This window comes from Pseudomonas reactans, assembly GCF_013385825.1.
Taxonomy (GTDB): domain Bacteria; phylum Pseudomonadota; class Gammaproteobacteria; order Pseudomonadales; family Pseudomonadaceae; genus Aquipseudomonas; species Aquipseudomonas reactans.
Genome location: NZ_JACAPG010000020.1, coordinates 362569 through 420239, shown reverse-complemented (window position 1 = coordinate 420239; position 57671 = coordinate 362569). Strand labels below are relative to the sequence as shown.

At 60.0% G+C, this 57671-nt stretch carries 47 protein-coding genes, 4 tRNA genes and 1 riboswitch (2 of these 52 only partly in view); of the genes, 36 read left to right on the top strand and 15 right to left on the bottom strand.

Going from position 1 to position 57671, the window contains the following annotated elements; all coding sequences use genetic code 11:
- Together HX868_RS24625 and HX868_RS24620 are read left to right on the top strand one after the other, a co-directional pair.
- On the top strand, positions 1 to 192 hold the 3' end of the coding sequence (locus tag HX868_RS24625; protein WP_016973723.1) for an ABC transporter ATP-binding protein. Its footprint begins 573 nt before the window's first position; the window shows 192 of its 765 coding nt (coding positions 574–765); its start codon lies off the left edge, out of view; it ends in the stop codon at positions 190 to 192.
- A 216-nt stretch (positions 193 to 408) separates the two neighbouring features.
- Entirely contained in the window at positions 409 to 1389 is a 981-nt protein-coding gene (locus HX868_RS24620) for a GlxA family transcriptional regulator (RefSeq protein WP_016979802.1), read from the top strand.
- A gap of 14 nt (positions 1390 to 1403) precedes the next feature.
- Here the strand turns inward: HX868_RS24620 and HX868_RS24615 are convergent, their stop codons facing one another.
- Positions 1404 to 7328: a dermonecrotic toxin domain-containing protein gene (locus tag HX868_RS24615; protein ID WP_177004666.1), complete on the bottom strand. Its 5925-nt coding sequence runs from the start codon at positions 7326 to 7328 to the stop codon at positions 1404 to 1406.
- A 308-nt stretch (positions 7329 to 7636) separates the two neighbouring features.
- Here HX868_RS24615 and HX868_RS24610 point away from each other — a divergent pair, with 308 nt between their 5' ends.
- The 7 genes from HX868_RS24610 (at position 7637) to astE (ending at position 15313) form a co-directional block, all read left to right on the top strand.
- A complete protein-coding gene (locus tag HX868_RS24610; RefSeq protein ID WP_177004665.1) occupies positions 7637 to 8857 on the top strand; it encodes an aspartate aminotransferase family protein in 1221 nt (406 codons plus the stop codon).
- Positions 8858 to 9017: 160 nt separating this feature from the next.
- Positions 9018 to 10037 (top strand): arginine/ornithine succinyltransferase subunit alpha, encoded by a 1020-nt coding sequence (aruF, locus tag HX868_RS24605; RefSeq protein ID WP_003175655.1) that lies wholly within the window; start codon positions 9018 to 9020, stop codon positions 10035 to 10037.
- Positions 10038 to 10090: 53 nt separating this feature from the next.
- A complete protein-coding gene (astA, locus tag HX868_RS24600) occupies positions 10091 to 11116 on the top strand; it encodes an arginine N-succinyltransferase (RefSeq protein ID WP_177004664.1) in 1026 nt (341 codons plus the stop codon).
- Positions 11113 to 12582 carry a succinylglutamate-semialdehyde dehydrogenase gene (gene astD / locus HX868_RS24595; RefSeq protein ID WP_177004678.1) on the top strand — a complete coding sequence of 490 codons (1470 nt, stop codon included), beginning with the start codon at positions 11113 to 11115 and terminating at the stop codon, positions 12580 to 12582. Before astA ends, astD begins: the two co-directional genes overlap by 4 nt.
- A 47-nt stretch (positions 12583 to 12629) precedes the next feature.
- Positions 12630 to 13976, top strand: a complete 1347-nt coding sequence (gene astB / locus HX868_RS24590; RefSeq protein ID WP_177004663.1) for an N-succinylarginine dihydrolase — start codon at positions 12630 to 12632, stop codon at positions 13974 to 13976.
- 24 nt (positions 13977 to 14000) lie between these two features.
- Positions 14001 to 14291 (top strand): hypothetical protein, encoded by a 291-nt coding sequence (locus HX868_RS24585; RefSeq protein ID WP_003214319.1) that lies wholly within the window; start codon positions 14001 to 14003, stop codon positions 14289 to 14291.
- 11 nt (positions 14292 to 14302) lie between these two features.
- Positions 14303 to 15313, top strand: coding sequence for a succinylglutamate desuccinylase (astE, locus tag HX868_RS24580; protein WP_177004662.1), 1011 nt, complete (start codon positions 14303 to 14305; stop codon positions 15311 to 15313).
- On the opposite strand, the gene HX868_RS24575 is transcribed toward astE, so the two are convergent.
- Positions 15306 to 16781, bottom strand: coding sequence for a M91 family zinc metallopeptidase (locus HX868_RS24575; protein WP_177004661.1), 1476 nt, complete (start codon positions 16779 to 16781; stop codon positions 15306 to 15308). The genes astE and HX868_RS24575 overlap by 8 nt on opposite strands.
- Before the next feature lie 106 nt (positions 16782 to 16887).
- Complete coding sequence (locus tag HX868_RS24570) at positions 16888 to 17397, bottom strand: 6,7-dimethyl-8-ribityllumazine synthase (protein WP_177004660.1); 510 nt, start codon at positions 17395 to 17397, stop codon at positions 16888 to 16890.
- A 96-nt stretch (positions 17398 to 17493) separates the two neighbouring features.
- Positions 17494 to 17663, bottom strand: a riboswitch (FMN riboswitch).
- A gap of 191 nt (positions 17664 to 17854) precedes the next feature.
- Between HX868_RS24570 and ltaE the strand changes: the two genes are divergently transcribed.
- The 8 genes from ltaE to mgtE all read left to right on the top strand — a co-directional run bounded on the left by ltaE (position 17855) and on the right by mgtE (position 25595).
- Positions 17855 to 18859, top strand: coding sequence for a low-specificity L-threonine aldolase (gene ltaE, locus HX868_RS24565; protein WP_177004659.1), 1005 nt, complete (start codon positions 17855 to 17857; stop codon positions 18857 to 18859).
- A 146-nt stretch (positions 18860 to 19005) separates the two neighbouring features.
- Positions 19006 to 21624, top strand: coding sequence for an alanine--tRNA ligase (gene alaS / locus HX868_RS24560; protein WP_177004658.1), 2619 nt, complete (start codon positions 19006 to 19008; stop codon positions 21622 to 21624).
- A gap of 95 nt (positions 21625 to 21719) precedes the next feature.
- On the top strand, positions 21720 to 22961 hold the full coding sequence (locus HX868_RS24555; protein ID WP_177004657.1) for an aspartate kinase: 1242 nt from the start codon (positions 21720 to 21722) through the stop codon (positions 22959 to 22961).
- Between the two features lie 175 nt (positions 22962 to 23136).
- Positions 23137 to 23325: a carbon storage regulator CsrA gene (gene csrA, locus HX868_RS24550; protein ID WP_003175645.1), complete on the top strand. Its 189-nt coding sequence runs from the start codon at positions 23137 to 23139 to the stop codon at positions 23323 to 23325.
- Between the two features lie 62 nt (positions 23326 to 23387).
- Positions 23388 to 23478 (top strand) — tRNA-Ser (locus HX868_RS24545).
- A 108-nt stretch (positions 23479 to 23586) separates the two neighbouring features.
- Positions 23587 to 23663: transfer RNA gene (locus HX868_RS24540), tRNA-Arg, on the top strand.
- A gap of 72 nt (positions 23664 to 23735) precedes the next feature.
- Positions 23736 to 23812: transfer RNA gene (locus HX868_RS24535), tRNA-Arg, on the top strand.
- Positions 23813 to 24152: 340 nt separating this feature from the next.
- The gene (mgtE, locus tag HX868_RS24530) at positions 24153 to 25595 is read left to right on the top strand and encodes a magnesium transporter (protein ID WP_016979786.1); all 1443 of its coding nucleotides are present in this window, start codon (positions 24153 to 24155) and stop codon (positions 25593 to 25595) included.
- A 169-nt stretch (positions 25596 to 25764) separates the two neighbouring features.
- Here mgtE and HX868_RS24525 read toward each other — a convergent pair whose 3' ends face one another.
- From HX868_RS24525 to HX868_RS24515, 3 genes are all read right to left on the bottom strand, one after another.
- On the bottom strand, positions 25765 to 26091 hold the full coding sequence (locus HX868_RS24525; protein WP_003175643.1) for an Arc family DNA-binding protein: 327 nt from the start codon (positions 26089 to 26091) through the stop codon (positions 25765 to 25767).
- A gap of 380 nt (positions 26092 to 26471) precedes the next feature.
- A complete protein-coding gene (locus HX868_RS24520) occupies positions 26472 to 26651 on the bottom strand; it encodes a PA3371 family protein (RefSeq protein ID WP_177004656.1) in 180 nt (59 codons plus the stop codon).
- Between the two features lie 10 nt (positions 26652 to 26661).
- A complete protein-coding gene (locus HX868_RS24515; RefSeq protein WP_177004655.1) occupies positions 26662 to 26889 on the bottom strand; it encodes a hypothetical protein in 228 nt (75 codons plus the stop codon).
- A gap of 325 nt (positions 26890 to 27214) precedes the next feature.
- On the opposite strand from HX868_RS24515, the gene HX868_RS24510 reads away from it, so the two are divergent.
- Positions 27215 to 27291 (top strand) — tRNA-Arg (locus tag HX868_RS24510).
- A 269-nt stretch (positions 27292 to 27560) separates the two neighbouring features.
- Positions 27561 to 28946 carry an MFS transporter gene (locus HX868_RS24505; RefSeq protein WP_095017314.1) on the top strand — a complete coding sequence of 462 codons (1386 nt, stop codon included), beginning with the start codon at positions 27561 to 27563 and terminating at the stop codon, positions 28944 to 28946.
- Positions 28947 to 29006: 60 nt separating this feature from the next.
- On the opposite strand, the gene HX868_RS24500 is transcribed toward HX868_RS24505, so the two are convergent.
- The 4 genes from HX868_RS24500 to flgA form a co-directional block, all read right to left on the bottom strand.
- Positions 29007 to 29756 (bottom strand): flagellar regulator YcgR PilZN domain-containing protein, encoded by a 750-nt coding sequence (locus HX868_RS24500; protein WP_177004654.1) that lies wholly within the window; start codon positions 29754 to 29756, stop codon positions 29007 to 29009.
- A gap of 96 nt (positions 29757 to 29852) precedes the next feature.
- Positions 29853 to 30323: a flagella synthesis protein FlgN gene (locus HX868_RS24495; protein WP_177004653.1), complete on the bottom strand. Its 471-nt coding sequence runs from the start codon at positions 30321 to 30323 to the stop codon at positions 29853 to 29855.
- 48 nt (positions 30324 to 30371) lie between these two features.
- On the bottom strand, positions 30372 to 30695 hold the full coding sequence (gene flgM, locus HX868_RS24490; protein ID WP_016979779.1) for a flagellar biosynthesis anti-sigma factor FlgM: 324 nt from the start codon (positions 30693 to 30695) through the stop codon (positions 30372 to 30374).
- Between the two features lie 141 nt (positions 30696 to 30836).
- A complete protein-coding gene (flgA, locus tag HX868_RS24485; protein ID WP_177004652.1) occupies positions 30837 to 31601 on the bottom strand; it encodes a flagellar basal body P-ring formation chaperone FlgA in 765 nt (254 codons plus the stop codon).
- Positions 31602 to 31695: 94 nt separating this feature from the next.
- Here flgA and HX868_RS24480 point away from each other — a divergent pair, with 94 nt between their 5' ends.
- The 6 genes from HX868_RS24480 (at position 31696) to flgE (ending at position 36755) form a co-directional block, all read left to right on the top strand.
- A complete protein-coding gene (locus HX868_RS24480; protein WP_016979776.1) occupies positions 31696 to 32628 on the top strand; it encodes a chemotaxis protein CheV in 933 nt (310 codons plus the stop codon).
- A gap of 42 nt (positions 32629 to 32670) precedes the next feature.
- Positions 32671 to 33498, top strand: coding sequence for a protein-glutamate O-methyltransferase CheR (gene cheR / locus HX868_RS24475; RefSeq protein WP_016979774.1), 828 nt, complete (start codon positions 32671 to 32673; stop codon positions 33496 to 33498).
- 311 nt (positions 33499 to 33809) lie between these two features.
- Positions 33810 to 34217, top strand: a complete 408-nt coding sequence (flgB, locus tag HX868_RS24470) for a flagellar basal body rod protein FlgB (protein WP_010208346.1) — start codon at positions 33810 to 33812, stop codon at positions 34215 to 34217.
- Positions 34218 to 34220: 3 nt separating this feature from the next.
- Positions 34221 to 34664 (top strand): flagellar basal body rod protein FlgC, encoded by a 444-nt coding sequence (gene flgC / locus HX868_RS24465; RefSeq protein WP_010208347.1) that lies wholly within the window; start codon positions 34221 to 34223, stop codon positions 34662 to 34664.
- Between the two features lie 16 nt (positions 34665 to 34680).
- On the top strand, positions 34681 to 35406 hold the full coding sequence (gene flgD, locus HX868_RS24460) for a flagellar hook assembly protein FlgD (RefSeq protein WP_016979772.1): 726 nt from the start codon (positions 34681 to 34683) through the stop codon (positions 35404 to 35406).
- Between the two features lie 32 nt (positions 35407 to 35438).
- Positions 35439 to 36755, top strand: a complete 1317-nt coding sequence (gene flgE / locus HX868_RS24455; protein ID WP_177004651.1) for a flagellar hook protein FlgE — start codon at positions 35439 to 35441, stop codon at positions 36753 to 36755.
- 191 nt (positions 36756 to 36946) lie between these two features.
- Here the strand turns inward: flgE and HX868_RS24450 are convergent, their stop codons facing one another.
- Positions 36947 to 39844, bottom strand: coding sequence for a ribonucleoside-diphosphate reductase subunit alpha (locus tag HX868_RS24450; RefSeq protein WP_095017308.1), 2898 nt, complete (start codon positions 39842 to 39844; stop codon positions 36947 to 36949).
- A 552-nt stretch (positions 39845 to 40396) separates the two neighbouring features.
- Here HX868_RS24450 and HX868_RS24445 point away from each other — a divergent pair.
- Together HX868_RS24445 and HX868_RS24440 are read left to right on the top strand one after the other, a co-directional pair.
- A complete protein-coding gene (locus HX868_RS24445; protein ID WP_177004650.1) occupies positions 40397 to 41122 on the top strand; it encodes a response regulator in 726 nt (241 codons plus the stop codon).
- Positions 41119 to 42729 carry an ATP-binding protein gene (locus tag HX868_RS24440; RefSeq protein WP_177004649.1) on the top strand — a complete coding sequence of 537 codons (1611 nt, stop codon included), beginning with the start codon at positions 41119 to 41121 and terminating at the stop codon, positions 42727 to 42729. Before HX868_RS24445 ends, HX868_RS24440 begins: the two co-directional genes overlap by 4 nt.
- A gap of 81 nt (positions 42730 to 42810) precedes the next feature.
- Here the strand turns inward: HX868_RS24440 and HX868_RS24435 are convergent, their stop codons facing one another.
- Positions 42811 to 43527 (bottom strand): 4'-phosphopantetheinyl transferase family protein, encoded by a 717-nt coding sequence (locus tag HX868_RS24435; protein ID WP_177004648.1) that lies wholly within the window; start codon positions 43525 to 43527, stop codon positions 42811 to 42813.
- A gap of 111 nt (positions 43528 to 43638) precedes the next feature.
- Between HX868_RS24435 and HX868_RS24430 the strand changes: the two genes are divergently transcribed.
- From HX868_RS24430 to HX868_RS24420, 3 genes are read left to right on the top strand one after another with little or no spacing between them, the layout of a single operon-like run.
- Complete coding sequence (locus tag HX868_RS24430) at positions 43639 to 43947, top strand: hypothetical protein (RefSeq protein ID WP_095017304.1); 309 nt, start codon at positions 43639 to 43641, stop codon at positions 43945 to 43947.
- A gap of 18 nt (positions 43948 to 43965) precedes the next feature.
- Positions 43966 to 44643 carry a response regulator transcription factor gene (locus HX868_RS24425; RefSeq protein WP_016973689.1) on the top strand — a complete coding sequence of 226 codons (678 nt, stop codon included), beginning with the start codon at positions 43966 to 43968 and terminating at the stop codon, positions 44641 to 44643.
- On the top strand, positions 44640 to 45986 hold the full coding sequence (locus HX868_RS24420) for an ATP-binding protein (RefSeq protein WP_177004647.1): 1347 nt from the start codon (positions 44640 to 44642) through the stop codon (positions 45984 to 45986). The genes HX868_RS24425 and HX868_RS24420 overlap by 4 nt, the downstream gene beginning before the upstream one ends.
- Positions 45987 to 46124: 138 nt before the next feature.
- Here the strand turns inward: HX868_RS24420 and HX868_RS24415 are convergent, their stop codons facing one another.
- Positions 46125 to 47123 (bottom strand): AraC family transcriptional regulator, encoded by a 999-nt coding sequence (locus tag HX868_RS24415; RefSeq protein WP_016979763.1) that lies wholly within the window; start codon positions 47121 to 47123, stop codon positions 46125 to 46127.
- Positions 47124 to 47462: 339 nt separating this feature from the next.
- Here HX868_RS24415 and HX868_RS24410 point away from each other — a divergent pair, with 339 nt between their 5' ends.
- The 3 genes from HX868_RS24410 to HX868_RS24400 all read left to right on the top strand — a co-directional run bounded on the left by HX868_RS24410 (position 47463) and on the right by HX868_RS24400 (position 50507).
- Complete coding sequence (locus HX868_RS24410; protein WP_016979762.1) at positions 47463 to 48794, top strand: dicarboxylate/amino acid:cation symporter; 1332 nt, start codon at positions 47463 to 47465, stop codon at positions 48792 to 48794.
- A gap of 139 nt (positions 48795 to 48933) precedes the next feature.
- Positions 48934 to 49920 carry an XdhC family protein gene (locus HX868_RS24405; protein WP_177004646.1) on the top strand — a complete coding sequence of 329 codons (987 nt, stop codon included), beginning with the start codon at positions 48934 to 48936 and terminating at the stop codon, positions 49918 to 49920.
- Complete coding sequence (locus tag HX868_RS24400; RefSeq protein WP_177004645.1) at positions 49917 to 50507, top strand: NTP transferase domain-containing protein; 591 nt, start codon at positions 49917 to 49919, stop codon at positions 50505 to 50507. Before HX868_RS24405 ends, HX868_RS24400 begins: the two co-directional genes overlap by 4 nt.
- Positions 50508 to 50684: 177 nt before the next feature.
- On the opposite strand, the gene rne is transcribed toward HX868_RS24400, so the two are convergent.
- The gene (gene rne, locus HX868_RS24395) at positions 50685 to 53834 is read right to left on the bottom strand and encodes a ribonuclease E (protein WP_218168773.1); all 3150 of its coding nucleotides are present in this window, start codon (positions 53832 to 53834) and stop codon (positions 50685 to 50687) included.
- Positions 53835 to 54602: 768 nt separating this feature from the next.
- On the opposite strand from rne, the gene rluC reads away from it, so the two are divergent.
- From rluC to HX868_RS24380, 3 genes are read left to right on the top strand one after another with little or no spacing between them, the layout of a single operon-like run.
- Positions 54603 to 55562 carry a 23S rRNA pseudouridine(955/2504/2580) synthase RluC gene (gene rluC, locus HX868_RS24390; protein WP_028617584.1) on the top strand — a complete coding sequence of 320 codons (960 nt, stop codon included), beginning with the start codon at positions 54603 to 54605 and terminating at the stop codon, positions 55560 to 55562.
- Positions 55549 to 56211, top strand: a complete 663-nt coding sequence (locus HX868_RS24385; protein ID WP_177004643.1) for an HAD-IA family hydrolase — start codon at positions 55549 to 55551, stop codon at positions 56209 to 56211. The genes rluC and HX868_RS24385 overlap by 14 nt, the downstream gene beginning before the upstream one ends.
- A 21-nt stretch (positions 56212 to 56232) precedes the next feature.
- Positions 56233 to 57216: a S49 family peptidase gene (locus tag HX868_RS24380; protein ID WP_177004642.1), complete on the top strand. Its 984-nt coding sequence runs from the start codon at positions 56233 to 56235 to the stop codon at positions 57214 to 57216.
- A gap of 114 nt (positions 57217 to 57330) precedes the next feature.
- Here HX868_RS24380 and HX868_RS24375 read toward each other — a convergent pair whose 3' ends face one another.
- Positions 57331 to 57671: the 3' portion of a Maf family protein gene (locus tag HX868_RS24375; protein WP_177004641.1), read on the bottom strand. Its footprint extends 238 nt past the window's final position; only the last 341 of its 579 coding nucleotides appear in the window; its start codon lies off the right edge, out of view — the gene reads right to left on this strand; it ends in the stop codon at positions 57331 to 57333.

Sequence of the window (57671 nt, the reverse complement as noted above, 5' to 3'; positions counted from 1 at the left end):
ATGCAGGACCTGGCCCAGGAAGGCCGCACCATGGTGGTGGTGACCCACGAAATGGGCTTTGCCCGTGAAGTGTCGAACCAGCTTGTGTTTTTACACAAAGGCATCGTCGAAGAGCGCGGCAACCCGCGTGAAGTGCTGGTGAACCCGCAGTCCGAGCGTTTGCAGCAGTTCCTCTCAGGCAGCCTGAAATAGTCCAGCCTGCTATTCACCCCTGTAGGAGCGAGCTTGCTCGCGAAGGTCGTTAACGATAACGCGGGAAACCAGATACCCCGTGGCGTTCTCCGGTTTTTCGCGAGCAAGCTCGCTCCTACAGGAGAGCGGATCTTCATTGTTTTGAGATTTGTGTTGGTTTACGGGCTAGCATTAGCCCTTGTCTTCATTACTGTTACTGGCTTCGGATAGCACTCCATGACCGCCCACAAAATTGGTTTCCTGATTTGGCCCAGCACAAAAGCCCTGACGCTTGCGCTGGCTGAGGAGGCCTTGCGCGTTGCCCAGCGGGTGCATCCGGACGTGGTTTACGAGCTGTCGTTCCTGCAAGCCGAGCCGGCGACCGAAGGTGCCTGGCAACTGCCGGGCGAGCCATGGGCTGGCAAACTGGAAGGGTTCCAGAAGCTGTTCCTGCTGGCGGATGAACCGCCGACGGTCATTGCTTCCCAACTGAGTACCGCGCTCAAGCAATTGGTCCGCGCCGGCTGTGTGATCGGCGGCTTGTCGGCCGGTGTGTACCCATTGGCCCAACTCGGCCTGCTCGACGGCTACCGCGCCGCCGTGCACTGGCGCTGGCAGGACGATTTCGCCGAGCGTTTCCCCAAGGTCATTGCCACCAGCCATCTGTTCGACTGGGACCGCGACCGCCTCACTGCCTGCGGTGGCATGTCAGTACTCGACCTGCTGCTGGCGGTATTGGCCCGTGACCACGGCGCCGAACTGGCCGGTGCGGTCTCCGAAGAACTAGTGGTAGAACGCATCCGCGAAGGCGGCGAGCGCCAGCGCATTCCGCTGCAAAACCGCCTGGGTTCCAGCCATCCAAAGCTGACCCAGGCTGTTCTGTTGATGGAGGCGAATATCGAAGAACCGCTGACCACCGACGAAATCGCCCAGCACGTTTGCGTTTCGCGACGACAACTCGAACGCATCTTCAAGCAATACCTCAATCGCGTCCCCAGCCAGTACTACCTGGAACTACGCCTGAACAAGGCCCGCCAGATGTTGATGCAAACCAGCAAGTCGATCATCCAGATCGGCCTGTCGTGCGGCTTCTCCTCGGGGCCGCATTTCTCCAGCGCCTACCGCAATTTCTTCGGCGCCACCCCGCGTGAAGACCGCAACCAACGCCGCAGCAGCAGCCCGTTCGAGTTGTCGTCGGTGCCGTCCGAGCGCGGTTGACCGCTGACGAGTCGTTATTCCTCCATGGGCTCTGGGGAGCCGGACCTCGCCAGTGGATTGCCGTTTGCATCCAGGCCCGCTGCCGCCACCGCCAAGTCGTCACCGGTCTGCGTGTAGTACTGCCTGAGGATATCCAGGCTCGCTGCCGACAATGGGTTGCCGCTCAGGTCTGATGCGGTGTCGAGCTGCGTGGCCAGTTGCAAAAAGTCCGCAGGAACCTCTTCGATCAAATTGTCGCTCAAGTCCAAGGTGCGCAACTCGCGCAAGGCGAACAGCCCTTGTGGGATTTGAGTAATGTCGGTGTCTGGCAGATACAGCGTTTCCAGTTCAGACAGATGACTGACGTCGGGCGTGAGGCCCAGTTGGTTGCCGCTCAGGTCCAGGTACTGCAGGGGGCTCATCCCTGACAGGGCGTCGGCACTGGTGGGTGTCAAACGGATAGCCGATTCGGTCAGGCTCAGGGCGTTGAGCTCAGCCAGGCTGAACACGGTGAGGGGAATATCGCCCAGGCTGAATCGTGTGATGACCAGGCTCCTGAGTTTAGGGAAACAGTTGAGCAGTCCGTCGATACGTGTGGTGGTGCCATTGCCTTCAAGGTCGAGTGTTGTCACTTGCTCAAACCGGGCGCTCAATTCGGGGAGTTCGCCCAGAATCGGCAGGTTAAAGGTCAGCTTATGGGTAGGCCCAAAGCTGTCGTCGTTGTCGTCCAGTTCGCTTTCGCGGCGCCAGGCTTCTTCAAGCAGCGCTTTGAATGCCCGGCGATTGAGCTGATCCTGTGCCCGCGTTTGCTCATCCAATGGCGTGTCCACGATCGGGTGACGCTCTGGCACATTCACCACCCATGCTTCAAGGTCGGTGCGCAGTTGGGCGTATTCGGCTTCAAGTTGCCCGATGGCCGGCTCTGCTGCGTCAAGGTCACCGGGTAGCTCAAAGAAGAAGCGGCTGGCTTCGTTTTCGGTGAAGGTGGGGTACAGCGCTTCGATCCTTTCTCGCAACGACGTCGGCGCATCGACGCGCCAATGCTCGCCCGTGCGCTGGCAATGGCGTTTGATCTGCATCAGTGCCGAGCGGTTCAGTGGGTTGCGGGAGAGGTCAAAGACGGCGGTGACTGCGTCGGGCAGCCTGAACGCACTGTCGGGAACCTGGGTGATCAGGTTGTTGCCCAGGTTGACGTGTTGGCGCTGCACGGCCATCAGCAGGCTGTCGGGGATGGCTGTCAAGCCGGTGTCTTCAAGGTCGATGCTGGAAAGCCTGGGCAGCGTACTGAAATCAGGCAGTTGTCCAATAGGGTTATGGCTCAAGTCGAGTGTTCCCAGCTCACTCAGCGTCGCGAATGATGTGGCACTCTCGGTTGATAAGGTGAGTGCGCATCGGGGCAGGCGCAATGATGTCAGTTGCGGCAGGTCCCATAACGAAGCGGGGACATCACCCATCACATAACCCTCGATAAACAGGTGGTTAAGGGTAGGGAACCCTCTGAAAAAAAGCGACGATTGCAAGGGGAATGGAGCCTGCGCACCCATCAGGCGTAATGCAGACACATGCCTGAAGACACCGCTGTCCAGTGATGGGAATGTGCCTGTAACCGGTTGTGGGCTTTCCACGGCGAACGTGGGAATGGCCTGGGGGCTGCTCACATCCAATGCACCTTCTCGGCGCCAGCAGGCTTGGAGTTCCTCTTTGAAGTCCTCTCGCCGGGCTTGCTCCTCCGGCGCGGGGGCTTGCTGTGCCCACGTATCAAGCCCGTCGGACAGGTCAGCATATTCGACTTCCAGCCGTGCCAGTTCGGTCTGGCCCATTTCAATATTGCCCGGCAGACCAAAGAGAAAGCGGTTGACTTCGTTCACGCTGAAGTCCGGGAAGAGCGTATTGACGCGCTGAATATCGATTGCCAATGCGTCTGTGCTCCAATAGTGGCCTGTTCGCTGGTAATAGCTTTTTACCTGCTCCAAGGTCGCTCGCGACAGGGGGTTGCCTGAGAGATCGAAGGTGGTTGGGGCATCGGCGGGTAGGTCGAAAAGTGCGGAAGGCAGCTGCGTGATCTGGTTTCGGGACAGCACCGCCAGCTCCAGCGATGCTCGGCTGAGCAGGCCGACAGGTACGTTGGAAATGCCAGTCTCGGACAGGTCCAGGTTGCGCAGATCAATCATGCGTTCAACGTTGGGGGTGAACCCCAGCGGGTTGTTGTACAGGTCCAGGGTTTGAAGTCTATTCATGGCCGTCAGCGCATTCAGGCTGTCGGGTGTCAGGGTGATACCGCAGTCGCTGAGGACCAATGTGTTGAGGCGTGGCATTGCGCTGAGAGAGAGTGGCAGTTGACCCAGTTGGGCATTGGCGATGCTGAGGTGGCGAATGTTGGGAAAGCTACTCAAAAAACCATCGACGTTCAGTGCGGCCTGGCGACCGTTGAGTTCAAGGTACGAAATATGCTCGAAATTGGCCTGCAGCGTCGGTAGCTCTCCATACAGAATGGCGTGCGATTTGAGTTTCTGGCCGTTTTGGCTGAGATTCTCGAAGTAGGTATCTGTCTCGGTTTCCTGGCGCCAGGCGCTCAAGAGTTCACGCCAGAACAGCAAGCGGTTTTGCCGCATGTCGCTATATTCCTGACGGCCCATGTTCACCTCGTTGCCTGGGTAGCGGCGCGGGGTGCGGGCTGCCCAGTCGGCCAGGACACGATTAAGTTGCAGATACTCCTGGCGTAGGGCAGTTAATGCAGGAAAGGCGCCACCCGGGCGGCGTTCCAGTGCCTGGATCATCTCGCCGATTTGTTCATCGGTGCGGGCTGGATATAGCTCTCGTGCCAACGCCTGCGCGTTGGGCTGTTCAACTGGTGCAGCCGCTGGGTAGTTGTCCATGCCCAGCAGGCGCAGATGGGTGCGGGTGTCGGTAGGCGTGCGGGCGGGCTCGGCGGTGATCAGCTTGCGCAAGGGGGCGCGTTTCAGTGCATGGGTGCGCAGGGCCAGCCGCAGGGCGGGGCCTTGGCCGATGCGCAGGCCCAGGGCGTTGCGCTCGGCATCGGGCAGGGCCTGGAGCACCGCGTTGTACAGGTCGGTTGCGCCGGACAGTTCGCCACTGCTGTCTTGCGGGGTGTAACGCCCATCGGGCGAGCGCACCAGGACTCTTTTGATGCGTGCCTTGGGTTTGCCGATGTCATCCAGGAGGGTGGCCTCGGGTGTGGAGCTTCTGATCTCAATGCGCACCCTTTTTCCTGCCCAGCCGGGCAATTGCTCCAGGGAGTGCAAGGCCAGTCGGTGGGTGTCGAGAGTGTCCGTCGAGTCGAGGTACAAACCGCCGTAGGCATGGTTCACCCTGGCCTCGTCTCGCAACGCTTGGGCCAGCTCGGTCAAGCGCGCGGGGACTGTTCCTTCGTCAACGGCCTTGAGTTCCTGGCTGTTGGCGGTGTCCAGCAGGGCGTCGGCTGCGGTGAGCGGCAATCCGGGTGTGTTGTCGACCATGGCCTGTTGGCGAGGGGTGACAGGGTTCTCCAGCTTTTGGTAGCGGGTGTTGAACAATTCAGCTCGATGCGATTGAGCCAGTCCAGCCAGTTTTTTCCTGAGTTTAAGCGCGCGATTGTCCAGGGAGGTTGGCGGGTCGCCGAATGCTTCTCCGAGCAAGGTTTTGCGTTGGGGTTCATCCAGCGCTTCCAGCAGGGTTTTCAGTAAGTCACCGTTTTTCAACTGGGCTTCGTGTATTTGCACCACGCTGGCGTTTGTTTCGCCGGGCAACTCCCAGGCGGTTCTGCCTTGGGCATCTACAAACCGCAGGGTCTTGGCTTTTGGCCAAAGGTCCAGGTTGGCCAGCAGGTGCAGTTGGGACTGCGCATCGGCCCGCTTGAAAACCGCGGGATCATCGCTGTTCATTTGATCAATGAAGTCCTGCAGCGTCTGGTCGATCTGGAAGCGGTCAAGGGTATCGGTCAGCAAGGGAGGCGGCTGGTGCTGGTTGACGTACATCTTGCGCAACGCGCCGTCGTCCGTGGCGCTGATGCGCCGAGCGGTGACCAATTGTTCATCGCTGAGCCCGGCTGTTTTAGGGCCTTGGCGTTTCATGAGGGTGGCGCTGTCCCAGCTCAGGGGGGTGTCCAGTTCGCTCATCCAAGTGCCTTTGCCGTTGGTCAGCAGGGGAGGGCGGTAGGCGTTGGCCCGGGTGGGATGTTGAAGGTAAGGCTGCTGGGTGACAGGGTCCTTTTGTACAACAAACGGTTTGTCCGGGAGCAGCAGGATATCTTTACCGTTGTGGGCGTGCAGGCCCTCGGCGTTTGGATAGGCGTGGTCGGCCAGTTTGATAGCGTGGGCGTAGGGTGCAAGGTCAGGCTTCCAGAGTCGTGCCTTGCCGTTGGGCAACGTGACGGGCTTGAGGCCATTGAAAAACGTGATGACTTCGGCAGGCAGCACGGCACGCAAGGCGCCAGCGGCCAGCGGCGCGCCCGCAATGAACAGGCCCAATTGTAACCCTTGTTCCACGAATGACAGAAAATGCCCCCACGCGACGGTCGCGTCGCCCACCGCCAGGTCGATGATCCATTCAAAGGCGTCATCAAGCATTTGATAGGCGGCGTAGCCGAGCATCAACAGGCCCACGGGGGGGACAAATGGGGCAACGACCAGCGCTGCGATTTGCAGGATGGCCGAGGCCACCTTCTGCACGATGGCCCAGCGCTCCCAGCGCACTCTCTGGTCGACACTGGCGGTGGACACTGCGACGACGCGGGCATCGTTGAACACCTTGCTGAATGTTGTCTGAAACAGATGCTCGAACAGGTTGCCGCTGATGCTGGAGGCGCTGAACGTCAGGTGTGGCTTATCGATGGGGGTCTCGCGCCAGGAGGGCAGTGGATCGCCACGTGTGTGCTCGTGCCAAGTGACCTTGGACAGCCTGCGGTTGAGGTCGGCAAAGAAGAGGCCGCGGTCTTCGTGATTGACGAAACGGCTGAAGAACTGCTGGTACTCAGCGTTGCGCAGGTTGTTGCCCAATGCGGTCATGAAGTCGACAAGGGTTGGGTATTGCTTGAGCGGCGCGTAAGGGTCGCCCGGGATGTAGGCGATAACGCCCACGGGGCGACGGCTGCCGATGTTCTCGGCAAGCAGCACGATGCCGGTGAGCGGGGTGGACATGATGCTCAGGTTGTAACACCGCAGCGGGAAGCAGGTACTCAGGCTGCCGTCGCTGTTGAACAGGCGCTGCAACAGCATGAAGGACTGATCATCGTGCAGATCGTCTTTCATCCAGGCCATTTGCAGCGCGACGTGCAAGTTCGCAGCCTGGCTTTGCCTGGCCTTCAATTTTAGGCTCGCCATGGCCACTGGGTTTTTGAAATCAAAGAACTGTTCAAGATAGCGCTGGTACTGGGCGCCGATGTCCAGTTCCCGGCACAAGGCGGTGAATTGCGCCACGGTGATTCGCGTGTGGAGCGCGGGCAGCCTGTCGAATTGTCCGGTGCTGGTGGGTTGGGTGATGAAGGCTGATTGCGCTTCAAATGCCTCGCCGTCTTCAAAGTTGTGCAGGGCGGCGTCGATCAATGACACCGTCCAGGTTCTTGCGCCGCCTGATCGAACGGGGAACCAAGGTATCGTTTGAGGAATGTAGAGCCGCAGGTAAGTGGTTTTGACGTCAGTTTCGATACCGAAGCGTTGCTTGAGTAACTGTTGTAGCAGCGGCGCGCCGAAGTCTTGCGCCGACTTCAGCTCGGCCAGGGTCTGGTCGAGCCGCAGTTGTGCCTCCCAGGCGGTATTCATGCGGTTTTTGAGGCGGTCATGATCTTCCGGGGAGGCCGTTTTGTACCACTGCGGGAAGTCTGGCTTTACCGTGCGCAATGCTGCGCGTTTGTCAGGAGAGAGCTTGGGCAGCCAGTCGGGAACCGCCTGCGTGAGGATCTCCAGATGCAAGTCGCGATAAGTCGACAGGTCCGGGAGCTGGATGGGAGGAGTAGGTGGGGTCACGGGAGAACGCCTTAGCGTGATGAATAGGCGTGAGAGCAGACCAATTTCGTCTGGCCGACTGGAGGTAGATAGATAGCCGACCACCCCTTGCGTTGCATCTATCCTGTTGAACACCTGCCGCTGCGACGCCACAGTGTTTAAACTGCGCCATTGCGACGCTATTTGTCGCATTGGCGTAAACCCGCCAAAATCGCGGGTTGGCGCTATAAGAAGTTGTCGCTTGGCGGCAAGGCCGCGCTGAAAACTGTCCTTACAATCCCTGCATCGCCCGCCAGTTCCAGGCAGGCGTTCCTCTTCAGGAGACTCCGATGTCCGTTGAGCAAGCCCCGGTGCAACGTGCCGATTTCGACCAGGTCATGGTGCCTAACTACGCACCGGCCGCATTCATTCCTGTGCGTGGCGAAGGCTCGCGCGTGTGGGACCAGGCGGGTCGCGAGCTGATCGACTTTGCCGGCGGCATCGCGGTCAACGTATTGGGCCACGCCCACCCGGCGCTGGTCGGTGCACTGACCGAACAGGCCAACAAGCTGTGGCACGTCTCCAACGTTTTTACCAATGAGCCGGCGCTGCGCCTGGCCCACAAGCTGATCGACGCCACCTTTGCCGAGCGCGTGTTCTTCTGCAACTCCGGCGCCGAGGCCAACGAGGCCGCGTTCAAGCTGGCCCGTCGCGTTGCATTCGACCGTTTCGGTACCGAGAAATACGAGATCATTGCCGCGCTGAACAGCTTCCACGGCCGTACCCTGTTCACCGTCAACGTCGGTGGCCAGTCCAAGTACTCCGATGGTTTCGGTCCTAAAATCACCGGCATCACGCACGTGCCTTATAACGACCTGGCTGCGCTGAAAGCAGCGGTTTCGGACAAGACCTGCGCCGTGGTACTGGAACCGATCCAGGGCGAAGGCGGCGTACTGCCGGCCGAGCTGGCTTACCTGCAAGGTGCCCGCGAGCTGTGCGACGCGAACAACGCGCTGTTGGTATTCGACGAAGTGCAGACCGGCATGGGCCGCAGCGGCCACCTGTTCGCTTACCAGCATTACGGCGTGACCCCGGACATCCTCACCAGCGCCAAGAGCCTGGGCGGCGGTTTCCCGATCGCGGCGATGCTCACCACTGAAGCGCTGGCCAAGCACCTGGTCGTCGGCACCCACGGCACCACCTACGGCGGCAACCCGCTGGCGTGTGCGGTGGCCGAGGCGGTGATCGACGTGATCAACACCCCTGAAGTGCTGGCCGGTGTGAACGCCAAGCACGACCTGTTCAAGGCGCGCCTGGAGCAGATCGGCAAGCAGTACGGCATCTTCACCGAGGTGCGCGGCATGGGCCTGTTGCTCGGTTGTGTACTAAGCGATGCGTTCAAGGGCAAGGCCAAGGACGTGTTCAACGCGGCCGAGAAAGAAAACCTGATGATCCTGCAAGCCGGCCCGGACGTGGTGCGTTTCGCGCCGAGTCTGGTGGTGGAAGAGGCGGATATCAACGAAGGTTTGGACCGGTTTGAGCGTGCTGTGAAAACACTTACCCAGGCCTGATTCGCACTCCGTAGGAGCGAGCTTGCTCGCGAAAATCGTCAACGATAACGCGGGGCATCTGATGCCTCGCGGTGTTCTCGGGTTCTTCGCGAGCAAGCTCGCTCCTACAGAGGTATGAGCCCCTTCCTGTTTTTTTATTCTGAGTTTAAGGAGTGACACCATGCTGGTGATGCGCCCCGCGCAAATGGCTGATCTGGGCGAGGTACAGCGTCTGGCTGCGGACAGCCCGATTGGTGTCACCTCCTTGCCGGATGATGTGGAACGCCTGAGCGACAAGATCGCCGCCAGCGAAGCGTCCTTCGCGGCCGAGGTCAGTTTCAACGGCGAAGAGAGTTATTTCTTCGTGCTTGAAGACACCGAGACCGGCAAACTCGCCGGTTGCTCGGCCATCGTAGCGTCGGCCGGTTATTCCGAGCCTTTCTACAGTTTCCGTAATGAGACCTTCGTGCACGCCTCCCGCGAGCTGAAGATCCACAACAAGATCCACGTGCTCTCCCAGTGCCACGACCTCACCGGCAACAGCCTGCTCACCAGCTTTTACGTGGTGCCTGAGCTGGTCGGTTCGCCGTGGTCGGAACTCAATTCCCGTGGCCGCCTGCTGTTCGTCGCCAGCCACCCCGAGCGCTTTGCCGACTCGGTGGTGACCGAGATCGTCGGTTACAGCGATGAGAACGGCGACTCGCCGTTCTGGGACGCCATCGGGCGCAACTTCTTCGACCTCAACTATGCCGCCGCCGAGCGCCTGTGTGGGCTGAAAAGCCGCACCTTCCTCGCCGAGCTGATGCCGCATTACCCGATCTACGTGCCGCTGCTGCCGGACGAAGCCCAGGAAGCCATGGGCCAGGTGCACCCGCGTGCGCAGATCACCTTCGACATCCTCATGCGCGAAGGCTTCGAGACTGACCATTACATCGACATCTTCGACGGTGGCCCGACGTTGCATGCGCGGGTGTCGGGCATTCGCTCGATTGCCCAGAGCCGCGTGGTGCCGGTGAAGATCGGTGAGATGGTCAAGGGTGTCGGTCGCCAGTACCTGGTGAGCAACGCGCAGTTGCAGGATTACCGCGCGGTGATGCTGGAGCTGGACTACGCGCCCGGCAAACCGGTGACCCTGGACCTGGCAGCCGCTGAAGCCCTGGGCGTTGGCGAAGGCGCGAGTGTGCGTCTGGTAGCGGTTTAAAGAATTGAGTGTCGCGGGTGGCTGCCAAACAGCGGCCCGTCTGAGGAGATAGCATGATCGTTCGTCCCGTACGCAGCAGCGATTTACCGGCCCTGATTGATCTGGCGCGCAGCACCGGCACCGGCCTCACCACCTTGCCGGCCAACGAAGAGCGCCTGACCCACCGCGTGGGCTGGGCCGAGAAAACCTTTCGCGGCGACGCCGGGCGCGGCGATGCCGACTACCTGTTCGTGTTGGAAAACGACGAAGGCCGCGTGGTGGGGATTTCTGCCATTGCTGGCGCCGTTGGCCTGCGTGAGCCCTGGTACAACTTCCGGGTCGGCCTGACGGTCAGCGCCTCCCAGGAACTGAATATCTACCGTGAGATCCCGACGCTGTTCCTGGCCAACGACCTCACCGGCAACTCCGAGCTGTGCTCGTTGTTCCTGCACGCCGATTACCGCACCGGCCTCAACGGTCGCATGCTGGCCAAGGCGCGCATGTTGTTTATCGCTGAATTCCCGCAACTGTTCGGCAACAAGATCATCGCCGAGATGCGCGGTGTGTCCAACGACGCCGGACGTTCGCCGTTCTGGGAGAGCCTGGGCCGGCACTTCTTCAAGATGGAATTCAGCCAGGCCGACTACCTCACCGGCGTGGGCAACAAGGCGTTTATCGCCGAGCTGATGCCGAAGTTTCCGCTGTACAGCTGCTTCCTGTCCGAGGATGCGCGCAATGTGATCGGCAAGGTCCATCCGGACACCGAGCCGGCGCTGAGCATGCTCAAGAGCGAAGGCTTCAGCTACCGGGGTTATGTCGACATCTTCGACGCCGGCCCGGCGGTGGAATGTGAAACCACCAAGATCCGTGCCGTGCGCGACAGCCAGTCGCTGGTGTTGGCGATCGGCACGCCGGGGGACGATGCTACGCCGTTCCTGATCCATAACCGCAAGCGCGAAGAATGCCGCATCACCGCCGCCCCGGCTCGTCTGGCGGCAGGCACGCTGGTGGTCGATCCACAGACCGCCAAGCGCCTGCAACTGGTGGTGGGTGATCAAGTGCGTGCCGTTCCGTTGTCCGCTGCTCGGGAGTCGAAATAATGAATTCGCTGTATATCGCAGGTCAGTGGCTGACTGGCCAGGGTGAGCTGTTTGAATCGCGCAACCCGGTGACTCAGCAGGTGTTGTGGGCCGGTAATGGCGCCACGGCCGAGCAGGTCGAGTCCGCCGTGCAGGCTGCGCGCCAGGCGTTCCCAGCCTGGGCCAAGCGCCCGCTGGAAGAGCGCATCAGCGTGCTGGAAACTTTCGCTGCCACCCTGAAAAGCCGTGCCGACGAAATCGCCCGTTGCATCGGTGAGGAAACCGGCAAGCCGCTGTGGGAATCGGCTACTGAAGTCACCAGCATGGCCAACAAGATCGCGATCTCGGTGCAAAGCTACCGCGAACGTACCGGTGAGAAGAGCGGCCCGTTGGGCGACGCCACCGCCGTGTTGCGCCACAAACCTCACGGCGTGGTGGCGGTGTTCGGCCCGTACAACTTCCCTGGCCACTTGCCGAACGGGCATATCGTGCCGGCGTTGCTGGCGGGTAACACCGTGCTGTTCAAACCGAGCGAACTGACCCCTAAAGTCGCCGAGCTGACCGTGCAATGCTGGATCGAAGCCGGCCTGCCGGCGGGTGTGTTGAACCTGCTGCAAGGCGCGCGGGAAACCGGTATTGCGCTGGCGGCCAACCCTGGTATCGACGGGTTGTTCTTCACCGGTTCCAGTCGCACCGGCAATCATCTGCATCAGCAATTCTCCGGGCGCCCGGACAAGATCCTCGCCCTGGAAATGGGCGGCAACAACCCGTTGGTGGTCGACGAAGTGGCCGATGTGGATGCAGCGGTCTACACCATTATCCAGTCGGCGTTTATCTCCGCCGGCCAGCGCTGCACCTGTGCACGCCGCCTGCTGGTGCCGCAAGGCGCTTGGGGCGACGCGTTGCTGGCGCGCCTGGTGGCAGTCAGCTCGACCATTGAGGTGGGCGCATTTGATCAGCAACCCGCACCGTTCATGGGCTCGGTAATCTCCCTCGCCGCCGCCAAAGCGTTGATGGACGCCCAGGAACTGATGCTCGCCAATGGCGCCGTGGCGCTGCTGGAAATGACTCAGCCTCAGGACCAGGCCGCCTTGCTGACTCCGGGCATCATCGACGTGACCGGCGTGAGCGAGCGCGAAGACGAAGAGCTGTTCGGCCCGTTGTTGCAGGTGATCCGCTACGCTGACTTTGAAGCGGCGATTGCCGAGGCCAACAACACCCAATACGGTTTGGCCGCTGGTCTGTTGTCGGACTCCGAAGCGCGCTACCAGCAGTTCTGGCTGGAAAGCCGCGCGGGCATCGTCAACTGGAATAAACAACTGACCGGCGCCGCCAGTACCGCGCCGTTTGGTGGGGTAGGGGCGTCGGGCAACCATCGCGCCAGTGCGTATTACGCGGCGGATTATTGCGCGTACCCGGTGGCCTCGCTTGAGACCCCGAGCCTGGTGTTGCCAGCCGCGCTGACACCCGGCGTGCGATTGCCCTGATTGCTATTGATGCCTATAAAAATACAGATGTTCGTGGAGCCTCGCCGATGAAATCCTATGAAGTCAATTTTGACGGTCTAGTGGGGCCGACCCATAACTACGGCGGTTTGTCCTTCGGCAACGTCGCGTCCCAGAGCAACAGCCAGCAGCATTCCAACCCCAAGGAAGCGGCGTTGCAGGGCCTGCAGAAAATGAAAGCCCTGATGGACATGGGCTTTGTGCAAGGGGTATTGGCGCCTCAGGAACGTCCTGATGTGGCCGCCTTGCGCAACCTGGGTTTCAGCGGCACCGACGCCCAAGTGATCCAGCAAGCGGCCAAGGATGCGATGCCGTTGCTGGTCGCGAGCTGCTCCGCGTCGAGCATGTGGGTGGCCAACGCCGCCACCGTCAGCCCAAGCGCCGACACCTTTGACGGCCGCGTGCATTTCACCGCCGCCAACCTCAACTGCAAATACCACCGTAGCATCGAACACCCGACCACCAGCCGCGTGCTGGGGGCGATGTTTGCCGACGCGAATCACTTCGCCCATCACGCCGCATTGCCAGCAGTGGCGCAGTTTGGCGATGAAGGCGCGGCCAACCACACGCGCTTCTGCCGTGACTATGGCGAAGCGGGCGTCGAGTTCTTTGTGTTCGGCCGCAGTGCGTTCGACCCTCGCTACCCGGCGCCGCAGAAGTACCCGGCACGTCAGACCCTCGAAGCGTCCCAGGCCGTCGCACGCCTGCACGGCCTGAAAGACGACGGCGTGGTCTACGCCCAGCAGAACCCGGCGGTGATCGATGCCGGCGTGTTCCACAACGACGTCATCGCGGTCGGCAACGGCGAAGTGCTGTTCTATCACGAGGATGCGTTCCTCAATACCGAGCAGATGCTCGCCGAACTGCAAGGAAAATTGGGCAAGTTGGGCGGCAACTTCCAGTCCGTCTGCGTGCCCCGCGCGCAAGTCAGTGTCGAAGACGCGGTACGCTCCTACTTGTTCAACAGCCAGTTGCTGAGCCGCGCTGACGGCTCGATGCTGCTGATCGTGCCGGAAGAGTGCCGTGCCAATGAGCGCGTCTGGCAGTACCTGCAAGGCCTGACCGCTGCCGGTGGCCTGATCCGCGAAGTGAAGGTGTTCGACCTCAAGCAAAGCATGCAGAACGGCGGTGGCCCGGCCTGCCTGCGTTTACGTGTGGCGTTGAACGAAACGGAACTGGCGGCGGTGAATCCAGGCGTTATCATGACCGCGCCGTTGTACGAAACACTGACCCAGTGGGTAGGCAGGCACTACCGCGACAGCTTGCGCGAAAGCGACCTGGCTGACCCGCAGTTGCTGCTTGAATGCCGGACGGCACTGGATGAACTGACGCAAATCCTTAAACTGGGCTCGGTTTATCCTTTCCAGATCAATTAAACGCCGCATGGCTGAGAGCTATTTATGACCACCGACACCCTGAAACTGATTCTTGAAGACACCGACGGCACCCAGCTGGAAACTTCCTGCACCCGCGTCGCCGTGGTCTGGCAGGGCAAGGAAATCTGGATCCAGCACGACGGCCGTGGCCAACTGCTGATCGGCGTTGACGTGGAAGAAGGCGATGCCGAATACGCCAATCTGCTGATGCGCCCACTGGCCACCAACCTGATGAGCCTGCAACTGGAAATGGAACCGGCCGACGTTGAAGGTGATGACGACGATCACGTCCACGGCCCAGGCTGCAACCACTAAGGAAGCTGCGTATGCTCGCCCTCGGCAAACTGCTTGAACTGACCCTCGCCGGTCGCGAACCGGCGCAAAAAATTCAACTGACTGTCGACGGCGTGCAGATGCGCTGGCTCAGCGAGGGCGCGCTTGAAGTGCGCCCACCTGAAGCGAAGGACAACGGCGGCGACCTGCTGCTGTCGTCCGGCATCCATGGCAACGAAACCGCGCCGATCGAACTGCTCGACCGCCTGTTGCATGGCATTGCCCGAGGGGAAATCAAACCCCGTACCCGTATTCTGTTCCTGTTCGGCAACCCCGAGGCCATGCGCCGCGGCGAGCGTTACCTGGAACTGGACGTCAACCGGCTGTTCAATGGCCGTCACGAAAAAAATATCGGCCCGGAGGCCATGCGCGCCGCCGAGCTTGAGCAACTGGCCCGCAGCTTCTTCAGCCTGCCGGGCCGTTCGCGCCTGCATTACGACCTGCATACTGCCATTCGTGGCTCGAAGATCGAGCAGTTTGCGCTGTATCCGTGGAAGGAAGATCGCCAGCATTCGCGCCATGAACTGGCACGGTTGCGTGCTGCCGGTATGGAAGCGGTGCTGTTGCAGAACAAGACCTCGATCACCTTCACCGCGTTTACCTACGAGCAGTTGGGGGCCGAAGCCTTCACCCTGGAGTTGGGCAAGGCACGGCCGTTTGGGCAGAACCAGGGTGTGGACGTGTCGCGCCTGGAGACTCGGCTGAAACAGATCATCGAAGGCACCGAGCCGGAAACCAAGAGCCTGGATGGCCTGCAGTTGTTTGCTGTGTCCCGTGAAGTCATCAAGCACAGTGATGCCTTCTTGATGCACTTGCCGGCGGACGTCGAGAACTTCTCGCCGTTGGCACAGGGGTATCTGTTGGCCGAGGACGTGGCCAAGACCCGTTGGGTGATCGAGGAAGAGGGTGCGCGCATTATTTTCCCTAACCCGAAAGTGAAGAATGGCTTGCGGGCGGGAATTTTGATTGTGCCTGTCTCGCAAGACGCAGCCGCACTCAAATAGGGGGTGATGAATACTGTTTGCGCAGCGGCATACCCAGTTCCTCGCGGATCCCGTTCTCGGTAAATTCCGCAGGGTTGGTGTTGGTGGGTGGGGTCGATGGGTCGTGATCAAAATCGAAAGGCATCGCCTGGGTCGGTAGACCCACCGCCTGCAGTTCGATATTGGCGATCATCGGGCGGGGTTTATTGCCGTCTTCACCGTCCTCGCTTTCCCCTGGCAGACGGCTGCCAGTGACGGCGTTATACGCATGGCACAGCTCGTGATAGAACAGCGGTACATTGCTCATCCGATTACCGATATACGAGGGGTTGTAATACACAGCACCTCCATATACGGGCGTCCCCGCCATATCTCCTTGCGTGGTAGAAGGGGGCATTGGAGGGTTGCTGGGCGCAAACATGCCGTTGGTTTCATCCTGCAGTTCATAAATGTTGATCGGGGTGCCGCTGCGCAGCTCGGCCGCATACAGCGCTTCAAACATTTTTTTCCCGTTGGGGGAGCCGGCCAACTGTTGTAAGTCGTCGTTAACCCGTTGCTGGAATTGAGGGCTGCCTATGACGCGTACGCCAGTGTGGTCCAGCGATATCGGGGAAACGTCGGTTACCTGGGTTCGTGAGGGAGCACACGCTGGCAGCGTGTCTGCTGATGTCAGGCCATGCGCAATGAAATGGCCTGCCGCCGAAATTCCACTGCCAGGGTTTGCGAAGACTTTGTCATCGGGCTTGAGCTGCGTCGCCACATCGAGCCCGTCTCCGGTATACAGCACCGTGGGGCCGCTGCCCGCTTGCAGGGCGTCATTGCCTGGGCCGCCGACCAAAATGGTTTGAGCGCTTGCGCCTGTCAGATGGTCATCGTCACCGCCTCCATTGATAAACGCCATCCCGCGCCCGGCCACGACTCTGTCATTGCCTGGACCGGCATAGACGGTCATGTCGCCATCGCCGAGCGCGATCACCTGATCGGCACCTTCGCCAGCTTCGATATAGCTGGCACCACGCCGGGTCAGGATGGCGTCATTGCCTGGGCCTGCGAAAATGCGTGAGTAGCCGCCACCGCTGCGGATATCGTCATCACCCTCACCGGCATCGACCAATATTGGGCGTGTCACTTCATCCGCAATATGAATCATGTCGTTGCCGCCGAGGGTACGGAAGACGACGAACTGGTTCAGCCCGGCAAGTACAACGATGAAGCGTTCGGTGTTGATCGTGACACTCAGGGCATCACTTTGAGGGCGTGCGTCGACGTAGATTCGGTCAGCTCTGTCGGTGGTGGTAAAGACCAGGTAGTCGTGAAACGCATCTGCCACCTCTCGTTCGACGGTCACGAGATCACTTTCGTGCAGCGTAATGGAATTCAGTTGCTGGAGGTGTTGCGGGCCTCTTGTAAGGCTGCCCGTGCGTGCGACGGGTGCGGTGATGTGGCCTTCAATCAGCCATTCATTGTTAAGCGGGGGAAGTGTGGGCATGGTGACTCCGTTAATGGTGGAGGCGCTCCAGAAGTGAGCGCCAACGCCATTACATCGTCGATCCAGCCGAGGGGGGCTTTACTCATTTAGTCAGCCCGTTTTGTACTCAGCTGACACGTTTTTGCAGTTCGCTTTGGTAGATCGCGCGAACCTTGTGCAAGGTGTCGGCGCAAGTGCGCGCGGCTTCCTGGCCCTTGTGCACAAAGTGCTCATAGAAGAACGTGGTGTGCTCGCTGCCCGCGTGGAAGTGATGCGGAGTCAGGGACACCGAGAACACCGGCACTTCGGTTTCCAGCTGTACCTGCATCAGGCCGCTGACCACCGACTGGGCGACGAATTCGTGGCGGTAGATGCCACCGTCCACCACCAGCGCGGCGGCGACGATACCGGCGTAACGGCCAGTCTTGGCCAGCAGCTTGGCGTGCAGGGGCATTTCAAAGGCGCCGCCGACTTCGAAGAAATCGATGTCCGATTCCTGGTAGCCCTGGGCGATCATTTCGGCGAGGAAGCCTTTGCGGGACTGGTCGACAATATCCTTGTGCCAGCAGGCCTGGATAAACGCGACGCGCTCGCCGTGGTGGTTTTTGCTTTTGCTGTCGATTGCGGTGGGTTGCATGTTCTGACTCCTGTTTAAGAAAAAAACAGGGCGTTATGAATCGAATGGGATTTAAGGGTGCGCAAGCACAATTCGTGCGCGGCCCTTAGGTGCCAATCCCGTTCTCTCTTCATCCGGACTATGACCGTCGGCCCCGGGATCACACCGGGTCTGCTGACCTTGTCGCCGTCCTGCGTGAGCAGTTCGAGGCGCCAAGCGCTCGCGGGCTATACACATTGCGTGTAATTACCGCCGGTGGGGAATTGCACCCCGCCCTGAGAACGTTGCCACCAGAACCCTGGCGGCGGAGAGTTTTTAACACGCTTTTTCGAAAACTGCACGACCGCTGTATCGATAAGCTATATCGGTTTGTTTGGTTGGTATTCGATTGAATGCATTGGGGGCTTGATATTCCGTGGCGTTGCCCGCAGTAATCACTCACAAAAGGAACTTACGTAAACCTTGAGAGGCTTGTTTCATGTCTGTGATCGACCTGCGCAGCGACACCGTGACCCAACCCACCCCCGGCATGCGGGACGCGATGGCCGCTGCCGTCAGCGGCGATGATGTGTATGGCGAGGACCCCAGCGTCAATCGCCTGGAAGCCGAACTGGCCAAGCGCCTGGGTTTTGCCGCCGCTTTGTTCGTGCCGACCGGCACCATGAGCAACCTGTTGGCGTTGATGGCCCACTGTGAACGCGGCGAGGAATACATCGTCGGCCAGCAGGCCCATACCTACAAATACGAAGGCGGTGGCGCGGCGGTGCTGGGTTCGATCCAGCCGCAACCGCTGGAAGTGCAGGCAGATGGCTCGCTGGACCTGGATCAGGTGTTGGCGGCGATCAAGCCCGACGACTTCCACTTCGCCCGCACCCGCTTGCTGGCGCTGGAAAACACCATGCAAGGCAAGGTATTGCCACTGGATTACCTGGCAAAGGCCCGGGCGTTCACCCGTGAGCATGACCTGGCCCTGCATCTGGATGGCGCGCGGCTCTACAACGCAGCGGTCAAGCTGGGTGTGGATGCACGCGAGATTGCCCAGCATTTCGATTCGGTGTCGGTGTGCCTGTCCAAAGGCCTTGGCGCGCCGATTGGCTCAGTGTTGTGCGGCTCCACGGCGTTGATCGCCAAGGCCCGGCGCCTGCGCAAAATGGTCGGCGGTGGCATGCGCCAGGCCGGCTCGTTGGCGGCGGCGGGGCTGTATGCCCTGGATCACCAGGTGCAGCGCCTGGCTGACGACCACGCCAACGCCCAATGGCTGGGCGATGCGTTGCGCCAGGCCGGTTATGAGGTGGAGTCTGTGCAGACCAACATGGTCTACGTGCAGATCGGTGACCAGGCCCAGGCCTTGAAGGCGTTTGCCGCCGAACGCGGGATCACGTTGAGCGCCGCCCCGCGCCTGCGCATGGTCACGCATTTGGATGTCAGCCGGGCGCAGATCGAGCAGGTTGTGCAGACATTCGTCGAATTTTCGCGGAAATGACAGTGCAGACCGTCTAATTGAACGTTTCAATCGTATAAACACGCTGTACCACCGGCAAAGGGCCGATATAATGCGGCCCTTTGCCGTCGCTCCGTCTGATGATGTTGCGCACTGGCCTTTGGCCGCAGCCTCCGTGGAAGAACCTAATGAAAAGCGCAGAAATCCGTGAAGCCTTCCTTCGCTTCTTCGAAGAGCAAGGTCACACCCGTGTCGCCTCCAGCTCCTTGATCCCAGGCAATGACCCAACCCTGCTGTTCACCAACGCGGGGATGAACCAGTTCAAGGACTGCTTCCTGGGCCAGGAAAAACGCGCGTACACCCGCGCCGTCAGCAGCCAGAAGTGCGTGCGCGCCGGTGGCAAGCACAACGACCTGGAAAACGTCGGCTACACCGCCCGTCACCACACCTTTTTCGAAATGCTCGGCAACTTCAGCTTTGGCGATTATTTCAAGCAAGACGCGATCAACTTCGCCTGGACCTTCCTCACTGGCGTGCTGAAGCTGCCGAAGGAAAAACTCTGGGTCACCGTCTACGCCAGCGATGACGAAGCCTACGACATCTGGACCAAAGAAGTCGGCGTGCCGGCCGAGCGCATGGTGCGCATCGGTGACAACAAAGGCGCACCGTACGCGTCCGACAACTTCTGGACCATGGGCGACACCGGCCCATGCGGTCCTTGCACCGAGATCTTCTACGACCACGGCGCCGACATCTGGGGTGGCCCACCGGGCTCGCCAGAAGAAGACGGCGACCGTTACATCGAGATCTGGAACAACGTGTTCATGCAGTTCAACCGCACCGCCGATGGCGTGTTGCATCCGTTGCCAGCGCCGTCGGTAGACACCGGCATGGGCCTGGAGCGGATCAGTGCGGTGATGCAGCACGTGCATTCCAACTACGAGATCGACCTGTTCCAAAGCCTGCTGGCCGCAGCAGCCAAGGCCATTGGTTGCACCAATGAAGACCAGGCTTCGCTGAAAGTGGTGGCTGACCATATCCGTTCCTGCGGCTTCCTGATTGCCGACGGCGTGTTGCCGTCCAACGAAGGCCGTGGCTATGTGCTGCGTCGCATCATCCGTCGTGCTTGCCGCCACGGTAACAAGCTGGGCGCCAACGGCAGCTTCTTCTACCAGATCGTTGCGGCGCTGGTGGCCGAGATGGGCGAAGCCTTCCCGGAGCTCAAGCAGAATCAGGCGCACATCGAGCGCGTGCTGAAGGCTGAGGAAGAGCAGTTTGCCAAGACCCTGGAACAGGGCCTGAAAATTCTCGAACAAGACCTCGCCAACCTGCAAGGCACCGTGGTGCCGGGCGACGTGGTGTTCAAACTCTACGACACCTACGGTTTCCCGATGGACCTGACCGGCGACATCGCCCGTGAGCGCAACCTGACCCTCGACGAGGAAGGTTTCGAGCGCGAGATGGAAGCCCAGCGCGTGCGCGCACGTTCGGCCAGCTCGTTCGGCATGGACTACAACAGCCTGGTCAAGGTTGACGTGGCCACCGAGTTCACCGGCTACAAGGCCACCAGCGGTGCGGCCAAAGTGGTTGCCCTCTATAAGGACGGCCAGTCGGTTGACGTATTGAATGAAGGTGACGACGGTGTGGTGGTCCTGGACCAGACGCCGTTCTACGCCGAATCCGGTGGCCAGATCGGCGACTGCGGTTTCCTGAAAGCCGCGTCCGGTCGTTTTGATGTACGCGACACCACCAAGACCGGCGGTGCGTTCCTGCACCACGGTGTGTTGGCCTCGGGCAGCCTCACCGTCGGTTCGCCGGTGGATGCCCAGGTAGACGCCGATGTGCGCCACGCCACCTCGCTGAACCACTCGGCCACGCACTTGCTGCATGCAGCCCTGCGTCAGGTACTGGGCGAGCACGTTCAGCAGAAGGGTTCGTTGGTCGACAGCCAGCGCCTGCGTTTCGACTTCAGCCATTTTGAAGCGATCAAGCCGGAGCAGATCAAGGCCCTGGAAGACATCGTCAACGCCGAGATTCGCAAGAACACTGCCGTCGAAACTGAAGAAACCGATATCGAGACTGCAAAAGCCAAGGGCGCCATGGCGCTGTTCGGCGAGAAGTACGGCGACAGCGTGCGCGTACTGAGCATGGGCGGCGACTTCTCGGTGGAGCTGTGTGGCGGTATCCACGCCAACCGAACCGGCGACATCGCCCTGCTGAAGATCATCAGCGAAGGTGGCGTGGCGTCCGGTGTGCGTCGTATCGAGGCGGTGACCGGCGCTGCGGCCCTGGCCTACCTGAATGCGGCTGAAGAACAACTCAAGGAAGCGGCCAGCCTGGTCAAGGGCAGCCGCGACAACCTGATCGACAAACTGTCCGCTGTGCTGGAGCGCAACCGCGCACTGGAGAAACAGCTGGAGCAGTTGCAAGCCAAGGCGGCCAGCGCGGCAGGCGACGATCTGTCGGCTTCTGCGGTGGACGTCAAGGACGTGAAAGTCCTGGCCGCACGCCTGGACGGTCAGGACGGCAAGGCGCTGTTGGCCTTGGTCGATCAGTTGAAGAACAAGCTCGGCCGCGCAGTGATCCTGCTCGGCGGTGTCCATGAGGATAAGGTCGTTCTGGTTGCCGGTGTAACCAAAGACCTGACTGGCCAACTCAAGGCCGGTGATTTGATGAAGCAAGCCGCCGCGGCAGTGGGTGGGAAGGGCGGTGGTCGTCCGGACATGGCGCAAGGCGGTGGTGTAGACGCCGGCGCCCTGGACGCGGCCCTGGCCCTGACCGTGCCGTTTGTCGAGGCAGGTATTTAAGGCACTGTTAACCGGCCCGTGGTCTAGTCACGGGCCTGTTCGGTGCTGGTTGATTGGATATTAGGCGCCCCTTTACGGGCTGAGGCGGCTTAGAAATGGCTTTGATCGTACAGAAATTTGGAGGCACCTCGGTCGGCTCTGTCGAAAGAATCGAGCAGGTGGCCGACAAGGTTAAGAAATTCCGCGATGCCGGCGACGACCTGGTGGTGGTGCTGTCGGCCATGAGCGGCGAGACCAATCGCCTGATCGATCTGGCCAAGGCAATCAGTGGTGATCAACAGCCGCTCCCGCGTGAGCTGGATGTGATCGTGTCCACCGGTGAGCAGGTGACCATCGCCTTGCTGGCCATGGCGCTGAACAAGCGCGGTGTGCCGGCGGTGTCCTACACTGGCAGTCAGGTGCGCATCCTCACCGACAGCGCGCATACCAAGGCGCGCATTCTGCAGATCGACGATCAGAAAATCCGTACGGATCTGAAGGCCGGTCGCGTGGTAGTTGTAGCAGGCTTCCAGGGTGTGGACGAGCAGGGCAACATCACTACCCTCGGGCGTGGCGGTTCGGACACCACTGGCGTGGCGCTGGCAGCTGCGCTGAAGGCCGATGAATGCCAGATCTACACCGATGTGGACGGCGTCTACACCACTGACCCGCGTGTGGTGTCCGTGGCCCAGCGCCTGGACAAGATCACCTTTGAAGAGATGCTGGAAATGGCCAGCCTCGGTTCCAAGGTGTTGCAGATCCGTGCGGTGGAATTCGCCGGCAAGTACAACGTTCCGCTGCGCGTATTGCACAGCTTCAAAGAGGGTCCGGGCACCCTCATTACTATTGATGAAGAGGAATCCATGGAACAGCCGATCATTTCCGGTATCGCTTTCAACCGTGATGAAGCCAAGCTGACTATCCGTGGCGTGCCGGATACCCCGGGGGTGGCGTTCAAGATCCTGGGCCCTATCAGCGGCGCGAACATTGAAGTCGACATGATCGTGCAGAACGTTTCGCACGATAACACCACCGATTTCACCTTCACCGTGCACCGCAACGAGTACGATGCGGCGGAGAAGATCCTGCAGAACACCGCGAGCGAGATTGGCGCCCGTGAAGTGGTCGGTGATACCAAGATCGCCAAGGTGTCGATCGTAGGTGTGGGCATGCGCTCTCATGCGGGCGTTGCCAGCCGCATGTTCGAGGCCCTGGCCAAGGAAAGCATCAACATCCAGATGATCTCCACCTCGGAAATCAAGGTCTCGGTGGTGATCGAAGAGAAGTACCTGGAACTGGCTGTACGCGCGCTGCATACCGCTTTTGAGCTGGACGCTCCGGCCCGACAGGGCGAGTGACGAAGTGCCAGGAAGGCGCGGTTTACCGCGCCTTTCCTTTTTTTGTAGGGCGCATGTTCTTTTGCGTGCGCTCGACAATACTTAGGCGGGTAGGGCTATGGCCTTTGGGTTGTAGGTCGAAGGCCTTTTTTTTGCAGACTGTTGTTCCTGAACTGAAATGCGTGAGGAGAAAGGTATGCTGATTCTGACTCGTCGTTGCGCAGAAAGCCTGATTATCGGTGATGGCGAAATCACCGTGACCGTGCTCGGCGTCAAAGGCAATCAAGTGCGTATCGGGGTTAACGCTCCGAAAGAGGTGGCGGTACACCGCGAGGAAATCTACCTGCGGATCAAGAAAGAGAAGGACGAAGAACCAAGCCTTTAATTTTTATCGTTTTTTATGTTTGCAAACGGGGATGAACGTGGTTAATATACGCCCCGTGTTGCGGAGAGCTGGCCGAGTGGCCGAAGGCGCTCCCCTGCTAAGGGAGTACACCTCAAAAGGGTGTCGGGGGTTCGAATCCCCCGTTCTCCGCCATTATTTGCTTAGTACGTTGCAATCTGGTTTTTTCGCTAAGTTGTTGAAAATTAACGAAAAAATAGCTTTACATAGAGATTGAACGGCCTATAATGCGCGGCAACAAATGCACTCGTAGCTCAGCTGGATAGAGTACTCGGCTACGAACCGAGCGGTCACAGGTTCGAATCCTGTCGAGTGCACCATTTAAGAGTCAGTTGCAGCAATGCAGGTGATTCGGTTACAACCAGTTGTGATCTGGTCTAAAAACACAATCTGCACTCGTAGCTCAGCTGGATAGAGTACTCGGCTACGAACCGAGCGGTCACAGGTTCGAATCCTGTCGAGTGCACCATACAAACAAAAAGCCCGCCTAGTGCGGGCTTTTTGCCGTCTGGGGTTTGTGTAGGATTTTTTCTTTTTCTCTCGCCTCCATGTGTTTTCCTTCTCCACTGCGTCGTCGCAGTTCATAGATGCAGCCAATACTCAGCTTTGGCTCGCAAGCGCTTGTTCTTCCCAGTTTTTTGACGTTTAAAGTGGCCGGGCGGTGTATCATTGCGCCCGTCAGCCCCGCCGGGGCTTGTGGAATACCTCCATGGACTTACCCAGTAGTTGCTCAGTACCCCGTTTTACCAATCATGAATTGACTGATTGATCCTTCCGGCGTGCCCCGCTGCTGGGAGTGGAGTTCGCCTATGACCGAAGTAGAAGTAAAGAAAACACAAGAAAGCCTGCAGGATCGCCTGGCTCAAGTCATCGAGCTGCTGCAGCGCCAACGCGTGGTCGAAGACCTTACGCATCGCCAGGATGGCCCGAACAACAACCTGGTCGAAAACCTGGTTCACCGGCAAAACCTCGTTGAGCTGCAACGCAAGCTCGACGACCTTCACTCCGCTGACGTCGCCTACATTCTCGAAGCCTTGCCGCTGGATGATCGACTGACTCTCTGGCAGTTGGTCAAGGCTGACCGCGACGGCGACATCCTGCTCGAAGTGTCCGACTCGGTCCGAGAAACCCTGATCGCCGACATGGACGATCATGAGCTCTTGGCCGCGGCCAAGGAGATGGACGCCGACGAACTGGCCGACCTGGCCCCCGAACTGCCCCGTGATGTTGTCCATGAGCTGATGGAGGCCCTCGACGGCCAGCAGCGTGAGCGTGTGCGCTCCGCGCTGTCCTACGACGAGGATCAGGTCGGCGCCCTGATGGACTTCGAGATGGTCACCATCCGCGAAGACGTCAGTTTGGAAGTGGTCTTGCGTTACCTGCGTCGTCTCAAAGAGTTGCCGGGCCATACCGACAAACTGTTTGTGGTCGATTACGAGGGCATTCTCAAGGGCGTGCTGCCGATCAAGCGCCTGCTGGTCAACGACCCTGAGAAAAAAGTGGCCGACGTCATGGCCAGTGATCCGGTGAGCTTTCACCCGGATGAAGACGCCTACGAGGCTGCCCAGGCGTTTGAACGTTATGACTTGATCTCGGCGCCGGTGGTCGACAAGAACGGCAAGTTGATCGGTCGTTTGACCATCGATGAAATGGTCGACCTGATTCGTGAAGAGAGTGAGACCGAAGTCCTCAACATGGCAGGTTTGCGTGAAGAGGAAGATATTTTTGCATCGGTTTGGCGTTCACTGCATAACCGTTGGGCGTGGCTGGCCATTAACCTGATCACCGCTTTTATCGCGTCGCGTGTGATTGGGTTGTTCGAAGGGTCGATCGAGAAGTTGGTGGCGCTCGCCGCACTGATGCCGATCGTGGCCGGGATCGGCGGTAACTCGGGTAACCAGACGATTACCATGATCGTGCGCGCCATGGCGCTGGATCAGGTGAGTACAGCGAACTCGTCGCGCCTGCTGCGCAAAGAGTTGGCGGTAGGCCTTATCAATGGCTTGGTGTGGGGTGGGGTGATCGGTGTGGTGGCCTACTTGCTGTATGGCAGTTGGTCGCTCGGCGTGGTGATGACCGCCGCCATGACCCTTAACCTGCTGCTGGCGGCACTGATGGGGGTATTGATCCCGATGACTCTGGCCCGCCTTGGGCGCGACCCGGCAATGGGTGCCAGCGTGATGATCACGGCCATGACCGACAGTGGTGGCTTTTTCATCTTTCTGGGCTTGGCAACGATCTTCCTGCTCTGATCTTGCATGGCGCGCCGGCTCCCTCTGTAGGAGCTGGCTTGCCAGCGATCGCATCCCCTCGGTTTAACTGATAGACCGCATCGCTCGGATCGCCGGCAAGCCTGCTCCTACAAAAAATCCCATGCAAAAAAAAGCCAGCACATGGCTGGCTTCGGCTTTCAGTTGCAGATCAATTGGCTTCTGCGGCCGCCTCAACGTCGTGCGCGATAAGCGAGACGAGAGCATTTTGCTGACGATGGGAGAGCTGACGAAAACGCTGCAGCAGTTCGCGTTCGTGCAGCGACAGCTCGGGGCTGTCCAGGCGCATGCTCAACTCGTCGCCCAGCGCACCTTCCTGAATGAGGCTTTGTTCCAGGCGCGCGATGATTTCGGAGTTCATGCTGCGGTGATGATTGCGAGCCACCTCGGCAATGCGTTCCCGCATTCCGTCTGGCAGACGTACGACGAACTTGTCAGCCGTACGGCTGGAATAAATTGCCTGTTTCAATGGGCGCATATATTTAACCGGTTAGTTCAGGGGAGCGGTTTTTGGAATTGGCCGCAAGATGAGTGTTAAGACAAGGCTCACGACCAAAGTTCAACCTGAATTGCAAAGAGGCCGCATCATGCCTCAGATTTGACATTTCCTTGGCGTCAATTCTGTGACAAATATTGAACTGCCTAAAGGCTTTATGCCAGCACTCATTTGCATTTTTGCGGACTGGTTGGAAAACTTTTCAACGCGTAAATCCGCGATGGAACTTCCCGTCAGTCCAGGCCACCACAGGGTTTGAGGCCGCACATCCTATAGCAAAGTGGCCTTTTGCCCTTAAGTTTAAGACTAGTGGCAATTTGCCGATTAGCGAGGGGGAGGCGACATAAGGTAGGGAAAGGAGATTAGCGCAGGATGGGGTCGAATTTGATGCGTCGACCGACGATCAACGTGAGCAGCAATAGACAGGCGAACACGCCGCTGCTAACAAATGCAGTGGTCTGGCCGTCATAGGATTCGGTGCTTATGCCCAGAACTGCAGCCAATGCGGTCAGGCACAAAAACAGCCAGGCAAATTTGTTCATCAGAATGTCCTCAGAAAACCCAGTGTTCAGAAGCAGGTGTGGACTGAGCCTCTTGGGCCACGCGTACCGGCGATTGCGCGTTTGGGGTCATCACCGCCAGTTGTGGGCGTTGTTGCAAGTGATGTGGCACGGCCTGGCTGATTTGGGCGGGGTCGTTGCTGCCGGTCGATTGAAAATGAAACATCAGCAGTGCAGCCAAGGCTACGGTGTTGAGGGCTAACAGAAGGGCACTGTTCATGGTTATGTTCTCCGCTTAACGCCGTGGCTTATTGGGTTTGTAGGAGAAGTATTGCAGGTGTCATGCCAACCTATTAGTTCAATTAAATCAACGGGTTGAGTCTATTTTAAATGGCTGGAAGGTTGCAATTTGCAATGATGGCGTTTTGGGAGAGTGCATTTTGCACGATGGCCTCACGGGCCCGTGTTTGTGGGGGCAAGGCAGGATAAATAAGGTCAGTACCGGCCTACACTCAAAAAGCCCACGGACGACATGACAAAACCCACCTCGGCCGTTAACATGCACGCCGTCTGTCGCCGCGCCTTTAGCGCAGTGGCTGTCATTTGTCCCAGTAGCTCAATTGGATAGAGCATCCCCCTCCTAAGGGGAAGGTTGGCCGTTCGAACCGGCCCTGGGACACCAGATCCAAAGCCCCGCACAGATCCGTCTGGCGGGGCTTTTTTGTGGGCGTTTTCCGAAGATGGGTCGAACCTTGCCGGGGTTATGGGTTCACAGCCCTGGCATCGTGTATTTATAGCGATTCGTGTATCCCGCGCGCAGCCGGACAGCGTCTGAGCCTTTAAGCAAAATAATCCCCGGAAACAGCGCATACCGCCTGTCCGGACCCGGCCACCCCGGACTATCATGCCGATAGCCCTGTCTCTCACCGCAAGGAGCCGCTCGGAACGCCGATGCGCCAGATCTGGAAATCTTTTCGAGCCCTTTATTTCGCCTCCTTGATGATGCTGATCGGCTCCGGCCTGCTCAGTACTTACCTGGCCCTGCGCCTGGCGGCCGATCATGTCGACAGCCTGTGGGTCGGCGCGTTGATGGCGGCCAACTATTTTGGCCTGGTGCTGGGTGGCAAGATCGGGCATCGCCTGATTGCCCGGGTCGGGCATATTCGCGCCTATGCGACCTGCGCCGGGATCGTCGGCGCGGCGGTGTTGGGCCACGGGCTGATCGATTGGCTGCCGGCGTGGATCGTGCTGCGGATGATCGTCGGCCTGGGCATGATGTGCCAGTACATGGTCATCGAGAGCTGGCTCAATGAGCAGGCCGATGCCAAGCAGCGTGGCGTGGTGTTCAGCGGCTATATGATTGCGTCTTACCTGGGCCTGGTGCTCGGCCAACTGATTCTGGTCATGCACCCTCAATTGGGTCTTGAGTTGCTGATGCTGGTCGCGCTGTGTTTTGCGCTGTGCCTGGTGCCGGTGGCCATGACGCGGCGCATTCACCCGGCGCCTCTGCATCCTGCCCCGATGGAGCCGCGCTTCTTTATAAAACGCGTGCCGCAGTCCCTGAGTACCGTGCTTGGCGCGGGGCTGATCGTCGGCTCGTTCTACGGTCTGGCGCCGTTGTATGCCTCTCAGCAGGGCTTGACCACCGAGCAAGTGGGCCTGTTCATGGGTAGCTGCATTTTTGCCGGGCTGGTGGTGCAGTGGCCATTGGGCTGGCTGTCGGACCGCTATGATCGCGCGCTGCTGATCCGCTGCTTTGCCCTGTGCCTGGCCGTGGCGGCGTTGCCGCTGGCGATACTGACCAAGGTGCCGCTGGAAGTGCTGTTCGTGGCAGGCTTTGTCTGCTCCCTGGTGCAGTTCTGTCTGTATCCGCTGGCGGTGGCGTTCTCCAACGACCATGTGGAAGGCGATCGACGCGTGTCGCTGACGGCCATGCTGTTGGTGACCTACGGCGTCGGCGCCAGTGTCGGGCCGTTGCTCGCCGGTGTGGTGATGAAGCTGTTCGGCAGCCACATGCTGTATGCGTTTTTCAGCCTGTGTGCGTTGATCCTGGTGTGGCGCATCCGACCGAAAGCGGTGACCAACCTGCATCAGGTGGATGATGCACCGTTGCACCACGTGGCAATGCCCGACAGCATGTCCAGTTCGCCGCTGGTGGCTTGTCTCGATCCGCGGGTAGACGAGGCCGTGGTTCAGGAACAAATGCAAACCGCCGCCCCTGAACCTGAGCCGGAAGCGGCGTTGAGCCCCGAAGCGGACGAACCGCCCTTTGTAGGGCCGCCTGCGCCCGCTGGGCCGGACGAGCACCCTCACGACTTGAGCAGGGCGCGCCCCTGAATGCAAAACGGGCAGATTCCATCAGGATCTGCCCGTTTTTCTTGCCGCGATCTTTAAGCTTTAAAAATCGTCGTCTTTGTCGAAGCGTCGTGCTTCGCGTTGCAACTGGTACACAAAGCGCTCGACCTGGCGCTGCACCAAGCCACTCATGTTATGAAAGCGCACGCCGGCGAAGGTGGTGTTGATCTTCTCTTCGAAGTGCAAGTAGCGCAGTTCGACGGAGGTGGTCATGCTGCCAAAGGGCAGGGCAGCGATAAAGCGGTCGTAGACCTGGCCCAGTTGCAAGCGCTCGGAGATATCCCCTTCAAAACGCAGTTTGCAGCCGGTGGCGGAAATATCCAGCAGCTTGCCGCTGATAGGCGCCTTGAGCTTCTCGCCACCCAGCTCGATGTTGACCAGTTGGGCTAGCTTCAAGGCGGCGCGGAAGGCATTGCGGCGCTGATGGTAGACCACTTCGTCGGGCAGGCTGCCGGTGTAGATGCGGTGGCCGTCCTTTTCGCTGATGCTCAGGCTGCCGTTGCTTTCCCAGGCAACGCGTACGCCTTCGTGGAAGCCTTCGATGCGGAAGGGCTCGCCGTTTTCCAGGTAGCGTTCGCCGTCGCGGGGGATCATTTCATCCAGGGCCAGGGTGCCGCTGTCGCGATTGACGTCCACCAGGTAGCTCTGGAAGCGCTGGCTGCGCTCATGGAAGGTGATGATCAGCGGGTCATGGCTGTCTTGCAGCATCCGCAAGGTACTGGCGATTTCCAGAGGCGTGGTGAGGACCTTGGGTGGCTGCGGGGCATCTTCCGCATTAAGGGCGTTGAACACGGTTCTTCCATCTCCAGACAAAATACGACTACACGCAAGAGCAGGCATTCTGCCAGTATGTGGCGCGCCTTGGATAGGTCGCGCTGTAAACCGGCGTCAGGCTTGGCTGCGGGTGCTTGGCTTGACCAGGCGCGAGGTGGAACCTTGGGCGTTGTAAAGCGCCGGAGGCTCTCCGCCGTGAAGTATACGCAACTGGTTGGCGGTCGTGGCTTGCTGAAGCTGGATTGACTGACCGTTGAGCAGGTTGGTTTCCTGGCACTGGCTGAGCAATTGATTGAGCTCCTTGCTCTGCGCCAGTAACTGATCGCCGACCGTGGAGTGGCTGGCCAATTGTGCCAGGCCATCATGGTCCGCTGGCAGGCCCAGGCTGATGAGGATCTCGCTGCGTTTTTTGCCGTGCTGTTCCAGCAGGATAATCAGCGACTGCTTGCGCGCCAGAATTTCTTCGAGCAGGAGCATGTCCCGACCGAAGAGGGCCAGGGTTTCTTCCCGAAGCAGCTCAAGCAGCTGTTGGGTCGGGGCTAGATCATCAATGATCAGTTGAAGCAGATTTTCGTCGTGATGCATGGCTGGCCTTGGGGTTTAAGCGTCCAAAAGCCCTGCGCAGGCCTTTGCCTAGCGCTCGGCTTCGAAATTAAGCAGCTTGCTGGCTACACGGTTGCTGTCGACTTTATAGCTGCCATCGGCGATTGCCTGTTTCAATTCGGCCACACGGGCTTTATTGACCACCGGTTGATCGCGCAGCGAGTCAGTGACCTTCTGCAACTGTTGAGCCTCGTTGCTCAGGTGTACGGATTCCCCGCTCTGGCTGACGCTGGCCTGTTCTGCCTTGGCGGGCAGTGGCTGGGCCTTGGCTTCTACGCTGTCTTTGGTGCCAGTGGCTCGCGTAGGGGCCGACGGGGTCGGGGTGTTATTTAAACGACTGAAATCGATGACCATGATCAAAAAACCTCTGGGTATTTGGACGCTTGCCATGTTTTCGGCCATACCCGGATAAACTTTAGGCTCGATTGACAATAAAACCTACAGGCCGGCATCCAGCCGACAGTGTAGGAAAAGCAGGCGCCTGATACCAGTAATCTATAGAGCTACCTCTACCTGACCCGGTGCGGTGACTCGCGCCTTGATCACCCGGTTGGAATTAAGGTTCTTCACGCGTATCTGTTCGCTCATGCCGCCATTGGACAGCGCTTCCCCCGGCATTTTCACCTGCAGCGCACCGCTGCTGGCGGAAATCACCACTTGGTCGCCCTTGCGAATCACTTCGGCTTGCTCCAGATGCACCAGGGTGATGACTTGGTCCGTGACCACTGGTCGGGTCAACTTCTGTCCGACGGCTTGGTCGAGGGAGGTCAGGTAGCCCTGGCTAATCATGCTGATGTCGCGTTCGCGTAGGACCACGTCCTCGAAACCGATGATCCCGGTACGTTTGAGCGGGCGCGCAACCACTACCACATCACGGAAGAGCTTGACCTGGGCCGGCACGAACACGGTCCAGGGCGAGGCGCCATCGCAGCGGACCTTGACCGTCACACGGCCGATAGGCTGGGCGGGGCTTTCCAGGGTGGCTGTCAATTCCTTGTCGCACATGGGCATGCGTAAGCGCGGGTCCAATTGGTTGACCTGGATTTCATAGCGCCCCGGCGTCTGGGTGGTCGCCAGATAATCTTCTACAGTGAACTCAAGAAAGCCTTGGGTGACGCCGATAAGTAGATCAGGCAAGGTGACGTTGTCTGCGCGGGCCGTGGCGCCCAGGCCCAGGGCAAGCAACACCAGCGGTGCGCAGAGCGATCTGCGAAACCGTGTCAGGATGGGGCGTCGGGAAACTGTCGTTTTAATATCCATGACCAATAAATAGCAAAGGCCGTGCCGTTTAGCATTGGGTGCGCGTCACTGCCCTTATAGGTATGGCCAAAGGTTTTAGCGTGGGAGTCAAGGCATGGCAGGAGTAATGGATTCAGTAAACCAGCGCACGCAGCTGGTAGGGCAGAATCGCCTGGAGTTGTTGCTTTTTCGCCTGGATGGCAAGCAGTTGTATGGCATCAACGTGTTCAAAGTGCGGGAAGTGCTGCAATGCCCCAAGCTGACGATCATGCCCAAGTCCAGCCCGGTGGTGTGTGGCGTCGCCAACATCCGTGGTGCGACGATCCCGATTCTTGACTTGGCCCTGGCCACCGGTTCGGCGGGTTTACAGGACCGCGAGAACCCGTTCGTCATCATTACTGAGTACAACACCAAGACCCAGGGTTTCCTGGTGCGCTCGGTGGAGCGCATCGTCAACATGAACTGGGAAGAGATCCATCCGCCGCCCAAGGGCACCGGTCGTGATCACTACCTCACGGCGGTGACGCGGGTGGATAATCAGTTGGTGGAAATCATCGACGTGGAGAAGATCCTCGCCGAAGTGGCCCCCACCTCTGAATCGATTTCCGTGGGGGTGGTGGACGCCGAAACTGCGCACAAGGCCGTTTCCCTGCGTGTGCTGACCGTGGACGATTCCTCGGTAGCGCGCAAACAGGTGACCCGTTGCCTGCAGACGGTCGGCGTGGAAGTGGTGGCCCTAAACGATGGTCGCCAGGCGCTGGATTACCTGCGCAAGCTGGTGGACGACGGCAAGAAGCCGGAAGAAGAATTCTTGATGATGATCTCAGACATCGAGATGCCGGAAATGGACGGCTACACCCTCACGGCCGAGATACGCAACGATCCACGCATGCAAAAATTGCATATCATCCTGCATACTTCGTTGTCGGGTGTATTCAATCAGGCGATGGTCAAGAAGGTCGGTGCCGATGACTTCCTGGCCAAATTCCGTCCTGATGACCTGGCATCCCGGGTAGTCGACCGGATCAAGGCAGCAGATAACAGCTAGGGGATTTCCCCTGGCGGTCACACGATTTAAGAGGCGGTATCATTGTCTACGGGTAATTTGGATTTCGAACAGTTCCGGGTCTTCCTGGAAAAGGCCTGTGGCATATTGCTCGGTGAAAACAAGCAGTACCTGGTATCCAGCCGTCTCAACAAACTGATGGAGCAGCAGGGCATCAAGTCGTTGGGCGAGTTGGTCCAGCGCATCCAGGGGCAGCCGCGCAGCGGGCTCAAGGAGATGGTGGTCGATGCCATGACCACCAACGAAACCCTGTGGTTTCGCGACACCTACCCGTTTGAAGTGCTCAAGAGCAAAGTGTTGCCGGAGGCCATCAAGGCCAGCCCTGGCCAGCGCCTGCGCATCTGGTCGGCCGCTTGCTCTTCGGGGCAGGAACCGTACTCGATTTCGATGTCCATCGATGAGTTCGAGCGGACCAACATGGGCCAGTTGAAGGCCGGTGCGCAAATCGTCGCCACCGACCTGTCCGGCACCATGCTCACCAACTGCAAGACTGGCGAGTACGACAGCCTGGCCTTGGGTCGTGGTTTGTCCCAGGAGCGCCTGCAACGTTACTTCGACCCGAAAGGGGCGGGGCGTTGGGCGGTCAAGGCGCCGATCAAGAGTCGCGTGGAATTCCGCTCGTTCAACCTGCTCGACAGCTACGCCAGCCTGGGCAAGTTCGACATGGTGTTCTGCCGCAACGTGCTGATCTACTTCTCGGCCGAAGTGAAGAAAGACATCCTGCTGCGCATCCATGGCACGCTCAAGCGTGGCGGCTACCTGTTCCTCGGTGCCTCGGAAGCGCTGAACGGCCTGCCGGATCACTATCAGATGGTGCAGTGCAGCCCGGGGATCATCTACCAGGCCAAATAAGGCTTACGCGGTCAAAAATGTGGGAGGGGGCTTGCCCCCGATAGCAGTGGTTCAGTTGATGCATCTTTGACTGAAACACCGCCATCGGGGGCAAGCCCCCTCCCACATTTGTTTTTGCGGCAAACCTTTCAATAGCGGCAACCCGGATTGCCGCTTTACTGGCACAACGCGGAAACCCGTTGCCGCTTTTCTGGCATTGCCGCCCGGCAATCCGTCCCCAAGCCCTTTAAATACGGGCCTCCCACAAACTGGCACACACCTTGCTATAACCCAGTTAACGAAAAGCAGGTCAGCCCTTAAAGGTTTCCACCATGAGCATCAGCTTCGATAAAGCGCTCGGTATCCACGAACAAGCCCTGGGCTTCCGCGCCCAGCGTGCCGAAGTCCTGGCCAACAACATTGCCAACGCCGACACCCCGAACTACAAGGCTCGGGACCTGGACTTTTCCGCCGTGCTCGCCGCACAGCAGGACAAGACCAAGAACGGCACCTTCGCGTTGAACATGACCAACAGTCGTCATATCGAAGCGCAAGGCCTGAGCAATGGTGACGAGTCGTTGCTGTATCGCACGCCGATGCAGCCGTCGATCGACCAGAACACTGTCGACGCACAGCTGGAGCAATCGGCTTACGCCGAGAACTCGGTGAACTTCCAAGCCAGCTTTACCCTGCTTAACAGCAAATTCAAAGGGCTGATGTCAGCCCTGCGTGGAGAGTAAGCCATGTCCCTGTCCAGTGTTTTCAATATTGCCGGCAGTGGCATGAGCGCGCAGACCACGCGTTTGAATACCGTCGCCAGTAACATCGCCAACGCCGAGACCGTGTCTTCGAGCATTGATCAGACCTACCGCGCACGTCACCCGGTGTTCGCCACCATGTTCCAGGGCGGCCAGGCAGGCGGCAGCGATTCGTTGTTCCAGGACCAGGGTGCCGCAGGCTCCGGCGTGCAGGTGCTCGGCGTGGTCGAAGATCAGAGCAACCTTGAAGCCCGCTACGAACCCAATCATCCCGCCGCGAACGAAAAGGGCTATGTCTACTACCCGAACGTCAACGTGGTCGAAGAAATGGCCGACATGATCTCTGCCAGTCGTTCGTTCCAGACCAACGCGGAAATGATGAATACCGCCAAAACCATGATGCAAAAGGTTCTGACCCTGGGTCAGTGATAAGGGGCGCCAAATAATGGCCATCGTTGATACGTCAAAGAACACGCCAGTCCAGGACCTTTTCAATTCCAAGGTCAAGAATGCCCAGGACAACAGCAGCATCAATGACGCTGCCAATAAGGCGACAGGCAAGCAGTCGCTGGGCAAGGATGCGTTCCTGCAGTTGCTGGTCACCCAGCTGAAAAACCAGAACCCGCTGTCGCCGCAAGACAACGGTGCGTTCGTAGCTCAGTTGGCGCAGTTCAGCAGCCTGGAAGGCATCAACACGCTGAACGACTCGGTGAATGCGATCTCCAGCAACTTCAGCTCGTCGCAAGCGCTGCAGGCGTCGTCGCTGGTCGGTCGCTCGATCATCATCCAGACCGACAAGGCCATGGTGGATACCAGCAAGAGCATGACCGGCTCGGTGGACGTCAAGACGGCGACCGGCAACGTCACCGTCAAGATCACCGACAAAGACGGCAACCTGGTGCGCACCATCGAAATGGGTGCCCAGGCTGTCGGCAGCCAGAACTTTATCTGGGATGGCAAGAACGACAAGGGCGAGGTTGCTCCTGCGGGCACCTACACCTTCAATGCCACCACCAAGAATGACAAGGGTGACGCCGTTGCCCTGAATACTTCGCTGCCCGCAACGGTAACGAGCGTAACCCTGAGCAAGACCGGCGGCGAGATGCTGTTGAACCTGGCTGGCGGCATGGGCAGCGTCAAGCTGTCGCAAATTCAGACTATCGGTACATAGAGCCGGCTTAAATACGGCAGAGGGAGAGAAACATGTCTTTTAACATCGGCCTTAGCGGCCTCTATGCGGCCAACAAACAACTGGACGTGACCGGCAACAACATCGCCAACGTCGCGACCACTGGCTTCAAGTCGTCCCGTGCGGAATTCGCGGATATCTACGCGGCCTCCAAGCTGGGCACCGGCCAGAACAGCATCGGCAACGGTGTGAACCTGGCGGCTGTGTCCCAGCAGTTCACCCAGGGTGACGTGAACGGCAGTGGCGGTATCCTGGATATGGCGATTCAGGGCGGCGGTTTCTTCGTGCAGAAGGGCAGTGATGGTTCGTTGGAATACACCCGTAGCGGTGCCTTCCGTGCCGACAAAGACGGCTACATCACCAACAACACCGGTACCTCGCGCCTGCAAGGTTATGCGGCGGACGCAGACGGCAAGATCATCAAGGGTGGCCTGACCGACCTGCAACTGAACCTGTCGAACCTCCCGCCCAAGGCGTCCACCAAAGTGGATTCGACCAGTAACCTGAACTCCTCGGAGCCGGTGATCGACCAGGTCGCGAAGCCATTCAACCCGAACGACACCAGCACCTTCACCACCCAGTACAGCACCACCCTGTATGACTCTCAGGGCAACGCGCACCCGATGGTGCAGTACCTGGTGAAAACCGACGGCAACAAGTGGAACGCCTATACCCTGATTGACGGGCGCAACCCTGACGGTTCGCCACCTTTCGGTACCGGTGCGGACGTGAAGGCGCCTGTACCATCCACCTTGACCTTTGACGGTGCCGGCAAACTCACCAGCGTCGTGACGGGCGCCGTGTCCAACAAGACCTTGACCATCACCGGTTGGGTCCCTGGCACCGTGACCAATGGCGTGTGGAAGGCAAACGGTGCGACGGCGAACCCAACCGGGATCGCGGTCAACATGGCCAACATCACCCAGTACAACTCGGCCACTTATCGCAACCCACCGGTCACCGATGGCTACGCCACCGGCCAGATCACCGGCCTGAAAATCGACGGCAGCGGCGTCTTGTTCGCCACGTTCAGCAACCAGCAGAGCAAGGCCATCGGCCAGATCTCCCTGGCCAGCTTCAACAACGAACAAGGCCTGCAGCCGGCTGGCGGAACCACCTGGAGAGAGACCTTCGCTTCGGGCCAGCCAGGTTATGACACCCCGCAAGCCGGCACCCTGGGCTCGATCGTGGCCAACTCCCTGGAGAACTCCAACGTCAACCTGACCAACGAGTTGGTGGACCTGATCAAGGCCCAGAGCAACTACCAGGCGAACGCCAAGACCATCTCCACCCAGAGCACCATCATGCAGACCATCATTCAGATGACCTGATGCGGTAGCGATCTACAAGAAGCCCCTCACACGAGGGGCTTTTTTGTGGGCATTGATTGACGGTCTTTGTAGTGAGCGGGGCAAGCCCGCTCACTACAGTGTCAATTCGTGGGCAAAAGAAAACCCCCGCCAAACCCAGGGGGCTTGGCGGGGGTTTCAGATAAGCGCTGTTGGGCGCTTACCGGCTCAGCTTATTGGCAAGCTTCGCAATCCGGTTCATCGATCGCGCAGGCTTTTGGCACTGGCGCCGGGCCGGCTGGCGCTGCAAGCACCGAATCATCACCGTGGTTGCCGCCGCTGGAAACCGCGTTCAGCTTACCGGTGTTGATGGTCGACTTCTCGGTGCTGGTCGCGGCCAGGGCACGGAGGTAGTAAGTGGTTTTCAGGCCACGGTACCACGCCATGCGGTAGGTCACGTCGAGCTTCTTGCCCGAAGCGCCGGCGATGTAGAGGTTCAGGGACTGGGCCTGGTCGATCCACTTCTGACGACGGCTGGCGGCGTCAACGATCCACTTGGTATCCACTTCGAAAGCTGTCGCGTAGAGCTCTTTGAGTTCTTGCGGGATGCGTTCGATCTGCTGCACCGAACCGTCGTAGTACTTCAGGTCGTTGATCATGACCGAGTCCCACAGGCCGCGGGCTTTCAGGTCGCGAACCAGGTACGGGTTGATCACGGTGAATTCGCCCGACAGGTTCGATTTCACATACAGGTTCTGGTAGGTCGGTTCGATCGACTGCGATACGCCCGTGATGTTGGCGATGGTCGCGGTCGGTGCGATGGCCATGATGTTGGAGTTACGAATACCTTTCTGCACGCGGGCACGTACCGGCGCCCAGTCCAGGGTTTCGTTCAGGTCAACGTCGATGTACTTCTGGCCACGGGCTTCGATCAGAATCTGTTGCGAATCCAGCGGCAGGATGCCTTTGGACCACAGCGAACCCTGGAACGTCTCGTAGGCGCCGCGTTCGTCGGCCAGGTCGCAGGAAGCCTGGATCGCATAGTAGCTGACCGCTTCCATGGACTTGTCGGCGAACTCGACCGCAGCGTCCGAACCGTAAGGAATGTGCTGCAGGTACAGCGCGTCCTGGAAGCCCATGATGCCCAGGCCAACCGGACGGTGCTTGAAGTTGGAGTTCTGCGCCTGTGGCACCGAGTAGTAGTTGATGTCGATCACGTTATCGAGCATGCGCACTGCGGTGTTGACGGTACGCTCCAGCTTGGCGGTGTCCAGCTTGCCGTTGACGATGTGGTTCGGCAGGTTGATCGAGCCCAGGTTGCAAACGGCGATCTCGTCCTTGTTGGTGTTCAAGGTGATCTCGGTGCACAGGTTCGAGCTGTGGACCACGCCCACGTGCTGCTGCGGGCTGCGCAGGTTGCACGGGTCTTTGAAGGTCAGCCATGGGTGGCCGGTTTCAAACAGCATGGACAGCATTTTGCGCCACAGGTCTTTGGCCTGGATGGTCTTGAACAGCTTGACCTTGCCTGGGTACTCGGTGAGGGCTTCGTAGTACTCGTAGCGCTCTTCGAAGGCTTTACCGGTCAGGTCGTGCAGGTCCGGCACTTCGGAGGGCGAGAACAGGGTCCACTTGCCGTCATCAAAGACACGCTTCATGAACAGGTCAGGGATCCAGTTGGCGGTGTTCATGTCGTGGGTACGACGACGGTCATCACCGGTGTTCTTGCGCAGCTCGATGAACTCTTCGATGTCCATGTGCCAGGTTTCCAGGTAGGCACAGACAGCGCCTTTGCGCTTGCCACCCTGGTTTACGGCTACAGCGGTGTCGTTCACCACTTTCAGGAACGGAACAACGCCCTGGGACTTGCCGTTGGTGCCCTTGATGTACGAACCCAGTGCGCGCACCGGGGTCCAGTCGTTACCCAGGCCGCCAGCGAATTTGGACAACATGGCATTGTCGTGGATCGCGTGGTAGATGCCCGACAGGTCATCCGGCACGGTGGTCAGGTAGCAGCTGGACAGCTGTGGACGCAGGGTGCCGGCGTTGAACAGGGTCGGGGTCGACGACATGTAGTCGAAGGACGACAGCAGGTTGTAGAACTCGATGGCACGGTCTTCTTTCTGCTTCTCTTCGATTGCCAGGCCCATGGCCACCCGCATGAAGAACACTTGCGGCAGCTCGAAGCGGATACCGTCCTTGTGGATGAAGTAACGGTCGTACAGGGTTTGCAGGCCCAGGTAGGTGAACTGCTGGTCACGCTCGTGGTTGATCGCCTTGCCGAGTTTTTCCAGGTCGAAGGTGGCCAGGACCGGGTTCAGCAATTCGAATTCGATACCCTTGGCGATGTAGGCAGGCAGGGCCTTGGCGTACAGGTCGGCCATTTCGTGGTGAGTGGCGCTGTCGGCGACTTTCAGGAAGCCCAGGCCTTCGGCACGCAGGGTGTCCATCAGCAGGCGCGCGGTCACGAACGAGTAGTTCGGCTCACGTTCAACCAGGGTACGGGCAGTCATCACCAGGGCGGTGTTGACGTCGGTCAGGGCCACGCCGTCGTACAGGTTCTTCAGAGTTTCGCGCTGGATCAGGTCACCATCGACTTCTTCCAGGCCTTCGCAGGCCTCGGTGATGATGGTGTTCAGGCGGCCCAGGTCCAGCGGTGCAAACGTACCGTCGGCCAGGGTGATGCGGATCGATGGGTGAGCCTGTACGGTGGCTTCTTCCGCCGGGGAACGCACAGCGCGCTCCTTGGAGCGGGCATCACGGTAGATCACGTAGTCGCGAGCCACTTTCTGCTCGCCGGCACGCATCAGGGCCAGTTCGACCTGGTCCTGGATTTCTTCGATGTGGATGGTGCCGCCCGAAGGCATGCGACGCTTGAAGGTCGCGGTGACTTGTTCGGTCAGGCGGGCAACGGTGTCGTGGATGCGCGACGAGGCAGCAGCGGTGCCGCCTTCAACTGCAAGAAACGCTTTGGTGATGGCGACGGTGATTTTGTCATCGGTGTAAGGAACGACAGTGCCGTTACGCTTGATCACACGCAGTTGGCCGGGTGCAGTGGCGGACAGATCCAGGTTCGAATCGGCGGCCTGCGGCACGGAGCCTTGCGGGTTCTCGCGAGTTGTGTCGGTTTGCATGGGGGGTTGTCTCCACGTTCTATATTTGATTGCGAGTGCCAGGCTCTTCCTGCAACACCCGTACCGTTTTCCATATCGGGGATGGGAAACAGCTGCCATCCGCGTGAGCGGTTTGGTCTACTGAAAATCGGTTGGTTCCATGCTGCGCTAGCAATAAAACGCTTGAATTTCTTGCCACTTGTGTGGTTGGGCGCTTTCTTCAAAAACCCCACATGTAGGGTCTTCTCCAGTGCCGAGGTACAAGATAATGCGTTTTCGAGGGGTTAGCAACGCAGTAACCTGTGGATAACGCTGTGGGTAAAATGTGTAAGAAAGGTTGAATGGGTGTGTAGGCCGCACTGCTGCTGGATTACGCCGTTTGTCATTAAATGTTTCGGGCTTAAAACAACCTGCCCATTTTCGAAGGGCGCGAACCCTATCACAAAAAAACGTGATCACCGAATGGATTTCCCGGCTTGTGTTTGAGGGTTGGCCCATGGCTACAATCGGCCGTATTGGGCAACGCCGTTACCAGATCATGCCCGCCTTTTATGACAGACATTGAGGTCACCCGTGGAGCAAGAAGCCTGGCAGGTATTGATAGTCGAAGACGACCAGCGATTGGCCGAATTGACCCGTGAGTACTTGGAGAGCAATGGCCTGCAGGTGTCCGTGGAAGGCGATGGCGCCCTGGCAGCGGGGCGCATCATCGACGAGCAGCCTGACCTGGTGATCCTCGACCTGATGCTGCCCGGCGAAGACGGCTTGAGCATCTGCCGCAAGGTGCGCGAGCGCTATGACGGCGTGATCCTGATGCTCACCGCGCGGACCGATGACATGGACCAGGTGCTGGGCCTGGACATGGGCGCCGACGATTACGTGTGCAAGCCTGTGCGCCCGCGCCTGTTGCTGGCACGCATCCAGGCCTTGCTGCGGCGCAGCGAACCGGCGGAACCGGCTGTCGTGGAGAACCAGCGTCGCCTGCAATTCGGCCCCTTGGTGGTGGACAACGCCCTGCGCGAAGCCTGGCTGAATAATGATGGTATCGAATTGACCAGTGCCGAATTCGACCTGCTGTGGCTGCTGGTGGCCAATGCTGGGCGCATCTTGTCCCGCGAAGAGATCTTCATCGCCCTGCGCGGCATCGGCTACGACGGCCAGGACCGCTCCATCGACGTGCGTATCTCACGCATCCGCCCCAAGATAGGTGACGATCCGATTCATCCGCGCCTGATCAAGACCATCCGCAGCAAGGGCTACCTGTTCGTCCCCGAAGCCGCCGCCGACATGCCGCTGTGAACTCGATCTTTCTGCGCATCTACGGCGGCATGTGCGCAGCGCTGATCCTGGTGGCGCTGCTCGGCGTGCTGGCCCTGCACCTGCTCAATGAAGTGCGCAGCGGCCAATACCGCGAACGCCTGGCCCACGGCACCTTCGCCTTGATGGGCGACAACCTGCAGCCCATGAGCCCCATCGAACGCCAGCGCGCCCTGGCCGTGTGGGAGCGCTTGCTCGGCATTCCCTTGGAACTGCGCCCCCTGGCCGATGCGCAACTGGACTTGAGCCAGCGCAATCGCCTGCAACGCGGCCAGGTGCTGGTGGAGCAGACCGGGCCACACGCCGCGCGGGTGCTGCGCCTGGTCAGTGATCAGTCGCAATTGGTGCTTACGGGCGAAGTGCAGCAGATCAGCGAACAGTTGGCGCGCGCGACTATCTACCTGCTCGCCGACGAACTGGTGCGCTTCCCGGTGGCTGAGCAGCCGCAACGCCTGGCGGATATAAAAGAAGCCAAGGGGTTTGGCTTCGACATGCACCTGATGACCCTTGATCAGGCGGATATGGACGAAGACCAGCGCCGCCGCGTCTCGGAAGGCGACACGGTGATGGCCTTGGGCAAGGGTGGCGACTCGATCCGCGTGTTTGCCGGCATGGTCGGTACACCATGGGTGCTGGAACTTGGGCCGCTGTATCAGATGAACCCTTACCCGCCGCAATGGCTGATCCTGATCGCTTTGATTGGCCTGACCCTGATCGGTTTGATCGTCTATCTATTGGTGCGTCAGCTTGAACGGCGGCTGCGCGGCCTGGAGGCCGCCGCCACCCGCATCGCCAAGGGCAACCTGGAAGTGCGTGTGCCGGCCCGTGGCGCTGACTCGGTGGGGCGCCTGGCCGCTGCGTTCAATGGCATGGCCGAGCACTTGCAGCAGTTGCTGGCGATCCAGCGTGAGCTGGTGCGCGCGGTGTCCCACGAACTGCGCACGCCGGTGGCGCGCTTGCGTTTCGGCCTGGAAATGGTCGGCGATGCCACCACGGCCGAGGCGCGGCGTAAATACCTGGAGGGCATGGACAGCGATATCCAGGACCTCGATGGCCTGGTCGATGAAATGCTCACATATGCGCGCCTGGAACAAGGCTCGCCGGAGCTGAATTTCCAGCGGGTCGACCTCGATGCGCTGCTCGATCAGGTGATAGGCGAATTATCGCCACTGCGTCCGCAAGTCAACGTGAGCAGGGGTATTTGCCTGTCGTCGGCGCACTGGGACGATGCCTGGGTCGACGCCGAGCCGCGTTACCTGCACCGTGCGCTGCAGAATCTGGTGAGCAATGCCATGCGCCATGCCCAGGGCCAGGTGTTGATCAGTTATCAGGTGGGCCAGGTGCGCTGTCGCATCGATGTCGAAGATGATGGCCCCGGTGTGCCCGAGAGTGCCTGGGAGCGCATCTTCACGCCGTTCCTGCGCCTGGACGACAGCCGCACCCGCGCGTCTGGCGGGCACGGGTTGGGGTTGTCGATCGTGCGGCGGATTATCTACTGGCACGGCGGGCGGGCTTTGATCAGCAAGAGCAACAATTTGGGTGGGGCGTGCTTTAGCCTGAGTTGGCCGAGGGATCAGGATAAGCCCTGATACCGCCATCGCCGGCAAGCCGGCTCCTACAGGTGTATTGCGCTCCCCTGTAGGAGCCGGCTTGCCGGCGATAGCGGCGTATCAGGCGCCGACAGCCACCAGGCTCAACAGCTGCCCATCATCCACCGCAAACTGCCCGGCCAATTCCTTGCCATGGCACCACTCCTCGGACAAGTCCGTCACCAGGCGCAGCCTTATATACCCGGCCTCCGTCCACTCCATCACCTCGGCATGCTCAAAGTAGAAGCGCTTCTGCACAATCGGGTAGAGCGCCTTGAACAGGCTCTCCTTGGCCGAAAACGTCAATGTCACCAATTGTGCAATCTGCTCCCTCGGCAGGGCGGCCATACGCTGCAGTTCATCCGCCGTCAGGATCTCCCCGGCCAAGCGCTCCGCGCGCTCCAGGCTCAGCACATTCTCCAGATCCATCCCCAGCCCACGCCATTGCGCCTTGTGGGCGACAATCGCGGCCGCATGCCCGGTGCTGTGGGTGATGGAACCACAGATATGCGCAGGCCACACCGGCGCGCGGTCTTCACCGATCGCTGGAATGTAATTGAGATGATCGAGTTGTTGCAGCGCGGCGCGGGCGCACAGCCGGCCGGCCAGGAATTCGGCCTGACGCTTGGCCACTGAGCGCTGGATGCTGGCCGGTGGCGGCACGGCGCTGCGCTGGAAATCGCCGGCCGTTAATAAGGCCGGGTCAAAGCGCGTGCTGAGAAACACCGTGCCGGGCAAGGATTCGGGCAGCGGCCAATGGGCGTCGAGTGGGGTGCAGCAAGCGGGTAGGGGATTCATGGGCGATATTCTGCCGAGTTGCTGCGTCAGAGGATAGCCCGCTGTTCAGGGGGAGTTCAGGGGCGCCTGCGTAGTCTGGTTTCAACAGCCAAACGCGTAGAGGTACACACCATGACTGCGATCAAGAAGTTGATGTTGGCGTTAACCATGCTCAGTGCCACCGCTGGGGCCCAAGCGTCTGACGGGGCATTTGCCGCATTTGGCAGTGAGAAAACCAAGAAATCCAGCACCTTGATCCAGCGTGTCAGTTTCGAAGAATCTGCCAGCCAACCCACGCCCTGGGGCCAATCCCTGGGCCTGGCAACCCCGCAGCCAGCCTATCGCGCCGGCTATGAACACCTGACCGGCCAGTTCAATGGCATTAAACTGCGCCCGCAAGACTTGCAGGGCCGCTATGATATCCCTCTGTCGGACAGTTGATTTGCTTTGGAGAGCCTTATGAAATTGCTGGTGGTGGAAGATGAGGCGCTGCTGCGTCATCACCTGTTGACCCGCCTGACCGACAGCGGGCACGTGGTCGAGGCCGTGGCCAATGCCGAAGAGGCCCTGTACCAGACGGGCCAATTCAACCACGACCTGGCGATCATCGATCTGGGCCTGCCCGGCATGGGCGGCCTGGACCTGATCCGCCAACTGCGCACCCAGGCCAAGACCTTCCCGATCCTGATCCTCACCGCCCGTGGCAACTGGCAGGACAAGGTCGAAGGCCTGGCGGCCGGCGCTGACGACTATGTGGTCAAGCCGTTCCAGTTCGAAGAGCTGGAGGCGCGGATGAACGCCTTGCTGCGCCGCTCCAGCGGGTTTACCCAGTCGACGATTGTTGCGGGCCCGCTGCTGCTGGACCTCAACCGCAAGCAGGCGTCCCTCGACGAACAGCCGCTGGCGCTGACGGCCTACGAATACCGAATCCTTGAGTACCTGATGCGCCATCATCAACAAGTGGTGGCCAAGGACCGCTTGATGGAACAGCTCTACCCCGATGATGACGAGCGTGATCCGAACGTGATTGAAGTGCTGGTCGGTCGCCTGCGCCGCAAGCTGGAAGGCCCGGCCGGATTCAAGCCGATCGACACCGTGCGTGGCCTGGGTTACCTGTTCAATGAGCGCTGCCGTTGATTCGCTCGCTACGCGTGCGCTTGATGTTGGCGGCCGCCACTTTGGCCGTGCTGTTCATGCTGGGTTTGTTGCCGGCCATGCAAGGGGCGTTCAGCCTGGCGTTGCAGGACTCCATCGAGCAGCGCCTGGCGTCGGACGTCACGACGCTGATCTCGGCCGCGCGGGTGGAAAACAACCGCCTGTTGATGCCGGCGCAGTTGCCGGACGAACGCTTCAATCTCACCGACAGCCGCTTGCTCGGCTATATCTACGACCGTGAAGGCCACTTGGTGTGGCGTTCGCGGGCGACCAAGGAAGAAAACATCAACTACAAGCCGCGCTACGACGGGCGCGGCAATGAATTTGCGCGGATCCGTGAGGCCAACGGCCAGGAATTCTTCGTCTACGACGTCGAGGTCAGGCTGCTGGGCGGCAAGAGCGCGGCGTTCAGTATCGTTGCCCTGCAACCGGTGCGCGAATACCAACTGACCCTCGAAGGCCTGCGCGAAACCCTCTACCTGGGCTTCGGCGCAGCGTTGCTGGTACTGCTGACTTTGCTCTGGCTGGGCCTGACCTGGGGTTTGCAAGCCCTGCGGCGGCTGAGCCAGGAACTTGACCAGATCGAAGGCGGCACCCGCGAGAGCCTGTCCGAACAACACCCCCGCGAACTATTGCGCCTCACCGGCTCCCTCAACCGTTTGCTGCACAGCGAGCGTGAGCAACGAGCGCGTTACCGTGATTCCCTCGACGACCTGGCCCACAGCCTGAAAACCCCGCTCGCCGTACTGCAAGGTGTGAGCGAAGACATGGCCCAGCGCCCGGAAGACCGCGACCAGGCCTGGGTTCTGCAATCGCAGATCGAGCGCATGAGCCAGCAGATCAGCTACCAGTTGCAGCGCGCCAGCCTGCGCAAAAGCGGCCTGGTGCGCCATCAGGTGCGGCTGGAGCCGGTGCTGCAAAGCCTGTGCGATACGCTGGACAAGGTCTACCGCGACAAGCGTGTCACCGTGTCGTTTGAACTGCCGGAAGAGTGCGACGTGCCGATCGAGAAGGGCGCCTTGTTGGAGTTGCTCGGCAACCTGCTGGAAAACGCCTACCGCCTGTGTTTGAGCGAAGTGCGCATCAGCTTCGTGGAGAATCTGGAAGGCAGTGAGCTGTGTATTGAAGATGATGGCCCTGGTGTGCCGCCGGATCAGCGTGCAAGGATTCTGCAGCGGGGCGAGCGACTGGACCGCCAGCATCCGGGGCAGGGGATCGGCTTGGCGGTGGTCAAGGATATTATTGAAAGCTATGGCGCTCGGCTGACCTTGGGCGATTCGCCGTTGGGCGGCGCCGCGTTCAAGATTCACTTTCCGGCCTTGTGATCTCTATCGGCTATGCCGGCCTCTTCGCAGGCAAGCCAGCTCCCACAGTGGATTGGGTTCACAAATCAAAATGTGTGAACCCGATCAGAGTGTGGGAGCGGGCTTGCCCGCGAAGAGGCCAGCCCAGACAGCACACTTCTAACTCTCCTGCGCGCGATACGCCCCCGGCGTCAGCCCCGTCCACTTCTTGAACGCCCGATGAAACGCCGACGGTTCCGAAAACCCGAGCTGTTCGGCAATCTCCTGCAACGACAAATCCGCCCGGCCCAAATGATAGATGGCGATGTCCCGCCGCAACTCATCCTTGAGCGCCTGAAAGCTGGTGCCTTCTTCACGCAAATGCCTGCGCAAGGTCTGCGGACTGATATGCAGGTGCTGGGCGACGGCTTCCAGGTCCGGCCAAGGCGTGCGATCACGGCTGAGCAAGCGGCGTAGCTGGCTGCTCAAGCTGTCGCCTTCATCCGGCCGAGAGAGCAAGTCGGCGGGTGAGCGCTCGAGGAAGTGCTTGAGCGTGCGTTCATCCTGCAACAACGGCAGGTTCAGGTAGCGTGCGGGAAACACCAGGCTGCTGTTCGGTGCACCGAATACCTGGGCACAGGGAAACAGCAGGTCATATTCACCGGCGTGCGCCGGCATTGGGTAGCTGAAGGTGGCTTGATGCAGCCGGATACGTTGGCCGATCAGCCAACTGCCCAAGCGATGCCAGATCACCAGCAGGCATTCACTCAAGAAATGATCCGGGTCCCACAACTGCGAGTCGTCCAGGCTCAAGCGGGCCATTTCGCCTTCGCGTGTCAGCTGCCAGCGCGGGCCTTGTGGGAATAGGCTATAAAATAATAAACCGCGTTCCAGAGCCTTCTCCAGGGTGCGGCAGTGGATCAATGCGTGGCACATCATGGCGAAGGTGCCGCGTTTACTCGGGCCGTCGGCGAACCCCAGGTATTCGTCGTCCAGTGCCAGCCACAGCATTTGCAGCAGGCGGGTGAACTGCTCCGGCGCGATGCGGGCGCGGGGTTCGGTCAGCAGTTCCGGGGTGATGCCCACCTGCTGCAGCAAGCCCGAATAGTCATATCCGGCTCGACGCGCCCCGCCGAGGGCCGCCCTGGCGTAATGACTGGCGATGGTACGTTCACGCATGCGAAGGCCTCGTCCATGGAGGGGCTGATGGTAGTCAGCCCCGAATGCAGTCACAAGGCGGATATCCGCCAAATTGTAGGACGGGATCGGACGAGTGGGCGGAAATCCGCCACCTGTTTTGCCGCGTGGAGGGGCGCGTTGAAACCCGAAGGCCTGATGTCTAAAGGCCTTCAGGGTTTTTAAGCAAAGTGGCACGACGTTTGCGATAAGGATTACAGCGCAGGCTTGTTCCTACAGGGCTCGCAAACAACAAATCCCTCCAGTGCAGGAGGGTTCGCAATTCAAGTGTCGTGGGCAATGGCGGATCTTTGCCACACGGGACGATTGAGGAACTTTGCAATGACGACTCGTCAGCCAATCTACAAATCCCTGTACTTCCAGGTGATCGTTGCAATCGTTATCGGTATTTTGCTCGGTCACTTCTACCCGCAGACCGGTGTGGCCCTCAAGCCACTGGGTGACGGGTTCATCAAACTGATCAAAATGGTCATCGCCCCGATCATCTTCTGCACCGTTGTCAGCGGCATCGCTGGCATGCAAAGCATGAAATCGGTCGGCAAGACCGGCGGCTACGCGCTGCTGTACTTCGAAATCGTTTCTACCATCGCGCTGCTGATCGGCCTGATCGTGGTCAACGTTGTGCAACCGGGCGCCGGCATGCACATCGACGTAGCGACCCTGGACGCCTCCAAAGTAGCGGCCTACGTCACTGCCGGTAAAGACCAGAGCATCGTCGGCTTTATCCTCAACGTGATCCCTAACACCATCGTCGGCGCCTTCGCCAACGGCGACATCCTGCAAGTGCTGATGTTCTCGGTGATCTTCGGTTTCGCCTTGCATCGCCTGGGTGCCTACGGCAAGCCGGTCCTGGACTTCATCGATCGCTTCGCCCACGTGATGTTCAACATCATCAACATGATCATGAAGCTCGCGCCAATCGGTGCCCTGGGCGCCATGGCGTTCACCATCGGTGCCTACGGCGTAGGTTCGCTGGTGCAGCTGGGCCAGTTGATGATCTGCTTCTACATCACTTGCATCCTGTTCGTACTGATAGTGCTGGGCGGTATCTGCCGCGCTCACGGTTTCAGCGTGATCAAACTGATCCGCTACATCCGTGAAGAGCTGTTGATCGTACTGGGTACTTCCTCCTCGGAATCCGCACTGCCACGCATGCTGATCAAGATGGAGCGTCTGGGCGCGAAGAAATCCGTAGTAGGCCTGGTGATTCCAACCGGCTACTCCTTCAACCTCGACGGTACTTCGATCTACCTGACCATGGCTGCCGTGTTCATCGCCCAGGCGACTGACACCCACATGGACATCACCCACCAGATCACCCTGCTGCTGGTGCTGCTGCTGTCCTCCAAAGGCGCTGCTGGCGTGACCGGTTCGGGCTTCATCGTACTGGCTGCCACCCTGTCGGCCGTAGGCCACCTGCCGGTTGCCGGCCTGGCGCTGATCCTGGGTATCGACCGCTTCATGTCCGAAGCTCGCGCGCTGACCAACCTGGTGGGTAACGCCGTTGCCACCATCGTTGTGGCCAAGTGGGTCAAGGAACTGGACACCGACAAGCTGCAAAGCGAGCTGGCGTCCGGCGGTACCGGTATCTCGGAAACCCGCGAGCTGGACGATCTGGGCGTGGCCGAAGGCCCTGCACCTGCCGTCAAGTAAGCCGCTGCTGGCGTGACCTGACGCCACAGCAACCCACAAACGCCCCGACTGGTTCGGGGCGTTTGCGTTTCTGGCGCATTACTCTGGCTGCTTTTGTTTTACAGTAAGTGAATCGGTTGTGACGCTTGCAGGAGGTTTTGTGGACAGTGTTGATTTGAATGTCCTGCGCAGCGTGCTCGAATGGCGCCGCGCCGGGCAGCGAGTAGTGTTGTACAGCGTGGTCCAGACCTGGGGCAGCGCACCGCGTCCGCCAGGGGCAATGCTGGCGCTGCGCGGCGATGGCGTGGTGATCGGCTCGGTGTCGGGCGGTTGCATCGAGGATGACTTGATTGCACGCCTGCAGGATGGTCGCTTGCCTGAAGACGGGCCGCCGGTGCAGTTGGTGACCTACGGTGTTACCCGCGATGAAGCCGCGCGTTTTGGCCTGCCATGCGGTGGCACCTTGCGCCTGACCGAGGAACGCGTGGACGAGTGGGAGTGGGTATCTGAGCTGCTGGCGCGGTGTGAAGATCACCAGATCGTCGCACGCGAGCTTGACTTGGCCACCGGCAAGGTCACCTTGAGCGGTGCGAGCAAGACGGATGTCGTGACCTTCGATGGCGAACGCTTGCGCGCCATCTATGGCCCGCGCTGGCGCCTGCTGTTGATCGGCGCCGGCCAGCTGTCGCGTTATGTGGCGGAAATGGCGCGCTTGCTGGATTTCGAAGTGCTGATCTGCGACCCGCGCGACGAGTTCGTCTACGGCTGGGAAGAGCAGCACGGCCGCTTTGTACCCGGCATGCCCGATGAAGCGGTGCTGAACATCCAGACCGATGAGCGCACGGCCATCGTCTGCCTTACCCATGATCCGCGTCTGGATGATATGGCGTTGCTCACGGCGCTGAATTCCTCGGCGTTCTACATTGGCGCGCTGGGTTCGCGGGTCAACACGCAGAAACGTCGGGAAAACCTCGCGGCGCTGGGGTTGTCGACCGAGGCGATTGCGCGCCTGCACGGGCCGATCGGCTTGCATATCGGCAGCCATACGCCCGCTGAAATCGCGTTGTCGTTGATGGCGGAAATTGTCGCCATCAAGAACGGCGTGGCGCCGATGCAGAAGAAGCCGTTACCGGTGGTCGCAGAGTGACAGTTACGGCGATTGTGCTGGCGGCGGGGCAGGGCAGTCGTTTCCGCGCCGAAGCCGGGGCGAACCAGGACAAGTTGTTGGCGGATTGCGTTGGCCTGGACGGCGTGGTGCGGCCGGTGATCGAGCAGGTGCTGGTGAACCTGCCTGAGCGCGTCGTGAAGCGTTGGGTGGTGACGGCACCTGATCGTACGGATGTCATTCGGTTGGCTGAAACCTATGGCTGCGAAGTGCTGCTGCTGCGTTCTGCCGGCATGGGCGACAGTATTGCGGCGGCGGTTGCGGCCAGTGGTGTGGCGGAGGGCTGGCTGGTGGTGCTGGGGGATATGCCGTTTATCCGGTCGTCGAGTATTGAGCGGGTGATTGATGGGCTGGAGGAGGGCGGTATCAGCGTGCCGGTGCAGGATGGGTGCTATGGGCATCCTGTGGCGTTTGGCCAGGCATTGGGGGCTGGGCTGATGGCCTTGACGGGTGATCGTGGCGCCAAGCCGTTGTTTGCTCAGGCGACGGTGCGGGAGGTGCCAGTAGATGATCCCGGCGTACTCTGGGACGTCGACCTGCCGCAATCTTTGAATTTCTCTCCAATCTGACTGTAGGAGCTGGCTTGCCAGCGATTGCGGTGTGTCAGTTAAAGGTGAGTTGGCGGGTATACCGCTATCGCCGGCAAGCCGGCTCCTACAGTTGAATGGGTTCCAAACCAGAAACCAGTAATCAATAAAAAAGCCCCGCCTGATCACTCAGGCGGGGCTTTTTAGTGGCTGCTGGAATCAGGCGAGAGGTTTGCTCTCGTGTTCTGCTTCCTGTGCCGCGGCAGCAGCTGCTGCGGCTTCAGCTTCCTTGCGACGACGACGCACTTCACGTGGGTCATTCGGCGCACGGCCGTTCTCGGTCAGGGCGCTGGCCGGGGCGGCTTCAACCACTGGCGCTGCCACTTCGGCAGCTACCGGCGCTTCAACTGCGGGTGCAGGTTCTGCGACCGGAGCAGGCTCAACCACTGGGGCTGGCTCGGCAATCACGACTTCGGCAACCGGTGCTGGCGCTTCTTCTGCCGCTGGGGCAGGTTCTGGCGCTTCAACCGGAGCGGCTGGTTCGGCGGTCCATTGGAAGGCGGTTTGTTCTTCGCGCTTTTCTTCGCGAGCATCACGCACTTCTGGAACGGCTTCGACAACCGGTGCTTCAACCACGGCCTCAGGCTCAACCACAGGTGCCGGTTCAGCGACCGTCACTTCAACTTCTGGTTGGGTTTCAGGTGCCTGGGCAACTTCCACTTCCGGAACGACTGGCGCTTCGATTGGGGTGGTGGCTTCGACAACCGGTGCCTCTACGACTGGCGCTTCAACTGCAGGGGCTTCAACAACCGGCGCTTCAACCACTGGGGTCTCGGCAGCAGGCACTTCAACCACTACGGTTTCTTCAACTGCAGCGGTGGCGCGTTCAGCTTGCTCGTGAGCCTGGGCTTCAGCAGGAGCGCTGATGACCGAACTTGCCACGGCAGCGGTAACGGCTAGGCCAGCAGCCAGTTCGGCGCCAGTCGGTTCGCCGGTAGCGGCTTCTGCGTTCTCGCCGGTCTCTTCCGAGCCTTCGATCACGTTGCCGTTGGCATCACGTTGACGCTCACGACGGTTGCTGCGACGACGCTGGCCACGGGAGCGGCGGCGTGGACGATCGCCTTCGGCGCCTTCCTGACCGTCTTCCTGCAGTTGCTCTTCGCCGGTCAGCACTTCTTCTTCGCTGGCGGCAGCGGCTTGTTCGGCACGCGGTTGACGCTCTTCACGCGGGGTGCGAGGTTGGCGCTCTTCACGTGGCGCACGCTCTTCACGCGGCTGGCGAGCTGGACGCTCTTCGGTAGCAGCAGCGGCGGCAGCGGCTACAGCAGGTGCTGCGTCCAGCGGCTCACGCAGTTCGCGCACACGTTCTTCACGCTCGCCACGTGGCTTGCGGTCTTCACGCGGGGCGCGTGGAGTGCGCGGTGCGCGCTCTTCGCGGGGTGCGCGTTCTACGGTCGGGGTTTCTTCACGGGCTTCGCGAGGGGCACGCTCTTCACGTGGAGCGCGTTCTTCACGCGGCGCACGTTCTTCGCGAGGCTTGCGCTCTTCGTCACGACGACCATTGCGGTTACGGCTCTGCTGGCGACCGTTGCGACGTTCTTCGTTGCGCGCAGGGCGCTCGGCGGCAGGTTTCTCAACCACAACCGGAGCAGCTGGCTCTTCCTTGGTGGCGAACAGGCTGACCAGCGACTTCACCAGGCCTTTGAACAGGCTTGGCTCAGGCAGGGCGGCCGGTGCGGCAACTGGCGCGGCGACTTCGGTCGGAACCGGTGCGTTGGCGCGAGCTGGCGCGGTCTTGACCGCAGCTTCCTGGCGAACCAGGGTGCGGGTCGCGGCGGCAGGCTGGACTTCTTCCACTTCGGCGGCGGCAGCGGCGATTTCGTAGCTGGACTGGCCGCTGTGGGCTTCCGGGCTGTCATCACGCAGACGCTGCACTTCGAAGTGTGGCGTTTCGAGGTGATCGTTCGGCAGGATGACGATACGAGCACGGGTGCGCAGTTCGATCTTGGTGATCGAGTTGCGTTTTTCGTTGAGCAGGAACGCGGCAACCGGGATCGGCACTTGCGCGCGGACTTCAGCGGTGCGGTCTTTCAGGGCTTCTTCTTCGATCAGGCGCAGGATCGCCAGGGACAGCGATTCAACGTCACGGATGATGCCGGTGCCGTTGCAACGCGGGCAGACGATGCCGCTGCTCTCGCCCAGGGATGGACGCAGGCGCTGACGGGACATTTCCAGCAGGCCGAAGCGCGAGATGCGACCGACCTGTACGCGGGCACGGTCAGCTTCCAGGCATTCGCGGACTTTTTCTTCCACGGCGCGCTGGTTCTTGGCCGGGGTCATGTCGATGAAGTCGATCACGATCAGGCCGCCGATATCACGCAGGCGCAGCTGGCGGGCGATTTCTTCAGCCGCTTCCAGGTTGGTCTGCAGGGCGGTTTCTTCGATGTCACTGCCTTTGGTCGCACGCGCCGAGTTGATGTCGATAGACACCAGGGCTTCGGTCGGGTCGATCACGATGGAGCCACCGGAAGGCAGTTCGACCACGCGCTGGAAGGCGGTCTCGATCTGGCTTTCGATCTGGAAACGGTTGAACAGCGGAACGCTGTCTTCGTACAGCTTGATCTTGCTGGCGTACTGCGGCATCACCTGACGGATGAAGGTCAGGGCTTCGTCCTGGGCTTCAACGCTGTCGATCAGCACTTCGCCGATGTCCTGGCGCAGGTAATCGCGGATGGCGCGGATGATCACGTTGCTTTCCTGATAGATCAGGAACGGCGCGGAACGATCCAGGGACGCTTCTTTAATCGCGGTCCACAGTTGCAGCAGGTAGTCGAGGTCCCACTGCATTTCTTCGCTGCTGCGGCCCAGGCCTGCAGTGCGAACGATCAGGCCCATGTCGGCTGGTGCGATCAGGCCGTTCAGCGCTTCACGCAGTTCGTTGCGCTCTTCGCCTTCAATGCGACGGGAAATACCGCCGGCACGTGGGTTGTTCGGCATCAGGACCAGGTAACGGCCAGCCAGGCTGATGAAGGTGGTCAGGGCTGCGCCCTTGTTGCCACGTTCTTCTTTCTCGACCTGGACGATGACTTCCTGGCCTTCGCTCAGGACGTCCTTGATGTTCACGCGGCCTTCAGGCGCTTTCTTGAAGTATTCGCGGGAGATTTCTTTGAGGGGCAGGAAGCCGTGGCGCTCGGAGCCGAAATCGACAAAGGCAGCCTCAAGGCTTGGTTCGATGCGAGTAATACGGCCTTTATAGATGTTGGCCTTCTTTTGCTCGCGTGCACCGGATTCGATGTCCAGGTCGTAGAGGCGTTGGCCATCTACCAGTGCAACACGCAACTCTTCGGGTTGAGTTGCGTTAATCAGCATTCTTTTCATGTTGTACCGTCGGTTTCCGGGCTGCCGGAAACGGCGTTCGGCACACACGACTTCTCACGGTCGGTGTCAGGTGCGTCAAGAGTGGTTGGCCACTCCAGTGTCCAGCAAAAACCAGCCAATTGGGCCGGTATCGCGACGGACGCGTCCTGCTTGTTAGCGGTGGTGACAAAGGCACCACTTCAACAAAAGCTAAGGTCAGGAGGAGGAATCAACCGGCGACTGTGGACGAGATGAAGCGTCTAAATATAAGCCTAGTGCTACACAGTCCGACGGTTGTGCATCTCCACCCTACACGTATCCCTGATAATTCGGGTGCTGCCGCGCGCAGAATCCGCAGCGGGTTGGCATTTACCGTGTTCTCCAATGGGGAGTCCACGCTCATGGCTAAACAAGACTAGGTGTGGGCGGTTGCGCTCTCACTCAGCTCTTAACAGGCGTTGTTTCCGAAGCATTCGCCGTGGTCTGGTCCAAGACTGACTGCACTTTGTGAACTGGCCGTAAATATCGGCGCAGAACGCGAGTATTCACTCTGCTTTCTGCACTCGCTTCAGGCCTCATGTCACCTGCGCTTGTTACAATCTTGAGCCTTCCAGGGTGGCAAAAGCCCCGTAGGACGGCCTCGCGTCCTGATGAATTGCGATGGTCAGGGCCGGCAGTTTGCCGCAAGTCCTCTGTCCAGGCCGCTTTTGGCGGCGTTCGCGACTATAGCAGCAATGATTAAGTGCTTCAATTCCATAAAAAATTGTTATCATCGCCGCCATGACGACTACCGCCCCCCAGACCCCCAGCGTCCAGCTGCTCGAGGTCTCGCCGGAATATGCCGGCCAACGCATCGACAATTTTCTCCTGGCCAGGCTCAAAGGCGTGCCCAAGACCTTGATTTACCGCATCTTGCGTAAAGGTGAAGTGCGGGTGAACAAGGGCCGGATCAAGCCCGAGTACAAGTTGCAGGCGGGCGATATCGTCCGTGTGCCGCCGGTTCGCGTGCCCGAGCGTGACGAGCCTGTGCCCTTGGCCCAGGGGTTGTTGCAACGCCTGGAGGCCTCGATTGTCTTCGAAGACAACAAGCTGATCGTGATCAACAAGCCTTGCGGCATTGCGGTTCACGGCGGCAGTGGGTTGAATTTCGGCGTGATCGAAGCCTTCCGTCAGTTGCGCCCGGACGCCAAGGAGCTGGAGCTGGTCCATCGCCTGGACCGCGACACCTCCGGCCTGCTGATGATCGCCAAGAAGCGCAGCATGTTGCGCCACCTGCACACCGCCCTGCGTGGCGATGGTGTGGACAAGCGCTACATGGCGCTGGTGCGCGGCAACTGGGCCAGTTCCATCAAGAGCGTCCGTGCGCCGTTGCAGAAGAGCAACCTGCGTTCCGGCGAGCGCATGGTGGAAGTGGACGAGGAGGGCAAAGAGGCCCTGACCCTGTTCAAGGTGCTGCGCCGCTTCGGTGACTTCGCCACCCTGGTCGAGGCCAAGCCGGTGACCGGGCGTACCCACCAGATTCGCGTGCACACGTTGCACGCCGGTCATTGCATCGCTGGCGATACCAAGTACGGCGACGAGGATTTCTCCAAGGAGATCCGCGATCTGGGCGGCAAGCGCCTGTTCCTGCACGCTTACATGCTCACCGTGCCGCTGCCCGATGGTGGCGAGTTGAAGCTGCAGGCGCCGGTCGATGAGATGTGGGCCAAGACCGTGGAGCGCTTGAGTGTCGCACCTTGATTACAAACTGCTGATTTTCGATTGGGACGGCACCCTGGCCAACTCCATTGGCCGGATTGTCGAGTCGATGCATGCGGCGTCGACCCGCTCGGGCTACGCGCTGTGCACCGATCATGCGGTCAAGGGTATCATCGGCCTGGGCCTGCCTGAGGCGATTCATACCTTGTACCCCGAGATCAGTGACGCCGAGCTGGTCACCTTCCGTGATCACTATGCCGATCACTACATCGCCCTGGAGGCCACACCTTCGCCGTTGTTCGACGGTGTGGTGCAGTCTCTGGAGGCGTTCCGCGCCGAGGGTTATCAGCTGGCGGTCGCCACCGGCAAGGCTCGTCGCGGGCTGGATCGGGTGCTCAAGGCCCACGGTTGGGAAGATTATTTCGATATCACCCGCGCCGCCGATGAAACTGCCAGCAAGCCTCACCCTCTGATGCTGGAGCAGATTCTGGCCCATTGCGGCGTGTCGCCACGCCAGGCTTTGATGGTGGGTGATGCTTCCTTCGACCTGATGATGGCGCGCAATGCAGGCATGGATAGCGTGGCGGTCAGTTATGGCGCCCAGGCTGCCGAGGCCTTGCAGCAATACGAGCCGCGTCTGACGATTGATCATTTTTCCGAATTGCAGGCCTGGCTCAGCCGGGCCCAATAAGTCTTTGCTGGGGTGGATGGCATGAGTGACGAGTGGAAAGCGCCCGAAAAGGCTGAAAGCAGTGATGACAAAAGCTGGAAGCTGCTGGAGAAAACCCTCCTGGCCAGCGTTCAGGAGCAGCGTCGTGCACGGCGTTGGGGGATTTTCTTCAAGTTGCTGACGTTCGTCTGGCTTATCGCCATGCTCGCCTTGTTCAGCCCGCTGATGGACATGGAAAAAAGCGCAACCCGTGGCGCCAACTACACCGCCCTGATCGAAGTGCGCGGGGTGATTGCCGACAAGGAGTCCGCCAGCGCCGACAATATCGTCAGCAGCCTGCGTGCCGCGTTTGAAGACCCGAAGGTCAAGGGCGTGATCCTGCGTATCAACAGCCCAGGCGGCAGCCCGGTGCAGTCCGGCTATGTGTACGACGAGATTCGCCGTCTGCGTGGCCTGCATCCTGATATCAAGCTGTATGCGGTGATTTCCGACCTGGGCGCTTCGGGTGCCTATTACATTGCCAGTGCTGCTGACCAGATCTACGCCGACAAGGCCAGCCTGGTGGGTTCCATCGGTGTGACGGCGGCCGGCTACGGCTTTGTCGGCACCATGGAGAAGCTCGGTGTGGAGCGCCGCACCTATACGTCGGGCGAGCACAAGTCGTTCCTGGATCCGTTCCAACCGCAGAAGGCTGACGAGACTCAGTTCTGGCAGGGCGTACTCGACACCACGCATCGTCAGTTCATTGCCAGCGTGAAGCAGGGGCGTGGCGATCGTCTGAAGGATAAGGATCATCCGGAGCTGTTCTCCGGCCTGGTGTGGTCGGGCGAACAAGCGTTGCCGCTGGGCCTGATCGACGGCCTGGGCAGTGCCAGTTCGGTGGCGCGGGATGTGATTGGCGAGAAGGAGCTGGTGGATTTCACGGTGGAAGAATCGCCGTTTGATCGTTTCTCCAAGCGGCTCGGTGCCAGCGTGGCGGAGAAGCTGGCCTTTTACATGGGCTTCCAAGGCCCATCCCTGCGCTGAAATACCCTGTAGGAGCCGGCTTGCCAGCGATAGCGATGGGTCAGCCGGCATTGGCGGTGGCTGATCCACCGTTATCGCTGGCAAGCCAGCTCCTACAGTGGTTTTGTGGTGTTCTCAGGGAATTTGCACGCCTTCGGCGAGCAGCATGTCGACCAGTCGTATCAGTGGCAGGCCCACTAAGCTGGTCGCGTCCGGCCCATCGGTGCTCTGGAACAGGCTCACACCCAATCCTTCTGCCTTGAAGCTACCCGCGCAGTCATACGGCTGCTCAATCCGCAGATAGCGCTCGATACGTTCAGCGTCCAGTTCGCGCATGTGCACGGTAAAGGGTACGCAGTCGACCTGGCAGTGCCCTGTCTCGCTGTTCAGCAGTGCCAGCCCGGTGAGGAAGCTCACACGCTTGCCACTCGCGGCCAGCAGTTGTTCGCGAGCGTTTTCGAAGGTATGGGGCTTGC

Bases quoted from the DNA above. Each gene is read 5' to 3' on its own strand.
- HX868_RS24620 (WP_016979802.1), top strand. From the start codon at position 409: ATGACCGCCCACAAAATTGGTTTCCTGATTTGGCCCAGCACAAAAGCC.
- HX868_RS24610 (WP_177004665.1), top strand. From the start codon at position 7,637: ATGTCCGTTGAGCAAGCCCCGGTGCAACGTGCCGATTTCGACCAGGTC.
- aruF (WP_003175655.1), top strand. From the start codon at position 9,018: ATGCTGGTGATGCGCCCCGCGCAAATGGCTGATCTGGGCGAGGTACAG.
- astA (WP_177004664.1), top strand. From the start codon at position 10,091: ATGATCGTTCGTCCCGTACGCAGCAGCGATTTACCGGCCCTGATTGAT.
- astB (WP_177004663.1), top strand. From the start codon at position 12,630: ATGAAATCCTATGAAGTCAATTTTGACGGTCTAGTGGGGCCGACCCAT.
- HX868_RS24585 (WP_003214319.1), top strand. From the start codon at position 14,001: ATGACCACCGACACCCTGAAACTGATTCTTGAAGACACCGACGGCACC.
- astE (WP_177004662.1), top strand. From the start codon at position 14,303: ATGCTCGCCCTCGGCAAACTGCTTGAACTGACCCTCGCCGGTCGCGAA.
- HX868_RS24575 (WP_177004661.1), bottom strand. From the start codon at position 16,781: ATGCCCACACTTCCCCCGCTTAACAATGAATGGCTGATTGAAGGCCAC.
- HX868_RS24570 (WP_177004660.1), bottom strand. From the start codon at position 17,397: ATGCAACCCACCGCAATCGACAGCAAAAGCAAAAACCACCACGGCGAG.
- ltaE (WP_177004659.1), top strand. From the start codon at position 17,855: ATGTCTGTGATCGACCTGCGCAGCGACACCGTGACCCAACCCACCCCC.
- alaS (WP_177004658.1), top strand. From the start codon at position 19,006: ATGAAAAGCGCAGAAATCCGTGAAGCCTTCCTTCGCTTCTTCGAAGAG.
- HX868_RS24555 (WP_177004657.1), top strand. From the start codon at position 21,720: ATGGCTTTGATCGTACAGAAATTTGGAGGCACCTCGGTCGGCTCTGTC.
- csrA (WP_003175645.1), top strand. From the start codon at position 23,137: ATGCTGATTCTGACTCGTCGTTGCGCAGAAAGCCTGATTATCGGTGAT.
- mgtE (WP_016979786.1), top strand. From the start codon at position 24,153: ATGACCGAAGTAGAAGTAAAGAAAACACAAGAAAGCCTGCAGGATCGC.
- HX868_RS24525 (WP_003175643.1), bottom strand. From the start codon at position 26,091: ATGCGCCCATTGAAACAGGCAATTTATTCCAGCCGTACGGCTGACAAG.
- HX868_RS24520 (WP_177004656.1), bottom strand. From the start codon at position 26,651: ATGAACAAATTTGCCTGGCTGTTTTTGTGCCTGACCGCATTGGCTGCA.
- HX868_RS24515 (WP_177004655.1), bottom strand. From the start codon at position 26,889: ATGAACAGTGCCCTTCTGTTAGCCCTCAACACCGTAGCCTTGGCTGCA.
- HX868_RS24505 (WP_095017314.1), top strand. From the start codon at position 27,561: ATGCGCCAGATCTGGAAATCTTTTCGAGCCCTTTATTTCGCCTCCTTG.
- HX868_RS24495 (WP_177004653.1), bottom strand. From the start codon at position 30,323: ATGCATCACGACGAAAATCTGCTTCAACTGATCATTGATGATCTAGCC.
- flgM (WP_016979779.1), bottom strand. From the start codon at position 30,695: ATGGTCATCGATTTCAGTCGTTTAAATAACACCCCGACCCCGTCGGCC.
- flgA (WP_177004652.1), bottom strand. From the start codon at position 31,601: ATGGATATTAAAACGACAGTTTCCCGACGCCCCATCCTGACACGGTTT.
- HX868_RS24480 (WP_016979776.1), top strand. From the start codon at position 31,696: ATGGCAGGAGTAATGGATTCAGTAAACCAGCGCACGCAGCTGGTAGGG.
- flgB (WP_010208346.1), top strand. From the start codon at position 33,810: ATGAGCATCAGCTTCGATAAAGCGCTCGGTATCCACGAACAAGCCCTG.
- flgC (WP_010208347.1), top strand. From the start codon at position 34,221: ATGTCCCTGTCCAGTGTTTTCAATATTGCCGGCAGTGGCATGAGCGCG.
- flgD (WP_016979772.1), top strand. From the start codon at position 34,681: ATGGCCATCGTTGATACGTCAAAGAACACGCCAGTCCAGGACCTTTTC.
- flgE (WP_177004651.1), top strand. From the start codon at position 35,439: ATGTCTTTTAACATCGGCCTTAGCGGCCTCTATGCGGCCAACAAACAA.
- HX868_RS24450 (WP_095017308.1), bottom strand. From the start codon at position 39,844: ATGCAAACCGACACAACTCGCGAGAACCCGCAAGGCTCCGTGCCGCAG.
- HX868_RS24435 (WP_177004648.1), bottom strand. From the start codon at position 43,527: ATGAATCCCCTACCCGCTTGCTGCACCCCACTCGACGCCCATTGGCCG.
- HX868_RS24430 (WP_095017304.1), top strand. From the start codon at position 43,639: ATGACTGCGATCAAGAAGTTGATGTTGGCGTTAACCATGCTCAGTGCC.
- HX868_RS24425 (WP_016973689.1), top strand. From the start codon at position 43,966: ATGAAATTGCTGGTGGTGGAAGATGAGGCGCTGCTGCGTCATCACCTG.
- HX868_RS24415 (WP_016979763.1), bottom strand. From the start codon at position 47,123: ATGCGTGAACGTACCATCGCCAGTCATTACGCCAGGGCGGCCCTCGGC.
- HX868_RS24410 (WP_016979762.1), top strand. From the start codon at position 47,463: ATGACGACTCGTCAGCCAATCTACAAATCCCTGTACTTCCAGGTGATC.
- rne (WP_218168773.1), bottom strand. From the start codon at position 53,834: ATGCTGATTAACGCAACTCAACCCGAAGAGTTGCGTGTTGCACTGGTA.
- rluC (WP_028617584.1), top strand. From the start codon at position 54,603: ATGACGACTACCGCCCCCCAGACCCCCAGCGTCCAGCTGCTCGAGGTC.
- HX868_RS24380 (WP_177004642.1), top strand. From the start codon at position 56,233: ATGAGTGACGAGTGGAAAGCGCCCGAAAAGGCTGAAAGCAGTGATGAC.